We start from the raw sequence: 56,044 nt of genomic DNA on the forward strand, positions 1-56,044 counted from the left end.
TGCTGGTTTGGCCTTGACTCCCGTCGGCGGTGCCCGGCGGCCGCCGGCCGGCCCGCATCGACATTACTTGCTGACATCTTGGCGTCCTAAGCGAGAACTTAAATCAACAGTATTTTGAAGTATTTGATCGTTAAGGAAGCGTTAAAGCAGCGGATTACGGAATTTTCCGTGATGAGTAGACCGCGATGCAAGATGTTTCGATCAGAGCGAAACAATTTCTACTGCCCCATTCACGCCTCATTGCCCCACCAAACGGCGCCCGCCTCAACACCTGACGGGGGTTCACTGGCCGCAGAACGCGGCAATACTGTTCGAGGGACATAGATGCTGAAACTGAAGAACATCTCGGCTGGCAAGATCGCCGGCTCGCGCACCGCGCTCGCTGTTGCCGTGACGCTGATCGTCGGCGGCAGCGCCACCGAAGCCTCGGCCCGGTCCAGGCACCACCAGCACCACGCTCGCCACCACCATCACCACATGTCGCGCCATGCTGCTCAGCCCGCGGCCGACTCGTTCTCGAACGGATGGTCGTCCAACGGCTCCTCGTGGATGAACTCCAACGCAGCGGTCACGCCGTCGTCCGGCACCGGCCGCAGCTTTTCCGGCATGGCGTCGTACTACGGCAACGAGTCCGGCAGCCGCACTGCCTCCGGCCAACGCATGAACGCCAACGCCATGACCTGCGCGCACCGCTCGCTGCCGTTCGGCACCAAGCTGCGCGTGACCCATGGCGGCAACAGCGTCATCGTCACCGTCAACGACCGTGGCCCGTTCATCCGCGGCCGGGTGCTCGACCTCTCGACCGGCGCCGCCCGCGCCATCGGCCTGACCCGCGCCGGCGTCGGCCGCGTCACCGCTGAGGTCGTGTCGTAAGGCACCAGAGTCTATTTACGCGTCATTGCGAGCGCAGCGGCGCAGCGAAGCAATCCAGGGCCGGGTCTGGACTCTGGATTGCTTCGTCGCGTCGCTCCTCGCGATGACGGTGGAGAGCGCGCCGAGCGCTACAAGAAGCTCTGCGGGTCGACGTCGACCTCGAGCTTGAGATTGCCCTTGGGCTTCTCGGCATGCGCCAGCCAGTGGCGCAGATAATCCGACAGGTCGAAATTGCGTGCCGACTTGAGCAGCAGCCGAAAGCGGTAGCGGCCCTTGATCACCGCGAGCGGCGCCTCGGCCGGGCCGAGCAGCAGCACGCCCTCCTCGCGCGGCGCCGACGCGACCAGCCGGCGGGCGAAGCCCTCTGCGGTGGGCCGGTCTCCGGCCGAGATGATCAGGCTCGCGAGCCGCCCGAACGGCGGATAGCCGGTGCGCTCGCGGACGTCGATCTCGCTGGTGTAGAAGGCCTCGCGGTCGCAGGCGACCAGCGCCTTCATGACGGGATGCTCGGGCTGGTGGGTCTGCAGGTAGCCGCGGCCTCGCCCCTGCTCACGGCCGGCGCGGCCGATCACCTGGTTCAGGAGCTGCCAAGTGCGCTCGGCGGCGCGCGGATCGCCATTGCCGAGGCCGAGATCGGCATCGACCACACCGACGAGATTGAGCCGCGGAAAGTTATGCCCCTTGGCGACGAGCTGGGTGCCGATGATGAGATCGACGCGGCCTTCCGCGATCTCCGTCAGCTCGGCGCGCATGCTCTCGATCGAGGTGATCAGATCACTCGACAGCACCATGCTGCGCGCCTCCGGAAACAGCGCCGCCGCCTCCTCCTGCAACCGCTCCACGCCGGGTCCCACCGCGACCAGCGATTCCTCGGCCGCGCAGTGCGGGCAGGTCGGCGGACGCGGCATCGAGAAGCCGCAATGGTGGCAGACCAGCCGCTGGCGAAAGCGGTGATCGACCAGCCAGGCGTCGCAGATGGTGCAGGCGAAGCGGTGGCCGCAGGCGCGGCACAGGGTGAGCGGCGCATAGCCGCGGCGGTTCAGGAACAGCAGCGCCTGCTCGCCGCGCTCGATCGCGGTGCGGATCTCGCCGGCCAGCCGCGGCGAGATGTAGCGGCCGCGGGGCGGCGGCTCGCGCCGGAGATCGATGGCCTCGATATGCGGCATGTGCTGGCCGCCGAAGCGCGACGGCAGCGCCACGCGCTGGTAGCGGCCCTTGCGGGCATTGACCTCGGTCTCCACCGAGGGCGTCGCTGACGCCAGCACCACCGGGATCTTGGCGATGTGGCCGCGCACCACGGCCATGTCGCGGGCGTGGTAATGGGCGCCCTCGTCCTGCTTGTAGGCCTGGTCGTGCTCCTCGTCGACGATGATCAGGCCGAGATCGGCATAGGGCAGGAACAGCGCCGAGCGGGCGCCGACGACCACCGGCGCCTCGCCGGCGGCGATCGAAGCCCAGTTGCGCTGACGGTTGCGCGGGGTCAGCTCGGAATGCCATTCCAGCGGGCGGACGCCGAAGCGGCGCGAGAAGCGCTCCAGGAATTGGCCGGTCAGCGCGATCTCCGGCATCAGGATCAGCGACTGCCGGCCGCGGCGGACCGTTTCGGCCACCGCCTCGAAATAGACTTCCGTCTTGCCTGACCCTGTGACGCCGTCGAGCAGCGCCACCTGGAACGTGCCGCTCGCGGCCAGCGCCCGCATCGCCTCGACGCCGGCCTGCTGCGCGTCGAAGAACTCCGGCCGGGCGAAGTCGGGATCGGGCGCCGGCGGCGCCAGCGTCCGCGGCATCGCCTCCACCGTCAAGGTGCCCTCGTCGACCAGGCCGTCGATCACGCCCCCGGACACGCCGACCTCGCGCGCCAGATCCGACTTGCCGTGCAGCAGGCCGTCGGAAACGGCGTCGATGACGCGGCGGCGTGACGGCGTCAGCCTCTTCGGCGGCTCGCCGACCAGCCGGACGCCGAGCCGGACGCGCTCGGGGCCGAGATGCTCGCCCATCCGCAAGGACATCCGCAGCACCATGCCGCGCGGCGACAGCGTGTAATTGGCGACCCAGTCGACCAGCGATCGCAGCTCGGGCTTGAGCGGCGGCACGTCGAGCTTCTCGCTGACATCCTTGAGCCGGTTGTGCAGGCGCGGATCGGGATTGGCATTCTCGGCCCACACCACCGCCAGCACCTCGCGCGGTCCCAGCGGCACGCCGACGACATCGCCAGGCTTCAGATCCATGCCGCGCGGCACACGGTAGGAATAGGTGTGGTCCAGCGCGACCGGAACCAGCACGTCGACCACGCCGGTCGATGCGGTGCCTGAAGGGGAGGTGGTGGCGCGGTCCATGGGGGCGGAGATAACCTTGCTCTGGCTGAAGCGAAAGCCGCCCGGCAAAGTTAGCGAACGGTAAACGATGACAGTGCGATATACATGACATGACGCGATGAGATCGAGCTGTTCGCGATGACTGCGACCACGACATCAGCGGCGGAGACGCCCGACATCACCGGTCTCCTCGGGGCCGACGAAGGCGTCGTGCGTGCGATGATGCAGTGGCTGGCGCATCTGCGCAGCGAGCGCCGGCTGTCGCCGAAGACGGTCGAGGCCTATGCCCGCGACCTGCGGCAGTGCCTGCAATTCCTTTGCACCCATTGGGGCGAGCCGGTGACGCTGGCGCGCTTCGCCGCGCTGGAGGCGGCCGATATCCGCGCCTTCATGGCGATGCGACGCGCAGACGACATCGCGGGTCGGTCCTTGATGCGGACCTTGGCGGGCCTGCGCTCGTTCGGCCGTTTCCTGGAGCGCGAGGGCAAGGGCAAGGTCGGCGCACTCTCCGGCATCCGCGCGCCAAAGATCGCCAAGAGCCTGCCGAAGCCGCTGCCGATGGACGCCGCCAAGCGCCTCGCCGATGCCGACGAGCGCGCCGGCGAGACCCGGGAGACCTGGGTGCTGGCGCGCGACGCCGCTGTGATGGCCCTGCTCTACGGCTCCGGCCTGCGCATTTCGGAAGCGCTCGGCCTCAAGCGCCGCGAGGTGCCACGGCCGGGCGAAGGCGACGTGCTGGTCGTGACCGGCAAGGGCAACAAGACCCGCATGGTGCCGGTGCTGCAGAATGTGCTGCAGCTGATCGACGAGTACGCCAAGCTTTGTCCTTATCCGCTGCCTGCGGACGGGCCGATGTTCCTCGGCGCCAAGGGCGGCCCGTTGAGCCCGCGCATCATCCAGCTGACGATGGAGCGGCTGCGCGGCGCGCTCGGCCTGCCCGACAGCGCCACGCCGCACGCGCTGCGCCATTCCTTCGCGACGCATCTGCTGTCGCGCGGCGGCGATCTGCGCGCCATCCAGGAGCTGCTCGGCCACGCCTCGCTGTCGACCACCCAGATCTATACCGGCATCGATTCGGAGCGGCTGCTCCAGGTCTACGCGTCGGCGCATCCGCGGCGGTGACACCGTTCCGTCACATCGTTTCCCTTGCGCGACCACCGAGCTTCCGGCAATCGTTCTCGCGCTTGATCCGGAGGGGAACAGATGAGCGCACATGAGAGCATGGAGCATGCGGAGCATGCCGAGCACGCGTCGGGCGAAAACAAGAAGATCGCGCTGCTGATCGCCGTCATCGCCCTGTTCCTGGCGCTGTCGGAAACGCTCGGCAAGGGCGCGCAGACCGAATCGATCAGCAAGAACGTCGAGGCCTCCAACCTCTGGGCCTTCTTCCAGGCCAAGACCGTTCGCCGCACGGTGGTGCAGACCGCCGCCGAGCAGGGCAAGCTGAGCTTGCCGGCGCTGCCTGACGAGGCGGCCAAGGCGGCGTTGCAGAAGCAGATCGACGATTGGCAGAAGAATGCCGCGCGCTATCGCTCGGAGCCGGAGACCGGCGAAGGCAGCGAGCAGCTGGCCGAACGCGCCAAGCATGCCGAGCACGAGCGCGACCTCGCCACCGCAAAGTACCACCACTATGAGCTCGCGTCGGCCGCCTTCCAGATCGGCATCGTGCTGGCGTCAGCGACGATCATCACGGGCATGCTCGTGCTGGCCTGGGCGTCCGGAGGGCTCGCGCTGATCGGTATTGCCATGACGTTGCTCGGCCTGTTCCAGCCGCATCTGCTGCATCTGCATTGAGGTCAGCGACGGCAACTGGCTTTGCGACGTGGCGACCACCACTACCGCGCCTGCTGCACGCTCCTGCGGAAGCGCATGATCACGCGCAGCACGCGCGATGACCAGCCATCGGCATTGCGGCGGATGATCTCGCGGATGCGCTGCTTGATCGGATCGACCAGCGCCGCGGCTTTCCTGCGCAGCGCGAGCACGGCCTCGTAGAGCCATGCGAACCAGGACATCTGCAGCAGCTTGCTGCGCGTCACATCGAAGATGAAGGCGGTGACGCCGACACCGACGATCTTGCCGAACACGATCGTGGCCAGCGCAAACTTCCACTGCTGGTGCATCAGCAGCCACATGCCGATCAGCTTGAGCGGAAACAGCAGAACGACCGGCACGACGAAGACGATCAGGGTCAGCGCCGGCGACAGCGTCTCAATGCGCCCGGCCAGCCAGTGCTTGAAGCTACGCAGCGGTATCGCGGCGACAATGCGCGCCACGATCGGCTCGAGATGGTCCCACAGCCAAGCCTCGATCAGGAAGATGATCGCAAGCAGAACCCAGAACGGCTGAAGCAGGCGGCGCAGCATCGGACTCCATCTCCGCCAGGCCCCGCGGGTTGAGGCCGCTATGACGATACGACCTCGCGCCATGCCGTTCGGTTCAGCGTCACCAGCGGGCGTTTTGTCGCACCCACCGAAGGCGTCTCCGGGCGTCCATCACATATGGATGGCCCGCTTGCCCACCGCAAGCGCGGCTTCCTTGACGGCCTCCGACCGCGTCGGATGCGCGTGGCAGGTGCGCGCGAGATCCTCGGCAGAGCCACCGAACTCCATCAATACGGCGGCCTCGTGAATGATTTCCCCGGCCTCGCGGCCGATGATATGGGCGCCAAGCACGCGATCCGTCTTCGCATCCGCAAGGATCTTCACGAAGCCGTCAGTGGTCTGATTGACCTTGGAGCGACCGTTCGCGGTAAACGGAAACTTGCCGACGGTATAGGCGACGCCCGCCTGCTTCAGCTCGTCCTCGGTCTTGCCGACGGACGCGACTTCCGGCGTCGTGTAAACGACGCCGGGAATGACGTCGTAGTTCACATGGCCGGCCTGTCCGGCGATGATCTCGGCGACCGCAACACCCTCGTCCTCGGCCTTGTGCGCGAGCATGGGCCCGGCGACGACATCGCCGATGGCATAAACGCCCGGCACGCTGGTCGCGAAATGGTGATCGATCTGGACGCGGCCGCGATTGTCGAGCACCACGCCGGCCTCCTGCAGGCCAAGACCGTCGGTGTAGGGCACGCGGCCGATCGCAACCAGCACGACATCGGCTTCGATCTTTTCAGCCGCTCCGCCCGCGGCGGGCTCGATGGTCGCCGAGAGCGTAGCCCCGGACGTATCGACGCCGGTCACCTTGGCGCCGAGCTTGAACGCAAAGCCCTGCTTCTCGAGGATGCGCTGAAACTGTTTTGCGATCTCGCCATCCATGCCGGGTAGGATGCGGTCGAGGAATTCGACCACGGTGACCTTGGCGCCGAGGCGGCGCCACACCGAGCCGAGCTCGAGCCCGATCACGCCGGCGCCGACCACCAGCAGCCTCGAAGGCACTTTCTCCAGCGACAGCGCGCCGGTCGACGAGACGATGCGCTTTTCGTCGATCTCGATGCCCTTCAGGCGCGCAATGTCCGAGCCGGTCGCGATCACGATGTTCTTGGTCTCGACGGTCTGCACCGCGCCGTCATTGCCGGTCACCTGCAGCTTGCCGGTGCCGAGGATCTTGCCCTTGCCCACGAGCACGTCGATCTTGTTCTTCTTCATCAGGAACTCGACGCCCTTGACGTTGCCGTCGATGCCCTGCTGCTTGAAGTTCATCATCGCCGGCAGATCGAGCTCGGGCTGCGACACCTTGACGCCCATCTTGGCGAAGGAGTGCCCGGCCTCCTCGAACAGCTCGGAGGCATGCAGCAGCGCCTTCGAGGGCATGCAGCCGACGTTGAGGCAGGTGCCGCCGAGGGTCGCGTTCTTCTCGACCACGGCCACCTTCATGCCGAGCTGCGCCGCGCGGATGGCGCAGACATACCCACCGGGTCCGGTGCCGATGACGACGAGATCGTAAGATGCCATGATCGAATGTTCCGTAAGCTTGCAGTCAAAGATGACGACGGTCGTCAGCGTCCGCCCGACACGTCGAGAATGGCCGAAGTGACATAGGAGGCCTCGTCCGACAGCAGCCAGACGATGGCATTGGCGATTTCCTCCGCGGTGCCGACGCGCTTCATCGGCACCATGGGGGCAAGGCGGTGGGCGCGATCGGGCTCGCCGCCGGAGGCATGGATCTCGGTGTCGATCAGGCCCGGGCGGATCGCCGCGACGCGGATGCCTTCGTTCGCGACCTCGTGACCGAGGCCGACGGTGAAGGAATCGATCGCGCCTTTCGAGGCGGCGTAGTCGACATAGGTGTTGGGCGAGCCGAGCCTGGCCGCGACCGACGACAAATTGATGATGACGCCGCCCTGACCACCATGCCGCGTCGACATCCGCTTCACGGCCTCACGTGCGCACAGGATGCTGCCGGTGACGTTGACCGCCATCAACCGCTCGATGCGCTCCGCGCTCATCTCGTCGACGCGCGTGGTGGGGCCGACGATGCCGGCGTTGTTGATGAGAGCGCCGAGGGTCCCGAACTTGTCGGCCGCCTTGAACAGAGCGAGGATGTCGTGCTCGCGGCCGACGTCGCATTTGACCGCGATGGCCTTGCCGTTCTTGGCCTCGATCGCGGCCACCGTGCTCTGCGCCGCCGCCTCGTTGGAGGCGTAGCCGACCACGATCTTGAAGCCGCGCGATGCGGCCGCAATGGCGGTCGCGCGGCCGATGCCGCGGCTACCGCCGGTGATTACTGCAACCCTGTCGGTCATGAGGAGCCCCGCTGAGTGCGCCAAGTGGACTGCTTGCGCGGGCCACTTGGCCGATTCCTACTGTGACTTGGCTTCAAGTTCTGCAAGGCGATCGAGAACAGCCTTGTCGGTCAGACTCACTAGATAAAGCAGGATGAAGGGCGTCACGAAGGGTATGAGGCTCAAAGCGGCTAAGCCGAGACCCCTGCCCTTTCTCCGAGCGATCGGAATGGTGAAAACAAAGAAGATCACCGTCGTAAGGAGAAACGGCATCAACGACAGCACCAGTGACGGCTCCTCCATCGTCGCCTCCGCTCAGAGATCCAGCACGAGCCGCGCCGGATCTTCCAGGCTCTCCTTGACGCGCACCAGGAAGGTCACCGCCTCCTTGCCGTCGATGACGCGGTGATCGTAGGACAGCGCGAGATACATCATCGGGCGGACCTCGATCTTGCCGGCAACCACGACGGGGCGCTCCTGGATCTTGTGCATGCCGAGGATGCCGGACTGCGGCGCGTTCAGGATCGGGGTCGACATCAGCGAGCCGTAGATGCCGCCATTGGTGATCGTGAAGGTGCCGCCCTGCATCTCGTCGATCTTGAGCTGGCCGTCACGGGCGCGGCGGCCGAAATCGGCGATGCCCTTCTCGATGTCGGCGATCGACTTGTGGTCACAGTCGCGCACGACCGGCACGACCAGGCCCTTGTCGGTGCCGACGGCGACGCCGATGTGATAGTAGTTCTTGTAGATCAGGTCCGAGCCGTCGATCTCGGCGTTGACCGCCGGAATGTCCTTCAGCGCCTGCACCACCGCCTTGGTGAAGAAGCCCATGAAGCCGAGCTTCGAGCCGTGCTTCTTCTCGAACACGTCCTTGTACTGGCTGCGAAGCGCCATCACGTTGGTCATGTCGACCTCGTTGAAGGTCGTGAGCATGGCCGCGGTGTTCTGGACGTCCTTGAGGCGGCGCGCGATGGTCTGGCGCAGCCGGGTCATCTTCACGCGCTCCTCGCGCGCCGCATCGTCAGCGGGCGACGGCGCACGCACCTGCACGGCGGCGGCCGGCTGATTGACCGGGGTCGGCGCCGAGGCGGCGCGCTCGATCGCGGCCAGCATGTCGCCCTTGGTGACGCGGCCGTCCTTGCCCGAGCCGGGCACGGTGGTGGCATCGACGCCGCTCTCGGCCGAGAGCTTGCGCACCGACGGGGCTTGCGGCGTATCGGCGGGCAGCGCCTTGGCCGGCGCAGGTGCCGCAGCCGGCGGCGCGGAGGCAGCGGGCTTTGCCGGAGCCGGAGCAGCAGCGGCCGGCTTGGCAGCCGCGGCGCCATCGGTGATCTGGCCGAGCAGCGCGCCGACGGCGACCGTCTCACCATCCTTGGCGATGATCTCGCCCAAGGTGCCGGCCGACGGCGCGGGCACCTCGATCGTGACCTTGTCGGTCTCGAGCTCGACGAGGGGCTCGTCGACGGCAACCGCGTCGCCAGCCTTCTTGAACCAGCGGCCGATGGTGGCTTCGGTGACGGATTCACCCAGCGTCGGAACGCGAATTTCAGTCATGGTCTTTTATCCTCAATAACCCGTGCGGCCATAAAGTCCGTCCGCCATCGCCTTGCGGCGAGCAAGCGATGCGGGACGGACGATCAACGCGATGTACTTGCGCCCCGCATGGCTTGCGGGGCGCCTCTATAGGCAGGTTCAGTTCAGGGCTTCGTCGAGCAGCGCCTTCAGTTGCGCAAGATGCTTCGACATCAGGCCCGTGGCGGTGGCCGCCGACGCGGCGCGGCCGGCATAGCGCGGACGCTTGCTCTTGCCGCCGGTCTGGTTCAGCACCCATTCGATGTAGGGCTCGATGAAGTGCCAGGCGCCCATGTTGCGGGGCTCTTCCTGACACCACACCACTTCGGCGTTCTTGAAGCGGCTGAGCTCGGCGACCAGCGCCTTGAGCGGTACCGGGTAAAGCTGCTCGACGCGCATCAGATAGACGTCGTTGAGCCCGCGCTTCTCGCGCTCGTCATACAGGTCGTAATAGACCTTGCCCGAGCACAGCACGATGCGGCGGATCTGATCGTCCGGCACCAGCTTGGTCTTGTCGTCCGCCTGCATCTGGGCGTCATCGTACAGGATGCGGTGGAAGGTCGTTCCCTTGGCCAGCTCCTCGAGCCGCGACACCGCGCGCTTGTGGCGCAGCAGCGACTTCGGCGTCATCACGATCAGCGGCTTGCGGATCTCGCGATGCAGCTGGCGACGCATCACATGGAAGTAGTTCGCCGGCGTGGTCGGATAGACCACCTGCATGTTGTCCTCGGCGCACATCTGCAGATAGCGCTCAAGGCGGGCCGACGAATGCTCGGGGCCCTGGCCCTCATAGCCATGCGGCAGCAGGCAGACGAGGCCGGACATGCGCAGCCATTTGCGCTCACCCGACGAGATGAACTGGTCGAACAGCACCTGGGCGCCGTTGGCGAAATCGCCGAACTGCGCCTCCCACAGCGTCAGCGCAGTGGGCTCGGCAAGCGAGTAGCCATATTCGAAGCCGAGCACGGCTTCTTCCGAGAGCAGCGAGTTGATGACCTCGAAATGGCCCTGCTCCGGCGCCAGATGGTTGAACGGCGTGTAGCGGCTCTCGTCCTCCTGGTCGATCAGGACCGAGTGACGCTGCGAGAAGGTGCCGCGTTCGCTGTCCTGGCCGGACAGACGAACCTTGTGGCCTTCCAGGAGCAGCGAGCAGAACGCCAGCGCCTCGCCGGTCGCCCAGTCGATCCCGATGCCGCTGTCGATCGCCTTGGCGCGGTTCTCGAGGAAGCGCTGGATCGTGCGGTGCAGGCGGAAGCCGTCCGGCACCTTGGTGATCTTGCGGCCGATCTCCTTGAGACGGTCGAGCTCGACGCCGGTCACGCCGCGGCGCGCTTCTTCTTCCTGGTCGGCAGACTTGAACCCTGCCCACTTGCCGTCGAGCCAGTCGGCCTTGTTGGGACGATAGGAGGTGCCGGCCTCGAACTCGGCGTCGAGACGGGCGCGCCAGTCGGCCTTGGCCTTGTCGACCTCGCCCTCGGTCATGACGCCTTCGGCGACCAGGCGCTTGGAGTAGATCTCCAGGGTCGACGGATGACCGGCGATCTTCTTGTACATCACCGGCTGGGTGAAAGCCGGCTCGTCACCTTCGTTGTGGCCATGCCTGCGGTAGCAGAACATGTCGATGACGACCGGCTTGTGGAACTTCTGCCGGAACTCGGTCGCGACCTTGGCCGCGAACACCACCGCCTCCGGATCGTCGCCGTTCACATGGAAGATCGGCGCGTCGATCATCTTGGCGACGTCGGACGGATAGGGCGACGAGCGCGAATAGCGCGGATAGGTCGTGAAGCCGATCTGGTTGTTGACGATGAAATGAATCGAGCCACCGGTCCGGTAGCCCTTCAGGTCGGAGAGCGCGAAGCATTCCGCAACGACGCCCTGGCCGGCGAACGCCGCGTCGCCATGCATCAGCAGCGGCAGCACCGAGATGCGCATGTCCGGCGGATCGCCATGCTGGTCCTGCTTGGCGCGGACCTTGCCGAGCACCACGGGGTCGACGATCTCGAGATGCGACGGGTTGGCAGTCAGCGACAGATGGATCCGGTTGCCATCGAACTCGCGGTCCGAGGAGGCGCCGAGGTGGTACTTGACGTCGCCCGAGCCTTCGACCGCGTCGGGATTGGCCGAGCCGCCCTTGAACTCGTGGAACAGCGCCCGGTGCGCCTTACCCATGACCTGGGTCAGCACGTTCAGGCGGCCGCGATGCGGCATGCCGAGCACGATCTCCTTCACGCCGAGATTGCCGCCGCGCTTGATGATCTGCTCCAGCGCCGGGATCAGCGACTCGCCGCCGTCGAGACCGAAGCGCTTGGTGCCGGTGAACTTGACGTCGCAGAACTTCTCGAAGCCTTCGGATTCGATCAGCTTCTGCAGGATGGCGCGGCGTCCCTCGCGGGTGAACGAGATCTCCTTGTCCGGCCCCTCGATGCGCTCCTGGATCCAGGCCTTCTGCGCCGCATTCGTGATGTGCATGAACTCGACGCCGAGCGTCTGGCAATAGGTGCGCTCGCAGATCGCGACGATCTCGCGCAGGGAGCCGTATTCGAGGCCCAGCACGTGATCGAGGAAGATCTTGCGGTCGAAATCGGCCTCGGTGAAGCCGTAGGAGCGCGGGTCGAGCTCTTCGCGGTTGCGCGGCGCCTCGATGCCGAGCGGATCGAGCTTGGCGTGGAAGTGGCCGCGCATGCGGTAGGCGCGGATCAGCATCAACGCGCGGACGGAGTCGCGGGTGGCCTGGTTGACGTCGGCCAGCGACAGTTCGACGCCCTTGGTCTGCGCCTTCTGCGCAATCTTCTCGCCGACCTTCTTCTCGACCACGGCCCAGTTTCCGTCGAGCGCCGAGGTCAGTTCGTCGCGCGGCGAGACCGGCCAGTTGCTGCGCGCCCAGGAGGGGCCCGACGCATTCTTTTGCACGTCGGCCGGCGCATCCTTCAGGCTTTTAAAGAACTCCTGCCACTCCGGATCGACCGAGGCGGGATCCTTCTCGTAGCGGGCGTAGATCTCATCGATGTAGGTGGCATTGGTGCCCTGCAGAAAAGACGACAGGGCGAAGGCGGCGTTCGCGTCTTGGCGAGACATGGTGGCGTCCTGGTAATTTCGATGCGCCCAATCAAAACGGCGCAATGCCTGACCCGCTGACAAAGCGGATCAGGCTCCGGTTAGGACCGTCTACCTTATTTATTGTAAATATTCGCGCCGAAAAGCACTAAGTCCTGAATCAGGATTTCAACTTTTCGACAAGCGTCTTGCCGAGCCGTGCGGGCGACGGAGACACTGTAATACCAGCAGCTTCCATCGCGGCCGTCTTCGAGCCGGCATCGCCCTTGCCGCCCGAGATGATCGCGCCGGCATGACCCATGCGACGGCCGGGAGGGGCGGTGACACCGGCAATGAATCCCACCATCGGTTTCTTGCGGCCGCGCTTGGCTTCGTCCTTGATGAACTGCGCCGCGTCCTCCTCGGCCGAGCCGCCGATCTCACCGATCATGATGATCGAGGTCGTCTTCGGGTCAGCCAGGAACATCTCTAGCATGTCGATGAACTCGGTGCCCTTGACCGGGTCGCCGCCGATGCCGACCGCGGTGGTCTGGCCGAGACCTTCCGACGTGGTCTGGAACACCGCCTCGTAGGTCAGCGTGCCCGAACGCGACACGATGCCGACCGAACCCGGCTTGAAGATGTTGGCCGGCATGATGCCGATCTTGCACTCGCCGGCGGTCATGACACCCGGGCAGTTCGGCCCGATCAGGCGCGACTTGGAACCCTGCAGCGAGCGCTTCACCCGGACCATGTCGAGCACCGGGATGCCTTCGGTGATGCAGACGATCAGCGGGACCTCGGCGTCGATGGCTTCGCAGATCGCGTCGGCGGCGCCCGGCGGCGGCACGTAGATCACCGAGGCGTCGGCGCCGGTGGCCTCGCGGGCCTCCTTGACGGTGTCGAACACCGGCAGGCCGAGATGGGTCGAGCCGCCTTTGCCCGGCGAGGTACCGCCGACCATCTTGGTGCCATAGGCGATCGCCGCCTCGGAGTGGAAGGTGCCGTTCTTGCCAGTGAAGCCCTGGCAGATGACCTTGGTGTTCTTGTCGATGAGGATGGACATCGTGCTTTCTCTAAAAGCGTTGCGGTGAGGAATGAGCGAGCGCCTGGACCGGCGCTCAGCCTCCCTTGACGGCCTTGACGATCTTCTGCGCGGCGTCGTCGAGATTGTCGGCGGGCAGCACGTTCAGACCGGACTCGCTGATGATCTTCTTGCCGAGATCGACATTGGTGCCTTCGAGGCGCACCACCAGCGGCACCTTCAGACCCACTTCCTTGACCGCGGCCACGACGCCCTCGGCGATGACATCGCACTTCATGATGCCGCCGAAGATGTTGACCAGGATGCCCTTCACGTTCGGGTCGGCGGTGATGATCTTGAACGCCGCCGCGACCTTCTCCTTGCTGGCGCCGCCGCCGACGTCGAGGAAGTTGGCGGGCTCCATGCCGTAGAGCTTGATGATGTCCATCGTCGCCATGGCGAGGCCGGCGCCGTTGACCATGCAGCCGATGGTGCCGTCGAGCGCGACGTAGTTGAGGTCGTACTTCGAGGCCTCGATCTCCTTGGCGTCCTCCTCGGTCTCGTCGCGCAGCGCGACGACCTCGGGATGCTTGAACAGCGCGTTGGAGTCGAACGACACCTTGGCGTCGAGCACGCGGAGCTGGCCCTGCTTGGTGACGACCAGCGGGTTGATCTCGAGCATCGCCATGTCCTTGGCGACGAACGCATTGTAGAGCTGGGTGGTGAGCTTCTCGGCCTGCTTGGCGAGATCGCCCGTCAGCTTCAGCGCCTTGGCGACAGCGCGGCCATGATGGCCCATGACGCCGGTGGCCGGGTCGACCGAGAAGGTGATGATCTTCTCAGGCGTGCTGTGCGCCACGTCCTCGATGTTCACGCCGCCTTCGGTCGACACGACGAAGGCGACCTTCGAGGTCTCGCGGTCGACCAGCAGCGACAGATAGAACTCCTTGTCGATATCCGAGCCGTCCTCGATGTAGAGGCGATTGACCTGCTTGCCGTCGGGGCCGGTCTGCACCGTCACCAGCGTCGCGCCCAGCATCTGCTTGGCGAAAGTGTTGACCTCGTCGATCGACTTGGCGAGGCGGACGCCGCCCTTGTCGCCGGCCGAGGCCTCCTTGAACTTGCCCTTGCCACGGCCACCGGCGTGGATCTGGCTCTTCACGACCCAGACCGGGCCGCCGAGCGTCTTCGCCGCCGCATCCGCGTCCTCCGGACGGAGAACTGGCACGCCCTTGGAAATCGGCACGCCGAACTCGTGCAGCAGTGCCTTGGCCTGATATTCGTGAATGTTCATAAGCGCTTGCTCCCCGAACCCGCGATGGGGTGACGACCAGAATTGTTGTTAGGATGTCTGGTATACCATATACCAAACATCCTGCAACTCGATGTGGGCGAGATTACGCCCCGTGAATGACCCCTGATCAGCGGCCGAGCAGGTCGGGCGCGATCTTCTTGCAGGCGTCGACGAGGCCCTGCACGGCGGCGACCGACTTGTCGAACGCCTCGCGGTCCTTGCCCGCGAGCTCGATCTCGACGATGCGCTCGACACCCTTGGAGCCGATCACGACGGGCACGCCGACATACATGTCCTTGACGCCGAACTCGCCGTTGAGATGCGCCGCGCAGGGCAGCACGCGCTTCTTGTCGCGCAGATAGCTCTCGGCCATCGCGATCGCCGACGCCGCCGGCGCGTAATAGGCCGAGCCGGTCTTCAGCAGATTGACGATCTCGGCGCCGCCGTTGCGGGTGCGATCGACGATCTCGTCGATGCGGGCCTGCGACGTCCAGCCCATCTTGACCAGGTCGGGCAGCGGAATGCCGGCAACGGTCGAGTACTTGGTCAGCGGCACCATGGTGTCGCCATGACCGCCGAGCACGAAGGCGGTGACGTCCTCGACCGAGACGTTGAACTCATCGGCCAGGAAGTAGCGGAAACGCGCCGAGTCGAGCACGCCGGCCATGCCAACGACCTTCTTGGCCGGGAGACCGGAGGCCTTCTGCAGCGCCCAGACCATCGCGTCGAGCGGGTTGGTGATGCAGATGACGAAGGCGTCCGGCGCGTACTTCTTGATGCCGGCGCCGACCTGCTCCATCACCTTGAGGTTGATCGACAGCAGATCGTCGCGGCTCATACCGGGCTTGCGCGGCACGCCGGCGGTAACGATGCACACCTTGGCGTTGTCGAGCGCCTCATAGGAGTTGGCGCCGGTGTAGTGCGCGTCGAAGCCGTCGACCGGCGACGACTGGGCGATGTCGAGCGCCTTGCCCTGCGGAACGCCTTCGGCAATGTCGAACATCACGACGTCGCCGAGCTCCTTGAGGCCAACGAGGTGAGCCAGCGTTCCGCCGATCTGACCGGAGCCAATCAAAGCAATCTTGTCGCGCGCCATGGCAAATTTTCCTTTGAACCCGAAGGAGTGAGGGAGGTTGAAAAGTCGAGTGGTGGTTATCCCTTTCGCCCGGGCCGTTCAAGTCACGCTATGGCCAATTGGCGGGCGTGCCTTGATTTCGATCAGGACCGGGCGACGGGCGCTGATGATCCTTTCAGCATGATTGACGTGGCCTTTTCGCGGCTGTGTGCCCGGCGGCAGGCGCTCGCCAAAGCTCCGGTGGTTGTCAGGTTTCGACCAACCCCGTGGAAGTCCCAGATGCCGCCGAGTCCTTCCGCCCGTGCGGCAGGGCCAGATAGGAGTCCGAGCCCATCTCGATCAGGCGCGAGGTGGTCCGCTTGAACTCCATGGCCTCCACGCCCTCGGTCGCGATGTAGAGCGAAACCGGGTCAGCCTCGGCGGAGGCGATCAGCTTCACGGCGTTGTCGTAGAGCGTATCGATCAGGGTGATGAAGCGCTTGGCGGCATTGCGCTCGGCCAGATCCATGACCGGAACATGATCGATCAGGATCGTATGATAGTCGTGCGCGAGCCGCAGATAGTCCGAGGCTGCCAGCGGCTTTCCGCACAGATCGGCAAAGCCGAAGCGGGCGACGCCGTTGGCGGAGCACGGGACATGCAGGATGCGCCCCTTGATCGTCATGTCGCGCGGCTTGCACTTGGCATGACCCGTGAGCCGCGCCCAGGCCTTGTCGAGCGCCGCCCGCGCGTCGACATCGGCCGGCACCAGCCACATCTTCACGCCGGCCAGCTTCTCCAGCCGGAAATCGGTGCGCGCGTCCAGCCGCATCACGTCCATGTGGTCGGCGATCTGCTTGATGAAGGGCAGGAACAGCGCGCGGTTGAGGCCGCCTTTGTAGAGGTCTTCAGGCGCGACGTTGGAGGTCGCCACCACCACCGTGCCGAGCTCGAACAGCCTGGCGAACAGACGGCCCAGGATCATCGCGTCGGCGATGTCGGTGACATGGAATTCGTCGAAACAGAGCAGCCAGGCCTGGTCGAAGATCGCCTGCGCCGTGAGCCCGATCACATCGGCATCGGCGAGCTCGCCGCGCGCGATGTTCTGGCGGTAGCCGTAGATGCGCTCATGCACCTCGGCCATGAATTCGTGGAAATGCGCGCGGCGCTTGAGCTCAACCGGACAGTTCTGGAAGAACAGGTCCATCAGCATGGTCTTGCCGCGGCCGACCTCGCCATGGACATAGAGCCCATTCGGCGGCTCGCTCTTGTCGGCAAAAAGGCGACCGAACAAGCCTTGCTTGCGCGAGGGCTTGTAGGTGGAGAGCCGGCGCTCCAGCGCCGCCAGCGCGTCGGCGACCTCGGCCTGGGCGGGGTCGGGCTCGATCGCACCAGTATCGACCAAAGACTGATATTGCGCGCGGAACGCGTCTGAGGGAGTGGACAGCATGAGTCCACTCTAGGTCACGAGACTTACGTAAAATGCAATCCGCAAATGGTGGAAGCCGCCATGCGTCGGAGCCGTGATGTCTTGGTATATGGCACGCAAACGCCGCCGTGATCGTTAGCCCGGGGCTAACGACGCTCGTCTTCGCTCTTGGCCTCTGCGAACGGCTGGCTTGAACGACCGCGCTGCAGACCTCATCCCGGGGAGAGATCGTAGGCGTCCTCGACCACATAGGGCCCGCCGCCGGTCGAGGCACGCGACGAAAACAGCACGAAGCGCTCGGCCATGAACACGCGGCTCGGGAAATAGCCGCGGACGGAGAGATAGTCGGCGACGTCCTGGCTCGACGCATCGTGCAGTCGCGCCAGCGTGACGTGCGGCACGAATTTGCGTCCCTCGGGATCGAGCCCGATCCGCTGCATGAGCCGCTCCAGCTCGGCCTGCAGCTCGATCAGCGGCCGGCTCGGCGCGATGTTGGCAACGACGGCGCGCGGCTTGCGGCCGCCGAAGCTGGAGAGACCTTGCACCGTCACTTCGAACGGCTTGCGGTTCACCCGCCAGAGCATCGAGGCGATCTCGTTGGCGGAGGCGCCGTCGATGTCACCGATGAAACGCAACGTCACATGGTAATTTTCGGGATCGATCCAGCGGGCGCCGGGGAGGCCACCCCGCAAACCGGAAAGCGTGTGGCCAACCTCGGCCGGGATTTCCAGTCCAGTAAACAGACGCGGCATCGTTTCAGGACTCCCGATGCTGGAGGCTGATCTCGAAAATTGACGAGATCATGCCTTCGAGAAATGATCGACGACGAATCGCCAATGCATAATTCCTACCGAACTTATATGACTCCGCGACGGAAGGTGGGTTAACGCCGGTAAAAGCTGCGGAAAACCCGGCCCTTAAGGCTATCGCAAATTGTCGGCGCAGGGCTTCGTTCCGTCATTGCCCACGAAGCGGACGCAGGAATGCTTCCGCCGTAGGCAACAGCCTGGACACGATGATGTCGACGCCCGCTGCGGTGGGGTGAATGCCGTCCGCCTGGTTCAGCTTGGGGTCGGCGGCGACACCGTCGAGCAAGAACGGATACAGCGGCACGCCGAATTCCTTGGCGAGCTCGGGATAGATCGCGTTGAATTTCGCGGCATAGTCGCTGCCGTAGTTCGGCGGCGCCAGCATGCCGCAGAGCATGACGGCGATGCCCCTGGCTTTCAGCCGGGTCACGATCTCGCTCAAAGCCTTGCGCGTCACGGCGGGATCGATGCCGCGCAGCGCGTCATTGGCGCCGAGTTCGACGACGACCGCTTCGGTCCCCTCCGGCACCGACCAGTCGAGCCGGTCGCGGCCGCCGGACGAGGTGTCCCCGGATACGCCGGCATTGGTGAGGTCGATCGGCAGCCCCTGGGCCTGCAAGGCCTTCTGCAGCTTGGCTGGAAACGCATCTGAAGCGGACAGGCCGAGTCCCGCGCTCAAGGAATCGCCGAGAACGACCAGCTTGATCGGCTTGACGGCCTCGGCAGCGGCGAACGCGGACCCGACTGTCATCAAGGCGAGCATCAACACGAGTATGTGCACGAAGATGTGTCCGCGCCTCTCGACCCGGCTTGCGGAGTTGCCATATGACCGAGCCATGGACAGTCTCATCGAAACCTCGCGTTTGGCCGGCCTCGCGCCGGACACCATTACCATCTCGAACGTCAACCTCTCGCTCGGCACCGGCGCGGCGCGGGTCCATATCCTCAAGGACGTCAGCCTGCGGGTCGGACAGGGCGAGACGATCGGTCTGATCGGACCGTCGGGCTCTGGCAAGTCCACATTGCTGATGGTGATGGCGGGGTTGGAACGTCCTGACAGCGGTGAGGTGGTGGTCAACGGGACCGCTTTCAATGTCTTGGACGAGGACGCCCTGGCCCGGTTCCGCGGCCGCCAGGTCGGCATTGTCTTCCAGTCCTTTCATTTGATCCCGACCATGACGGCGCTGGAGAACGTCGCGGTGCCGCTTGAGCTGGCCGGCCACGCCGGCGCCGCCGAGCGCGCGGCCCGCGAGCTCGACTCGGTCGGGCTGGGCCACAGGCTGCATCACTATCCGACCCAGCTGTCGGGTGGCGAGCAGCAGCGCGTGGCGCTGGCCCGCGCCCTCGCTCCCGATCCTGCAATTCTCGTGGCCGACGAGCCGACCGGCAATCTCGACGAGACCACCGGACGGCAGATCGTCGATCTGTTGTTCACCAAGCACGCCGAGCGCGGCATGACCTTGGTGCTGGTGACCCACGACAGCAGCCTCGCGCACCGGTGCGACCGCGTCGTGCGGCTGCGCTCGGGGCGGATCGAAAGCGAGAGCGACGCCCGCGAGCCGGCTGACGCATGAGCGCCATGTCAGAACCGGTCGCGAGCGGCCGGATCGCCCTCCTGCCCGTTCGTTACGCGTTGCGCGAGCTGCGCGGCGGCTTGCGCGGCTTCTATGTCTTCATCGCCTGCATCGCGCTCGGCGTCCTCGCCATCGCTGGCGTCGGCTCGGTGGCGGCGAGCCTCAATGACGGCCTAGTTCGCGAAGGACGCACGCTGCTCGGCGGCGACGTTGCCTTTTCGCTGTTTCAGCGCGAGGCCAAGCCGGAGGAGATCGACTTCCTGCGCTCGCGTGGACAGCTGTCGCTGGCGGCAACCCTGCGCGCGATGGTGCGCTCCAGCGACGCCAAGCTGGCCCTGGTCGAGCTGAAGGCCGTCGACAACGCCTATCCGCTGCTCGGCAAGGCCGAGCTCCAGCCCGATCTGCCGATGGCCGACATCCTGGCCGAGCGCGACGGCGTCTACGGAGCTGCAGCCGATCCGGCGCTGCTGGCCCGGCTCGACCTGAAGGTCGGCGACATCGTCACGATCGACACGGTCCGCTTCCAGATTCGCAGCGCGCTGCAGGCCGAGCCCGACAAATTGTCCGGCGGCATCGGCCTCGGGCCGCGCTTTCTGGTCAGCGAGGCGGGTCTGCGGGCGACGCCGCTGCTGCAGCCGGGCAGTCTCGTGCGCTGGACCTACCGGGTCCGGCTGCCCGACAATGCCAAGGACGATCACGCCGCGGCGTCCTTCATCGCCGATACCCGCCTGACACTGCCGTCGGCCGGATGGGAGATCCGCAGCCGCAGCAACGCCTCGCCGCAACTCGAGCGGACCATCGGCCGCTTCACCCAGTTCCTGACCCTGGTCGGTCTCGCCGCCCTGCTGGTCGGCGGCGTCGGCGTCGCCAATGCGGTCAAGAGCCATGTCGACCGCCGCACCGAGGTGATCGCGGCGTTCAAGGCGCTCGGCGCCACCAGCCGCGACGTGTTCGGCATCTACCTCGTGCAGGTGATGGTGCTCGCCACGATTGGTTCGATCATCGGACTCTGCACCGGCGCGGCCCTGCCGTTTGCCATCGTCGGACTGTTCGGCAACATCCTGCCGCTGCCCGTGATCCCGGCTATTCATCCGGACGAGCTGGCGCTGTCCTTCGTCTATGGCCTGCTCACCGCGCTCGCGTTCGGTCTGTGGCCGCTCGGGCGCGTGCGTGACGTGCCGGTGGCGGCGTTGTTCCGCGAGGCGGTCATCGCCGAATGGCACCGGCCGCGCTGGAGCTATCTGGTGCTGATCGCGGGCACGGTCGCGCTGCTGATCGCGGTGGTGATCGGCCTGTCCTACGACAAGCGCATCGCCGCGGTGTTCGTCGTCGCCGCCGCGCTGGTGTTCGTGCTGTTGCGCGGCATTGCCGCCGCGGTGATGGCGATTGCGCGCGCCCTGCCGCGCAGCCGCTTCCCGATGCTGCGGCTGGCGGTCAGCAATATCTATCGCCCAGGCGCGCTGACACCGTCCGTGGTGCTGTCGCTCGGGCTGGGGCTCGCCGTGCTGGTCACCATCACCCAGATCGACGGCAATCTGCGACGCCAGTTCCTGGCACAGCTGCCGGAGCAGGCGCCGTCGTTTTTCTTCATCGACGTCCCCTCGGGCGAGGCCGACCGCTTCCGCGGCTTCCTCAAGGACCTCGCCCCTCAATCGGCAGTCGAAGACGTGCCGATGCTGCGCGGGCGCATCGTCGCCGCCCGCGGCGTGCGCGCCGAGGACCTCAAGGCGACGACGGACACCGAATGGGTGCTGCAGAGCGACCGCGGCCTGACCTATACCGCCGAGATTCCCAAGGGATCCAAGGTCGTCGAGGGCGCGTGGTGGGGCGAGAACTACAGCGGCCCGCCGCTGGTTTCGATCGAGAAGCGGATCGCCGACGGTCTCGGCCTCAAGCTCGGCGACGACATCGTGGTCAACGTGCTCGGACGCGACATCACGGCGCGGATCGGCAACATGCGCACCATCGACTGGCAGGGGCTCGGCATCAATTTCGTGCTGGTGTTCTCCCCGAATGCCTTCAAGGGCGCGCCCCACACCCATGTCGCCACCCTGACCGAGGCGCGCTCCGATGCCGTCGAGGATGCGCGCGTCATCCGCAAGGTGGCCGACGCCTTCCCGATGGTGACCAGCGTGCGGGTCCGCGAGGTGATGGAGACGGTCGGCTCGGTCGTCTCCAACCTTGCGCTCGCCATCCGCGGCGCCAGCGCGGTGACGCTGATCTCGGCCATCCTGGTGCTGGGCGGCGCGCTGGCCGCCGGCCACCGCCACCGGGTCTACGATGCCGTGATCCTGAAGACGCTGGGCGCCACCAGGCTACGGCTGCTCGGCGCCTACGCGCTCGAATATCTGATGATCGGCTTCGCCACCGCCGCCTTCGGCGTCGTCGCGGGGTCGGTCGCCGCGTGGCTGATCGTGACCCGGCTGATGACCTTGAGCTTCGCCTGGCAGGCGGGCAGCGCCGCGCTGGTCGTCCTGACCGCGCTGATCGTGACGGTCGGCCTCGGTCTGGCCGGCACCCTCCTTGCGCTCAACCAGAAGCCGGCGACGGTCCTTCGGAATCTCTAGCGGCTTGCGCGCTCATGCCGCACGGTTAACGCGACTTATACGGCTGGGACGCGCGCGGAGCGACATTCAGCCGCGCGTGGACGCTTGCGGCGGATATGCTAGTTTCCCATCTAGGGAATGGGCTCAGAGACCTGCCAAAAGATGGCGATTTTGCCGATGACGCAAATTTAATATCTGTGGCAGTGGGTATGAGATAGGGTTTTTCGAGAACCGGCTAAAGGTCCTGCCAGGACCGGACTGCCGGGCAACCAACGGGAATCGACCATGTCGGACCTAGACCGCAATTATGCTTCACCCTTTGGCCGGGTGGCCGGGCGCGCCGATGCCGCGACCGTCGACGCCGGTCTGCGCGCCTACATGCTGCGCATCTACAATTACATGAGCATCGGCCTGGCCATCACCGGCCTCGCGGCGCTGGGCGTCTACATGGCGTCGGTGACCGGCGATCCGGCTGCCGGCGTATTCAAGTTCGGCAACGCGTACCTGACGCAGTTCGGCTACGCGATGTTCGTGAGCCCGCTGAAGTGGCTGTTCATCCTGGCCCCACTGGTCATGGTGTTCGCGATCTCGGCCGGCATCAACCGCCTGGCGCCGTCGACCGCGCAGATCCTGTTCTGGGTGTTCTCGGCCTTGATGGGCATCTCGCTGTCGTCGATCTTCCTGGTGTACACCCACACCTCGATCGTGCGGGTGTTCTTCATCACCGCGGCGACGTTCGGCGCGCTCAGCCTGTACGGCTACACGACCAAGCGTGACATGACGGGCATGGGCTCGTTCCTGTTCATGGGCCTGGTCGGCATCGTGCTGGCGAGCCTCGTGAACCTGTTCCTGGCGAGCTCGATGCTGCAGTTCATCGTCTCGGTGATCGGCGTGTTCGTGTTCGCCGGCCTGACCGCCTGGGACACGCAGCGTCTGAAGAACGAGTACATCTACGGCTACGCTTCCGCGGGCGGCGACATTGCCGAGCGCGCAGCGATCACCGGCGCCCTGTCGCTGTACCTGAACTTCATCAACCTGTTCACGCTGCTGCTGCAGCTGCTCGGACAGCGCGACTGAGCCAGCGGCTCACACGAGCGACCTTCGAAGCCCCGGCCTCACCGCCGGGGCTTTTCGTTTGCGCAAGCCAATTGCGACCGCGGCGCGTGCGCGACGGCAGCCATGCCGCGAGGCCGGATTGATCGCCGCGTCCGCTTTGGTATGTTTCCACCATGTCCGACATTGAGATCCGGCCCACCCGGGAGGCCGACCTTCCCACCATCACCGCCATCTACGGCCAGGCCGTCCGCGAGGGCACGGCCACCTTCGAGCTCGACCCTCCGGATCTGACGGAAATGACGCGCCGCTTCCGGGCGCTCACCGACGACGGCTTTCCCTATTTCGCCGCCCTGCTGGACGGAGAGGTGGTTGGCTATGCCTATGCGGGGCCTTACCGGCCTCGCCCGGCCTATCGCTTCACGGTGGAGAACTCGATCTATCTCGCCCCCGCCAGCCAGCGTCGTGGCATCGGAATGCGACTGATGCGGCGGCTGATCGACGCCTGTGAGGAGGGAGGCTTTCGCCAGATGATCGCCGTCATCGGCGACTCCGCCAATGCCGGCTCGGTCCGGCTGCATACCGCCTGCGGCTTCCAGATGATCGGCACCCACCCGAGCGTCGGCCTGAAATTCGGCCGCTGGCTCGATACTGTGATGATGCAGCGCCCGCTCGGGGCCGGGAGCAGCGACGTCCCGGCGTAAGCAACGCCAGTCGGAATGTCAGGATCAGCCGGAGCGCGTGGGATCAGACCAGCGCCGGCTTCGGCGCGATCACCAGCAGCACGCGCTCGAGCTCATGACCGCGGCGCAGGATCAGGCCGGTGGCCGAGACCACGCTGTACATGCCCTGCTTACGCGCCAGCCGCGGGTCCTTCTCGATGCGGTAGATCGGCACCTCGGACGCCCGGCGAAACACGGAGAAAACGGCCCGGTCACGCAGGAAGTCGATCGAATAGTCGCGCCACTCACCGTCGGCGACCATGCGGCCGTAGAGGTTGAGGATACGATTCAGCTCGAGGCGATCGAACGTCACCCGGTTGGGCGCTGCGGCCGCGTTGCGCGCCGCCGCGCGGTTCTCGCTGGGGTCGGCATCCTCCGGAGTGAGGTTCATGAGCGTCCTCCTGTCATCTGTGTGACATGATCGCGCCATCCGCCGGAAGCCGCAAGGGGCCGTTTTCATTGTTGAAGTTCGGCCGCGCATGCCAACCGCGCGAACTCCGCGAACACGCAAGCGTCACGGGATCGTTAGCAGAATCATAATCGCGCCGTCTTTCCGCCCACCGACCGCCCCCGACCTTAGGCATAAGATTCGTGTGCGTTGGCCCGGTCCTTTCGGTTCCGGATTCCTCAGCCCCCAGCCCCCCGGGGTCGTCAGGATCGGGTCCATTCACAAGTAAGGCAAAGGGCCAACGCAAGTTGGTCCTTTTGCTTTTTTGGCGTGAGCTGCACGGAACATGTTATGGCGCGCCTCCGTCCTATGGACGTGACGCGCCTTACCGCAGGTCAACGGAAACGAAGATCAGGACGATGGAAGATCAGCGCTCGGGAGCACGCGCCGTTGCTGAAGCCCGTCCGACCAATGGCAACTCGGAAAAGGCGGCCCCGAGCATCGCACCGGGGCGGTCGCGACTGCCGTCCTGCACATAGACGACGGTGCCATCGACGCCCTCGCGGGCGATCTTCTCCAGCGGCACGCTCCATCTGACCGGCGACCCATTCCAGTCACCCAGTTTCTGAAGACCGCGAACGACGTTGTAATAGGTCAGATCACGGCCGCTGTTCTCGCCGCGGCCGACCGAGATCGGGACCACCCGCGAGATCGAGCAGACCCAGACCTCGCCGTGCTTGCGCGGCATCTGGTCGTTGGCCGCGGCCACGGAGACAGTGAGGTCCTGGCCGTCGACCGACAGCCTCACCGGCACCGACATCACGCTGCCACCCTGGACGGTCTCCTCGATGGCGCCTTCGATCGCCTCGCGGTCGCTGCCGATCACATGCACGGAGCCGTTGACCACCGCCTGCGGCGTATAGACTTCGCGATCGCCACGCGCCCTGGAATAGGCCCGCTGCCGGGCCGTGAAGCGGGAGTCGGCCAGCGTGTCCTTCCAGCCCAGGTAGTCCCAGTAGTCGATCGGCAGGGACAGCGCGATGACCGAGGGATCTCTGGCGAGCTCGCCGAGGATCTTGTCGGCCGGCGGGCAGGATGAACAGCCCTGGGACGTGAAGAGTTCGATCACCGCACGCGGATCGGACGCAGCCGGCCGGACGAAAGCGATGACCGCACAGACACTCAGCGCCGCGCGCGACCACCACGACATCTGTCCACTCATCGTCACTGTCCTGTCTGGAACATGGTCCGCTGCGCCCTGCCGCGTCAATGATCTGCGAAGCCGCCCTCGTAGTTAATAGATTGCAAACGAAAAGGAGGCAGCCTTTGTCATAGGCCGCCTCCTTCATCACCTGCTACTCACTTCAGAGTGAGCCAAACTGTCGCGTCGCGCTTTGGTTAAGCAGCGAGCTTGCGCAGCACGTAGTGCAGGATGCCGCCGTTGCGATAGTAGTCCAGCTCGTCCAGCGTATCGATCCGGCAGAGCAGCGGCACCTGCTGCGCCGCCCCGTCGGCCGACACGATCTCGGCGGTCAGGGTTTGACGCGGCTTCAGGTCGCCCTGCAGGCCCTTGATGGTGACCTTCTCGTCGCCCTTCAGGCCGAGCGAGGACCAGGACGTGCCTTCCTGGAAGGTGAGCGGGAGCACACCCATGCCGACCAGGTTCGAACGATGGATGCGCTCGAAGCTCTGGCAGATCACGGCGCGGACGCCGAGCAGCCGGGTACCTTTCGCAGCCCAGTCGCGCGACGAGCCGTTGCCGTATTCGGCGCCGGCGAACACCACCAGCGGCACGCCCTCTTCCTGGTACTTCATCGCGGCGTCGTAGATCGACATCTGCTCGCCGTCGGGCCAGTGCTTGGTCAGGCCGCCTTCCGGAATGTTGCCGTCGGCACCTTTGAGCATGAAGTTCTTGATGCGGATGTTGGCGAAGGTGCCGCGCATCATGATCTCGTGGTTGCCGCGGCGCGTGCCGTACTGGTTGAAGTCGGCCGGGCGGACCTGGTGCTCGCTGAGGAATTTACCGGCGGGCGAGGTCAGCTTGATCGAACCGGCCGGCGAGATGTGGTCGGTCGTGATCTTGTCGCCGAACAGCGCCAGCACGCGGGCCTCGACGATGTCCTTGATCGGCTCGGGCTCCTTCTTCATGCCGTCGAAATACGGCGGGTTCTGCACGTAGGTCGACGACATGTTCCAGCGATAGGTCTCGCTCTCGACCGTCTTGATCTTGCGCCAGTTGGTGTCGCCCTTGAACACGTCGGCGTAGCGCTTCTTGAAGATCGACGCCTTGACGAATTTCTTGACGAAGTCGTTGACCTCCTTGGTCGTCGGCCAGATGTCTTTCAGGTAGACTGGCTTCTTGTCCTTGCCGATGCCGATCGGCTCGACCGAAAGATCCTTGGTCACGGTGCCGGCCAGCGCGTAGGCCACGACCAGCGGCGGCGAGGCCAGGTAGTTGGCCTGCACGTCCGGCGAGACGCGGCCTTCGAAGTTGCGGTTGCCCGACAGCACGGCCGCCGCGACGACGCCGTTGTCGTTGATCGACTTCGAGATCTCCTCCGGCAGCGGACCTGAATTGCCGATGCAGGTGGTGCAGCCGAAACCGACCAGGTTGAAGCCGACCTTGTCGAGGTCCTTCTGCAGGCCGGAGTTAGCCAGGTACTCGGCGACCACCTGGCTGCCCGGGGCGAGCGAGGTCTTCACCCACGGCTTGGCCTTGAGGCCCTTGGCGGCGGCGTTGCGGGCCAAGAGGCCGGCGCCGATCAGCACGCTCGGGTTCGAGGTGTTGGTGCAGGAGGTGATGGCGGCGATGACGACATCGCCATGGCCGATGTCGAAGTCCTTGCCCTCAACGGGGAAGCGCTGCGCGGCATCGCTCTTCTTGTACTCGCCGGCCAGCGCGGTGGCGAAGCCCTCGGCCACCGCCGGCAGGGCGATGCGGCCCTCGGGACGCTTCGGACCAGCCATCGACGGCACGACGTCGGCGAGATCGAGGGTCAGTGTCTGCGTGAACACCGGGTCCGCCGACTTGGCGGTGCGGAACAGGCCCTGCGCCTTGGCATAGGCCTCGACCAGCGCGACGCGCGGGCCCTTGCGGCCCGAGGTCTTGAGATAGTCGATGGTGGCGGCGTCAACCGGGAAGAAGCCGCAGGTCGCGCCATATTCGGGGGCCATGTTGGCGATGGTCGACTTGTCGGCGACCGAGAGATGGTCGAGGCCGGGGCCGAAGAACTCGACGAACTTGCCGACCACGCCGAGCTTGCGCAGCATCTGGGTGACGGTCAGCACCAGGTCGGTCGCGGTCACGCCTTCCTTCAACGCGCCGGTCAGCTTGAAGCCGACGACGTCGGGCAGCAGCATCGACAGCGGCTGGCCGAGCATGCAGGCCTCAGCCTCGATGCCGCCGACGCCCCAGCCGAGCACGGCCAGACCATTGACCATCGTGGTGTGCGAATCGGTGCCGACCAGCGAATCCGGATAGGCGACCTCGAAGGTGCCCTTGGTGCGGCCGACGGTCATCTTCTCCTTCTTGGTCCAGACGGTCTGCGCCAGGTATTCGAGATTGACCTGATGGCAGATGCCGGTGCCGGGCGGCACGACGGAGAAGTTCGAGAACGCCTTCTGGCCCCACTTCAGGAATTCGTAGCGCTCCTGGTTCTGCTTGTACTCCTCGGCGACGTTCTTGCCGAACGCCTTGTTGTCACCGAAGTAGTTCACGATCACCGAGTGGTCGATGACGAGATCGACCGGCACCAGTGGGTTGATCTTCTCGGCATCGCCGCCGAGCTTCTGCATCGCGTTGCGCATCGCTGCGAGATCGACCACCGCAGGCACGCCGGTGAAATCCTGCATCAGCACGCGCGCCGGACGGAAGGCGATCTCGTGCTCCAGCGACTTCTTGCGCAGCCATTTCGACACCGCGACAATGTCGTCCTTGGTGACGGTGCGGCCGTCCTCGTTGCGCAGCAGATTCTCGAGCAGCACCTTCATCGAATAGGGCAGCTTGGAGATGTCCTTGAGACCGTTCTTCTCGGCTGTGGGCAAGCTGTAGTAAATGTAGCTCTTCGTTCCGACCTTGAGGGTCTTGCGACACTTGAAGCTGTCGAGCGAGGTCATGCGTGGAAATCCCAATTGATCTGTATACCCGGAGGGGGTATTTAAGAACCGTCAGCGCGAGGCGCCGGATGGCTTGCAGCGGGCGATTGTGTGCTGCATCAAGGTCGGGCTTATAGAAGCTTTCTAACTGCGCCGCCACAGCCACAAGCAAGCCGCGACGTGGCATCACCCACAAATTCTCACGCGCTAGCCATCAATTTCGTAAGGGCTGTCACGACGGGCCATGCAGCTTTCTCCAACACTGTCTCCGAAACTGTTCGGCCGCGACGTCAGATGCGTGCGCGGCGGTCGCGAGGTATTCGCAAGCCTTGCGTTCGAAGCGGTCGCGGGCGAGGCGCTGGCGGTGACCGGACACAATGGTGCGGGCAAGACATCACTGCTGCGGCTGATCGCCGGCCTACTGCTGCCGGCGGGCGGCTCCATCGCCATCGAGGGCGGCGAAGGCGAGTTGACGGTGCCCGAGCAGGCGCACTATCTCGGCCACCGCGACGCGCTGAAGCCGGCGCTCAGCGTGCGCGAAAACCTGACCTTCTGGGCCGAATTCCTCGGCGGCGGCGTCACGCGACCGATCCCCGACTGCCTCGCTGCCGTCGGCATCGCCCACGCCATCGACCTGCCCGCTGCCTATCTGTCCGCCGGCCAGCGCCGCCGCCTGTCGCTGGCCCGCCTGCTGGCGGTGCCGCGCCTGCTGTGGCTGCTGGACGAGCCGACCGCCGCGCTCGACGTCGCCGGACAGACGATGTTCGCCGGCCTGATGCGCGAGCATCTCGCTGGCGGCGGGCTGATCGTGGCCGCGACACATGGACCGCTCGGCATCGCCGCGCGTGAGCTGCGGATCGGGGAGGCTCGATGATTCCCTCTCGCCTCTTCGCAGTCCCACCCACCGCTCTCTCCGTTCCCTCCCCCCTTGTGGGGGAGGGTCAGGGAGGGGGGGGCCCCACGACGCGCTCTAACTTGTTTGACGAGATTCGGTCGCACCAACCAACGTCCCATCGGCGCGCCGACCCCTCCCCCTTGCGGGGAGGGGTCGGGGGTGGGGGTCCACAACGGCAGCATCACCCGGAGCCACCCCCCTCCCCAGCCCTCCTCCACAAGGGGGGAGGGAACGCAGTTTGCGGGTGGAGCGAACGCGGCTCACCATCTGCCATCAAGCAATCAGCCAAGGCCCTCCCCGCATGACCGCGCTCGGTGCCCTCATCCGCCGCGACATCCGGATCGCGCTGCGCATCGGCGGCGGTGCGTTGATCGGCGTGCTGTTCTTCCTCACCGTCGTGGTGCTGATGCCATTCGCGGTCGGGCCGGATCTGGCGCTCCTGACCCGGCTCGGCCCCGCCATCCTCTGGCTCGGTGCCCTGCTCTCCAGCCTGCTCACCCTGGACCGGCTGTTCACCGCCGACCACGAGGACGGCTCGCTCGACCTGGTCGTGATGAGCCGGACGCCGCTGGAGCTGGCCTGCGCCGCCAAGGCGCTGGCGCACTGGCTCGCCGCCGGCCTGCCGCTGGTGATCGCGACGCCCGTGCTCGGACTGCTTCTCAATCTCGACGCCACCGCCACCGGCGCCGTCGCGCTGACGCTATTGGCGGGCACGCCTGCCCTGACCTTCATCGGCATGATCGGCGCGGCGCTGGCGGTGACCATGCACCGCGGCGGGCTGCTGCTGGCGGTCTTGGTGCTGCCACTATCGATCCCGGTGCTGATCTTCGGCGTCGCGGCGTCGCAGGCGGCCATCGTCGGTCCGCTGCCGTTCGGGGCGCCATTCTCGATCCTGTGCGCATTGTCGCTGGTGAGTTTCGTGATCGGCCCGTTCGCCGCTGCGACAAGCTTGCGGAACGGGCTGGATTGACCCACCGCCCGCCGAGGTTTGACCATGATCAACTCTTACCTGGTGGCGCCATGCTGATTGCCTGCAACCGCTTCCGCCTTTAACAAGGGTCTCATGTCGCTGATCGACCTTGCCAATCCCACCCGGTTCCTCGGCCTCGCCGCACGGTTGCTGCCGTGGCTGGCGCTGGTCACGACCGCGCTGCTGGCTGCCGGCCTGTACCTCTCGGCGCTGGCGCCCGACGACTATCAGCAGGGCGCGACCGTCAAGATCATGTTCATCCACGTGCCCAATGCGTGGCTGTCGATGTTCGTCTGGGGCGTCATGAGCATCGCCTCGCTCGGCACCCTGGTATGGCGGCATCCGCTCGCCGACGTCGCCGCCAAGGCCGCCGCCCCGATCGGCGCCAGCTTCACGTTCCTCGCGCTGCTCACCGGCTCGCTGTGGGGCCGGCCGATGTGGGGCACCTATTGGGAGTGGGATGCCCGGCTGACCTCGGTGCTGATCCTGTTCCTGATGTATCTCGGCCTGATGGCGCTGTGGCGCGCGGTCGAGGATCCCACCCGCGCCGCCCGTGCTGCCGCCGTGCTGACGCTGGTTGGCGCCATCAACCTGCCGATCATCAAGTTCTCAGTCGACTGGTGGAACACGCTGCATCAACCCGCGTCGGTGATGCGGATGGGCGGTCCGGCGCTCGACAAATCATTCCTGATCCCGCTGCTGGTGATGGCAATCGGGTTCACGTTCCTGTTCGTGACGCTGCATGTCGCGGCGATGCGCAACGAGATCCTGCGTCGTCGTGTGCGCAGCCTGCAGATGATGCAGGCGCGCGCCTACACAACGACCGCACCAGCCGACGATCCGGCCGGCCAGATCGCGGGAGCGGCTTGATATGGACCTCGGCCCCTATACCCCCTTCATCGCCACCTCCTATCTTGCGGCGGCGCTGGTCGTGGTGGTGCTGATCGGCTGGATCGCCATCGACTACCGCACCCAGAAGGCGCGGCTGCGGGCGCTTGAAGACAGCGGCATCAGCCGGCGCTCCGGCCGTGCCGCGACGGACATCCAATGACCGAACCGACGGAGCCGGCGCCGCGGCGCCGCTCATTCCTCATGCTGCTGCCGCTCGTGGTGTTCCTCGGGCTGGCGGCGCTGTTCTGGTCGCGCCTCGGCAACGGCGATCCGTCAAGCATTCCGTCGGCGCTGATCGGCCGTCCAGCGCCGGCCACACTGCTGCCGCCGCTGCCGGAGCTGGCCAAAGACGGCACCCCAGTGCCCGGACTCGATCCGGCGGCGCTCAAGGGCAAGGTCAGCATCGTCAACGTCTGGGCATCGTGGTGCGTGCCCTGCCACGACGAGGCGCCGCTGCTGGTCGAGCTCGGCCGCGACAAGCGCTTTCAGATCATCGGCATCAATTACAAGGATGGCGCCGACAACGCCCGCCGCTTCCTCGGCCGGCACGGCAATCCCTATGACGTCGTCGGCGTCGACGGCAATGGCCGCGCCGGCATCGAATGGGGCGTCTACGGCGTGCCCGAGACCTTCGTGGTCGGACGCGAGGGCACCATCGTCTACAAGCTGGTCGGCCCGATCACGGCGCAGAACATCGATGCGGTGTTGAAGCCGGAGATCGAGAAGGCGTTGAAGGCGGGATCGTAGTTCAGGCGTCGTTGCTAGCCAACGGGTCGGGGAAGCAATCCAGAGTCCTCGCGCAGCCCTGGATTGCTTCGTCGCTACGCTCCTCGCAAAGAGGGCACGGCGGAGCTACCCCTTGCTCACATCCCCCTCGGCCGCATCGCTGGCTTCGAGCGACGCCGGGTCCTGGTGGTAGCGCTTGATCAGCGGCATCTGGGCGATGGCGAAGATCATGGTCAGCGGCACAACCCCGAAAGCCTTGAAGCCGACCCAGAAATCGGTGCTCTGCGTGCGCCAGATGATCTCGTTCAGCACCGCCATCGCCGCGAAGAACAGCGCCCAGCGGAAGGTGAGGATGCGCCAGCCCACAGCCGTCAGGTTGAACATCTGATCGAACATGATCGCGATGAAGGAGCGGTTGAACAGCAGACCGCCGCCGAGCACGGCCGCGAACAGGCAGTAGATGATGGTCGGCTTGACCTTGATGAAGGTCTCGTCGTGCAGCACCAGGGTCAGCGTGCCGAACACGATGACGACGACGGCGGTCACCAGCGCCATCAGCGGCACGTGCCGCGTCACCACATAGGACGCGATCAGCGCCGCGATGATCGCCACCATGAACGCGCCGGTCGCAGCGAACAGATTGAACTTGGCGTTGACCACGAAGAACACGATCAGCGGACCGAGTTCGGTGGCGAGCTTGAACAGCGGATGCGGCTGGGTCTTGTCCATTCCATGTCCCGTTGGCTGTCATCATCCGCGGCCGCGGATGATCCAGTAGCCTCTGATGTCTCGTGGCGGAGGAGGCGCGCAACGGGCGGAAAGGCTCGCAGGCGCGCCGCACCGTGACGTCAATCCTCGATTCCCGCAATCGCCCGCGCGAAATCCTTGGCGGCGAACGGGGAGAGATCGTCGACCCCCTCGCCGACGCCGATGAAGTGCACCGGCAGCTTGAACTTCTCCGACAGCGCCACCAGGATGCCGCCGCGCGCCGTGCCATCCAGCTTGGTCATCACGAGGCCGGTGACGCCTGCCGTACGATGAAACGCCTCGACCTGCGACAGCGCATTTTGTCCCACCGTCGCGTCGAGCACGAGCAGCACCGCATGCGGCGCCGACGCGTCGACCTTGCGAATGACACGCACCACCTTTTCGAGCTCGTTCATCAGCTCGGCCTTGTTCTGCAAACGACCGGCGGTGTCGATCAACAGAATGTCGCGGCCCTGCTCCTTGGCCGCGGTGATGGCGGTGAACGCAAGGCTGGCCGAGTCCGAGCCCTGCGCGCCGGCGATGACCGGCGCCTTGGTGCGCTCGCCCCAGACCTTGAGCTGCTCGATGGCGGCGGCGCGGAACGTGTCGCCCGCCGCCAGCATCACCTGCCTGCCCTCGGACGCAAATTTCGCGGCCAGCTTGCCGATGGTGGTCGTCTTGCCGGAGCCGTTGACGCCGACGACGAGAATGACGAACGGCTTGTGGCCCGGCGCGATCTCGAGCGGCTTCGCCACCGGCGACAGCACCTTCTCGACCTCGGTCGCGACCACCGCCTTCACCTCGTCGGCGCTGATCGCCTTGTCGTAGCGGCCGGTCCCGACGGCCTCCGCAATCCGCGCAGCGACCTGGGTACCGAGATCGGCGCGCAGCAGCACGTCCTCGATGTCGTCCAGCATCGCGCGGTCGAGCTTGCGCTTGGTGACGAGATCGGCCACGGCCGTGCCGAGCGCGCCGGAGGTGCGCTTCAGGCCCGCGGACAGCCGCCGCCACCACGACAGCTTGGGTGTTTCGGAGGTGGTATCGTTCATGGCGTGGTGTTAGCCCTTTCCATTCGCAAACGAAAGCTCACACCCGCGTTACGGTTTCCATGGACATTAACCAACCCAGCGACGAGGAGATGCTCGCCCGCGTGCTTCATCGCGACGGGCTGATGCTGGTGATCGACAAGCCGGCCGGCATTCCCGTGCACAAGGGACCAAAGGGCGGACCGAATCTCGAAGCCTCGTTCGACGCACTGCGCTTCGGCCTGCCGCGCCCGCCGGTGCTGGCGCATCGGCTCGACAAGGAAACCTCGGGCTGTCTGGTGCTCGGCCGTCATCGCAAGGCAACGGCCTCGCTCGGGCTTTTGTTCAAGCACGGCAAGATTTCGAAGACCTATTGGGCGGTGGTCGAGAGCGGGCCTGACGCTGACGAGGGCGTGATCGATCTGCCGCTCGGCAAGCTCAACGCCGAGCGCGGCTGGTGGCAGAAGCCGGATCCGCAAGGGCAGCCGGCGGTGACGAAATGGCGGGTGCTGGGGCGGTCGTATTCGCCTGCCAGGCAATCCCTGAACTCCCCTCCCACTCGTGGCAACGACCCGCCTCCGCCTGCCGGCGGGGAGGGGTCGGGGGTGGGGGTCCCCACGGGCAGTGTCGCTTGGAGCCACCCCCCTCCCCAGCCCTCCCCCACAAGGGGGGAGGGAGCGCAGCTGCCAGGTGTAGAGTCAGTGCACTCCACTCGCGGTCCGCGGCTCACCTGGCTCGCCATGGAACCAGTGACCGGCCGCACCCATCAATTGCGCGTGCATTCGGCTGCGTCGGGCTGGCCGATCGTCGGCGACAACATCTACGGCAACGGCCCGCGCTTCGGCGAGCCGCGGCTGCATCTGCACGCGCGCGAGATTTCGATCCCGCTGTCGAAAAACAAGCCGCCGGTACACGTGGTGGCGCCGGCGCCGGTGCACATGCATGAGCGACTCAGGATGTGCGGGTGGAACGGGGAGTGAGCCGCCGCATCAGGCGCAAGCGAGACCTGGGCTCGCACCACACCTACCGCCGTCATCGCCCGGTTCAACCCACGGCTGTCCGGTTTAGACTGAGTGGACAAGGCGCATGGCGTGGATTCTTCTACGGTCTTGAGCATCGCCAAATATTCGAGACACGCCAGGAAGATCACGCCATGCACCACCACAATACTGTATTTCACGCGCTTCAGAAGCACGTTCCTTGGAGAGTGTTCGACCGCCTTGTGGAAACGCATAAGGCAGACAGGCGCGTACGCCGGCTCAGTACCCGGAACCAGTTTATTGCTCTGCTCTATGCGCAGTTGGCTCGAGCAGAGAGCCTGCGTGCCATTGAAGCGTCTTTCGAGAGCCATGCTGCGCGGCTCTATCACGTCGGTGCAAAGGAGGTTTCGCGTTCGACTTTGGCCGATGCCAATGCAAAGCGGCCCCATGAAGTCTTCACGGCGCTCCTGGTCGAGATGATGAAGCGCTGTGAACGGAAGCTGGCAGGCGAGGTCGCGGATGCTGTCTATCTGATCGATTCGACCAGGTTTCCCCTAACGTCGTTCAGCGGCGACTGGGCCAAGTTCAGCAGCGGCATCAACAGCTTCAAGCTGCACGTCGTCTATAATCCTGACACCGAAAATCCGACGTCGGCTGAGGTGACTGCAGGAAATGTCAACGACATCACGATGGCGAAGTCGCTTCCGATCCGCCCGGGCGCCACTTACGTCTTCGACCTTGGTTACTATGATTACGGCTGGTGGGCCGAACTCAACAAGGAAGGGTGCCGTCTCGTCACCCGTCTCAAAGCCAATACCAAGCTTAGGGATGTGACTGAGAACGAGGTCCCCAAGGGCTCTTCGGTCATGTCCGACCGTGTCGGTCTCTTGCCCGCAAGGCTCGCAGCGTCCCGCCAAAACCCGTTCCAGGACCCTATCAGAGAGATCAGGGTCTCTACGGAAACCGGCAAAATCCTACGCATCATCACCAACGATCTCGATGCATCGGCTGAAGAAATCGCCAACCTCTACAAGCGCCGCTGGCAGATCGAACTGTTCTTTCGCTGGGTTAAACACACACTGAAAATCCGTCACTTTCTCGGAACCTCCGAGAACGCCATCCGGATCCAGATCGCCGTGGCGCTGATTGCTCATCTCCTGCTACGCGCAGCCCACAAGCTGCAAAGCAGTGTCACGAGCTTGCAGGCGTTCACAGGTCTGATCACTCAAAACCTCATGCACCGCAGGAGGATCGATGGACTACTCGATCCTCCACCACCGACCATTCGAGATGATCGCCAGTTGAGCCTTAGTATATGCTAGAAACCTCAACCGGACAGCCGTGGGTTCAACCGGGCGATGACGGCGGGGGCGGGACTAACAGCCTGCCCCCATCATGACCTGACATCGTGAGGCGCTGCACGGTGCCCATCGTGTGACCCGCTACGGCCACCGGCAGATAATGCTCCGTCCGGCCCTGCGTCTCGCTCTCGATCAGCACCTCGCGCAGGCAGCCGATCTCCTGCTCCAACCGCCGCCGCAGCGCCGCTTCTCCCGCAGTCCGCAGCCGCCGCGCCCGCTCGCGGATGACGGTGCCGTCCACCTGCGGCATGCGCGCGGCCGGCGTGCCCGGCCGCGGCGAATAGGGAAAGACGTGCAGGAAGGTCAGCCCGCATTCCTCGACGAGATCGAGCGAGCGCGTAAAACTCTCCTCGGTCTCGGTCGGGAAGCCCGCGATCAGATCGGCGCCAAGCGCGATGTCCGGCCGCAGCCGGCGCACCTGAGCACAGAATGCGATGGCATCGGCGCGCGCATGCCGCCGCTTCATGCGCTTCAGGATCAGATCGTCACCCGCCTGCAGCGACAGATGCAGATGCGGCATCAGCCTCGCATCATCAGCGAGGGCATCGAGCAGGTCGGCATCCGCCTCGATCGAATCGATCGAGGAGATGCGCAGGCGCTTCAGCTCGGGCACGTGGCGCAGGATCTGCTTCACCAGCCGGCCGAGCTTGGGTGCGCCCGGCAGATCCGCGCCATAGCTCGTGAGGTCGATTCCGGTCAGCACGATCTCGGCATGGCCGCCCTCGCTCAGCGCACGCACCTGATCGACCACGGCGCCCATCGGCACCGAACGCGAATTGCCGCGGCCGAACGGGATGATGCAGAACGTGCAGCGATGGTCGCAGCCGTTCTGCACCTGGACGAAGACACGCGGCAGGCCCCGCTGGAAGCCATCGACCAGATGCGGCGCCATCTCCGTCACCGCCATGATGTCGGAGACGGCGACCTTCTCGGATGCATCGATGCCGAAGCGTGGCACGGCCAGCGCCTGTGTCGTCGCACGCCACGCGTCGGGCTGCAGCTTGTCGTCATTCCCGATGACGCGGTCGACCTCGGGCATGGAAGCGAACATGGTGGCCTGCGTCTGCGCGGCGCAGCCGGTCACGACGATGCGCGCCGCGGGGCGCTCGCGCTTCAGCTTGCGGATGGATTGGCGCGCCTGCGCCACGGCCTCGTTGGTGACGGCGCAGCTATTGATGACGACGGTGTCATCGGCGCCGGCCGCCTCGGCATGTTTCGCGATCAGCTCGGATTCGAACGCGTTCAGGCGGCAGCCGAAGGTGACGACGTCGACGCTCATGCGACGCTGGCGAACATCGACGGCTCGAACCGCCCCTCGAACTCGAACGCGGCGGTGCCCGTCATCAGCACGTGATCGTCGCGCTCGCGCCACTCGATCGTGAGGTCGCCGCCGGGCAGCGTCATCTGCACGATCCGGTTGGCGCGCTTCAGCCTGGCAGCCGCGACCGCGGTCGCGCAGGCCGCCGAGCCGCAGGCCTTGGTCAGCCCCGCGCCGCGCTCCCAGGTGCGCATCGTGATGTGGTCGCGATCGACGATGTGGGCGAGCGTGATGTTCGCACGCTCCGGGAAAATCGGATGGTTCTCCAGCAGCGGCCCGAAGCGCTCCAGATCATAGGCATTGACGTCGTCGACCCAGAACACCGCGTGCGGGTTGCCCATGTTGACGACCGAGGGCGAATGCAGGATCGGGGCATTGATCGGCCCGATCTGCAGCTCGATGTAGCGGGTGTCGCGGAACTCCTCGGCGAGCGGAATCTCCTGCCAGCCGAACTTCGGCACGCCCATGTCGACGGTGTAGAGGTCGGGCGCCGGCCCCTGCCAGCAGTTCAACAATCCGGCGCGGGTCTCGAACGTCGCGCTGGTCTGGCCGGTCTTGCCGAACACCTGGCGCACCACGCAGCGCATGCCGTTGCCGCAGGCGCCGGACTCCGATCCATCGTTGTTGTAGATGCGGATGAACGCTTCGGTGCCGTCGAGCCGCGGCGGCTGCAGCACCATCAGCTGGTCGTAAGGCACCCGGGATGCCACCGCCCGCGCCTCGTCCGGCGTGACGACATGCTTCACGTCGCGCAGATCGACCACGACGATCTCGTTGCCGATCCCGTTCATCTTGACGAAGCTGTGGTTGGCCAGCGCGCTCATGAAAATATCCAAATTGTGTCCGCCTTATATGGCGAATGGCGCGGCATTGACCAGCCTGCAGAGCGACATGACGCATCTGTCATGGGACGCCGCGCCGCCGAGCATGTTAGGACCGGTTCATTCGCCGGCACGAACCGGGCAAAGCAGCACGGCCACTGGAGAATAGTCGAATGAATCTCAGCACTTTCCGCCTCGTTCTGGCCGTGAGCTCGGTCGCGCTTCTGCTCGGCGGCACGCTCGCCCGGGCCCAGGCGCCGTCGGCCTCGCCGGCTCCGGCGGCCTCAGCCACGCCCGCACCGGCCCCGAGCGCGCTACCGGCCCCGGCGGTGCCGGCCTCTCCTGCGCCTGCCGCGTCGGCCAGTCCGGCGCCCGCGACCAGCCCGACGCCGGCCGCCAGCGCAAGCCCCTCGCCGTCGTCATCTCCGACCGCAGCCCAGTCCCCGGCCACGTCGCCGCCGGCCGCGGCGCCAGCCCAGGCGGCCGACGCCTTCGGCGACGAGATCAAGCTCGAGGCGAAGAAGGTTGTCCTCGTCAAGGGCACCGCCAATTGGGACAATGCGTTCGAAACGCTGATCGACTCCTTCAAAACGCTGTCGGCCACGCTGGACAAGCAGGGCATCAAGCCCGCCGGCAACGGCATGATCGTCTACACCTCGACCGACGACACCGGCTTTACCTTCCTGGCCGAGATGCCGATCGAGCAGGAGCCGAAGACGCTCGGCAAGGGGATGAGCATCGGCCAGTCGCCCGAGGGCAAGGCGCTGAAGTTCGTCCATCGCGGCTCCTACGATAACATGGACAACACCTACGAGGCGATCACCAACCACCTCGACGAGCGTCGGCTGGAGGCCAAGGACACCTTCATCGAGGAGTACCTGACCGACCCCTTGAAGACGGCCGAAGACAAGCTCGTCATCAACGTCTACGTGCCGCTGAAGTGAGCACCATGATCATCAGATCGATGTTTGTAGCCGCACTTGCGGCGAGTACGGCACTGCCGGCGCTGGCGGATGACATCGCCCGTCAGGACACACCGGCGATCACCGTCAGCGGCGAGGCCAGCGTGTCGGCGCCGCCGGATCTGGCGCAGATCGACGCCGGCGTGGCGTCCGACGCCAAGACCGCGCGCGAGGCGGCCGAGGCCAATAACGCCGCTATGGCCAAGGTGCTGCAGGCGCTCAAGCAGGCGGGGATCGCCGACAAGGACTATCAGACCTCGCGGCTGTCGCTGCAGCCGCAATATGCGCAGAACCGGCCGGCCCAGCCGGCCGTGACCGGCTATCGCGCCAGCAATCGCGTCACCATCAAGGTGCGCGACGTCGCCAAGGTCGCCAGCGTGATCGACACGCTGGTCGCGGCCGGCGCCAACGATGTCGGCAACATCTATTTCAGCGTCGCCGAGCCGTCCAAGCTGCTCGACCAGGCACGCGAGAAGGCCGTCGCAGACGCCCGCCGCAAGGCCGAGATCTACGCCAAGGCCGCCGGCGTGACGCTGGGCCAGCCGCTCAGCATCTCCGAGGACGGCGCTCCGGCGCCGGTGTTCCGCGCCAAGACCTTCGCCGCACCGATGGCCGCGACGCCGACGCCGGTGGCACAGGGCGAGGAGACGCTGGCGATCACGGTTAACGTGACCTGGGCGATCAAGCCGGGGCAGTAAGGCGCACTCCCTTCGGCGCGGCCCATTCACGCGCGGTCGTGAACCCACAGCGCGACGACAAACTCGGTGTCGTCCCGGCCAACGCGCCGGGACCCATAATCCGCGGCGGATGTTGTCGTGCAAGATGGAGCTGCTGATCTTCGCAAAACTTGATCCGGTGGTGATGGGTCCCGGCGTTCGCCGGGACGACACCTTTTGTGGTTGCGACAGCGAGTCAGATCTCCACCACCTGCCCCGGCTTCAGCACGCCGAACCGCTCGCGTGGAATGCCGGCGGAATCGAGCGCAGCGTGCAGGGCGTGGACCGGCGCGTCGATCGCCTCGTCCGTCAGTTGGAACGTGCCGTGGTGATGCGCCAGCGCGGCCTCCGCGCCGCAATCCTGCAGCGCCTGCACGGCGTCCTCTGGGTTCATGTGCTGGTCGCGCATGAACCAGCGCGGCTCGTAGGCGCCGATCGGCAGGATGGCGAGCCTGATCGGCGCGTGCTGCTCCGCGACGCGGCGAAAATGCTTGCCCGTGCCGTAACCGGAATCGCAGACGATGTAGACCCTGCCGCGCGGCGTCTCCAGCACGAAACTCGCCCACAGCGCCTTGTTGCGGTCGAAGAGCCCGCGCGCCGTCCAGTGCCGCGTCGGCACCAGGGTCACGGCGACCTCCTCGTTCAGCGTCACGCGATCGTGCCAGTCATAGGCCTCGGCGCGGATCTTGGAGTCAGCGTCGATCATCGTAAGGTCGTTGCCGAGCGGCGTGACGACCCGCGGCGAAAAGCGCGCGGTCAGCTTCGACAAGGTCCGGAGGTCGAGATGATCGTAGTGCCCGTGCGACACCAGCACGACGTCGATATGCGGCAGCCCCTCAAAGGCGATGCCGGGATCATTGTGCCGCCGGGGACCGGCGAACGCGAATGGCGACACCCGCTCCGACCAAACAGGATCGATCAGGATGTTGAGCCCGCCGGTCTGGACCAGCCAGCTGGCGTGGCCGATGAAGGACAGCCGCACTGTCTCGCCGTCGATCCGGTGCGGCGGCGTGTCGGCGTGCGGGCTCGCCGCCCAGGACGGCCAGCGGGAACGCTTGCGGTTGCGGTCGAACTGCCAGCGCAGCACCTGGGCGAGGGATTTGGGCGGAACGCCGTCGGGATCGTAGAAGCGCTTGCCGTCGAAATGGTCGGTGACGGGGCCGGAATAGGTCCTGGAACGGCGCAGCAAGGTCGTCCTCGCAAGGGAAAGCTGAACTGGCGCAAGAGGTAAGCGCCCCCACAGGGTCCGGCAACGGGACGGCGAGAAGCAAGTTTCCTTGACTTTTGCGGCTACTGAAGGTTTAACCCGGCCGAATTTCGGAAAGTTTCGTCTTTTCGAGCCACCGCCCGGCCCTGGAGGCCGGAGGTCACCGCCCGACAGCGCTGTGCGCCCTCGGGCGCAAACGTGTTTGGAACTTCCGTTTCGGCGAGCCTTGCCGAAACATACGTGGTGGTCATCACCCGCGAAAGCGGGTGATCCAGTACTCCGAGACGGTGCGGCTCGATCCGAGACGCCGCGGCGTACTGGATGCCCCGTTTGCGCGGGGCATGACGACCGAGCAATTCAAGCGCCTGCGTTCCGCAGGACAAAGGACGAAGCAAGTGTTCGACAATCTGTCGGAAAGGCTTGGCGGCATTCTCGATCGGCTGACGGGGCGTGGCTCCCTGTCGGAGGCCGATGTCGACGCCGCGATGCGCGAGGTTCGCCGGGCGCTGCTCGAGGCCGACGTCGCGCTGGAGGTTGTCCGCAGCTTCACCGAGCGCGTGCGCGAGCAGGCGATCGGCGCCACCGTCGTCAAGTCCGTCACCCCCGGCCAGATGGTCGTGAAGATCGTCCATGACGAGCTGGTCAAGACGCTCGGCGACGACGGCCAGACCATCGACCTCAACGCCGTGCCGCCGGTGCCGATCATGATGGTCGGCCTGCAGGGCTCGGGCAAGACCACCACCACCGCCAAGCTCGCGCGCCGCATGGTCCAGCGCGACAAGCGCAAGGTGCTGATGGCCTCGCTCGACGTCTACCGTCCGGCCGCCATGGAGCAGCTCGCGGTGCTCGGCCGCGACTTGGACATCCCGACCCTGCCGATCGTCGCCGGCCAGATGCCGCCGCAGATCGCGCGCCGCGCCATCGAGGCCGCCAAGCTCGGCGGCTACGACGTGGTGCTGCTCGACACCGCCGGCCGCACCACGCTAGACGAGGACATGATGAAGGAGGCCGCCGAGATCAAGGCGGTCGCCAACCCGCACGAGGTGCTGCTGGTCGCGGATTCGCTGACCGGCCAGGACGCCGTCAATCTCGCCCGCGCCTTCGACCAGCGCGTCGGCCTCACCGGCATCGCGCTGACCCGTATCGACGGCGACGGCCGCGGCGGCGCGGCGCTGTCGATGCGCGCGGTCACCGGCAAGCCGATCAAGCTACTCGGCACCGGCGAAAAGACCGACGCGCTCGAGGACTTCTATCCCTCGCGCATCGCCGGCCGCATCCTCGGCATGGGTGACATCGTCTCGCTGGTCGAGAAGGCCGCGGCGAACATCGACGCCGAGAAGGCCGCGCGCGCCGCCGAGCGGATGCGCAAGGGCCAGTTCGACCTCAACGACATGCGCGAGCAGCTGCAGCAGATGGCGCAGATGGGCGGCATCGGCGGGCTGATGGGCATGATGCCCGGCATCTCGAAGATGAAGAACCAGATCGCCGCCGCAGGGATCGACGACAAGATCCTCAAGCGCCAGGTCGCGATCATCGATTCGATGACGCGCGAGGAGCGCAAGCATCCCGACCTGCTCAAGGCGAGCCGCAAGAAGCGCATCGCGGCCGGCTCCGGCCAGAGCGTCGAGCACGTCAACAAGCTGCTCAAGATGCACCGGAACATGGCCGACGTGATGAAGGCCATGGGCTCCGGCAAGCGCGGCCCGCTCGCCGGCATCGCCCAGGCGATGGGTTTTGGCGGCGGTGGCGGCATGCCGTCACCGGATCAGCTCAAGGCGCTCGCCGAGAAGATGCCGGGCGGCCTGCCCGGCGGCGGGCTGCCGAACCTGCCGAAGGATCTGCCCGCCGGCCTTCGCGGCGGACTGCCGAATCTCCCCGGCCTCACCGGTCTCAGCGGCAAGCCGACGCTTCCTGGTCTTGGCCTCCCTCCGGGAAAGAAGAAATGATCTCACTCCCGTCATTGCGAGGCGCGAAGCGGCGAAGCAATCCAGAGTCGCACACGCCGCCCTGGATTGCTTCGCTTCGCTCGCAATGACGATCACATCCACCGTTCACATCAATACATCGACCTCAAAGGAGAACTTTCATGTCCGTCGTCATCCGTCTCGCCCGCGCCGGCACCAAGAAGCGCCCGGTCTATCACGTCGTCGTCGCCGACTCGCGCTTCCCGCGTGACGGCCGCTTCATCGAGCGTCTCGGCTACTTCAATCCGCTGATGCCGAAGGACAACGAGGCACGCCTCAAGCTGGACATGGAGAAGGTGAAGGGCTGGCTCGCCAAGGGCGCGCAGCCGTCCGACCGCGTCGCCCGCTTCCTCGACGCCGCCGGCGTCAAGAAGCGCGAAGCCCGCCAGAACCCGATCAAGGCCGTGCCGCGCAAGGAGCGCAAGGCGCAGGCTGAAGCCGCCGCCAAGGGCTAAGGTCGTTGACGAGCGCGGCCTCATGCTTCGAGACGCGCGGCTTGCGCCGTGCTCCCTTGCATGAGGAACTGGCTCCTCCTCCTGAGGAGCGCGCGTTTGAGCGCGTCTCGAAGGACGAGGCACGCTGATGTCCAAGCTCATCTGTGTCGCCAGAATCGGCGCCGCGCACGGCGTGCGCGGCGAGGTTCGCTTATGGGCTTTCACCGAGGATCCGCTGGCCGTGCTGCATTACGGCCCGCTCACGACCAAGGACGGCAGCCGTTCGTTCGAGGTCGCGAAAGCGCGCGAGGCCAAGGACCATCTGGTCGCAACCATCAAGGGCGTCACCGACCGCAATGCGGCCGAACGCCTCAACGGGCTCGAGCTCTACGTGCCCAGAGACCGCCTGCCCGAGACGGCTGACGACGAATACTACCACGCCGACCTGATCGGCCTCGCCGCGGAGACCGCTGACGGCGCGCAGCTCGGCCGCGTGCTCGCCATCCATAATTTCGGCGCCGGCGACATCATCGAGATCGCCCCGCCCTCGGGCAGCACATTGATGCTGCCGTTCACCAATGCGGTGGTGCCGACGGTCGATCTTGCCGGCGGCCGCGTGATCATCGAGCTGCCAGCGGAGATCGAGGGCGATGATGAATCGGCCTCGGATGAGTTGGCCTCGGATCAAGACGACGCCGCCTCAAACTCCGCTCGTCGTCCCCGCGAAAGCGGGGACCCATAACCACCGCAGCTGATTGGCTTGCGCGGGACTGGCCGCGTGCCGCGTTTCGACATCACGCGGTATGGGTCCCGGATCGGCGCCGCGACGCGCGGGTACGCGTCACGGCTTGTCCGGGACGACACCGGTAATGGAGAGTTGCATCAGTTGGCCAGCGCCGCTGCGGGGGCTCGATCTCACCGCGCCGGTGCCGTAACAGAGCATCATGACCGCTTCGCCTTCCGCCCCTCCCGCGCCCTGGCACGCCACCGTGCTCACCCTGTTCCCCGAGATGTTCCCAGGGCCGCTTGGCGTCAGCCTGGCCGGCCGGGCGCTGGCGTCCGGCATCTGGGCGCTGGAGGCGCGCGACATCCGGGCGTCGGCCACCGACAAACACCGCAGCGTCGATGACACCCCCGCCGGCGGCGGGCCCGGCATGGTGCTGCGCGCCGACGTGCTGGCCGCCGCGATCGACGCCGCTACCATCGCGCCTGAGCGGCCGCGGCTGCTGATGAGTCCGCGCGGTCGGCCCCTGACACAGGCCTTCGTCCGCGACCTCGCCGCTGGCCCAGGTCCGCTGATCGTCTGCGGTCGCTTCGAAGGCATCGACCAGCGCGTCATCGATGCCCGCGCGCTGACCGAGGTCTCGATCGGCGACTACGTGCTGTCGGGCGGCGAGATCGCCGCCCTGGTGCTGATCGACGCCTGCGTCCGGCTGCTCCCAGGCGTGATGGGCAAGCTCGAATCGGGCACCGACGAGAGTTTTTCCGATGGCCTACTTGAATACCCGCAATACACCCGGCCCCAACTATTCGAAGGCCGGACCATTCCGGATGTGCTCACCTCGGGTGACCACGCCAAGGTCGCCGCTTGGCGCCGCGCCCAGGCCGAGACGCTGACTGAAGCGCGAAGGCCGGATTTGTGGGCCGAATGGCAGGCGCGCGACGACCGAGAACAAAGAGAGACCGGCCAAAAAGAGCCAAAAAGCACGACAGACGGGTGACAAGCCTCGCGCTTTGGCTTATAGGAGCGCCCAATTCCGCAAGTGACGGCAGGAACAAGCGCAGCCCCCGCGTGACCCGGCTGGGCGCGCCGCCGATGGAGATTTACCCGTGAACCTGATTCAGCAGCTCGAAAAAGAGCAGTTCGACAAGCTGTCCGCCAACAAGACCATTCCGGAGTTCGGCCCAGGCGACACCGTGATCGTCAACGTGAAGGTGGTCGAAGGCGAGCGCACGCGCGTGCAGGCCTATGAGGGCGTCTGCATCGGCCGGTCCGGCGGCGGCATCAACGAGAGCTTCACCGTGCGCAAGATCTCCTATGGCGAGGGCGTGGAGCGCGTGTTCCCGATCCTCTCCCCGATGATCGATTCGATCAAGGTCGTGCGCCGCGGCAAGGTGCGTCGCGCCAAGCTGTATTACCTGCGTCAGCTGCGCGGCAAGTCGGCCCGCATCGTCGAGAAGCAGGACCGGCAGCAGACCGCCGTCAACGAGTAATCGTTGCGTCCATTGGATTGACCGAAAGCGCGGGCTGGTCCCGCGCTTTTTTGTTTTTCTCCGTCATTGCGAGCGGAGCGAAGCAATCCAGAGCCGAGCAAGGACTCTGGATTGCTTCGTCGCTCCGCTCCTCGCAATGACGGCGGGCACAAACGCATCTCGCACTTCGGCGGCTGCGTGCTATATAACGCTCTCGAATGGTTCTAGATCGCACCAGCATGGCCTGTCGCCGCGTCGTCATCGACGATCGCCGCCGGCTGCCCGGGCGGTTCTTCGGACGCTTCGCCACCTCGGCGACATCAGAGCTTAGGCGCGCGCTGTAAGCCGCAGCGCCATTCCTGATTGTTCACGCGTGCCCCTCACGCGTCCTGTTTCAAACCTTAAATTCCCGGGAGCATTCGCTCATGTCGAAACCGACCACGCTGTACGACAAGATCTGGAACGACCATCTGGTGCACGAAGCCGAGGACGGCACCTGCCTGCTCTACATCGACCGTCACCTGGTGCACGAGGTCACCTCGCCGCAAGCGTTCGAAGGCCTACGCGCCACCGGCCGCAAGGTGCATGCACCGGAGAAGACGCTCGCCGTCGTCGACCACAACGTGCCGACCACCGACCGCACCAAGCCGAACCCTGATCCGGAGAGCATCGAGCAGATCAAGGCGCTCGCCGAGAACGCCAAGGAATTCGGCATCGAATATTACAACGAGTTCGACCGCCGCCAGGGCATCGTCCACGTCATCGGCCCCGAGCAGGGTTTCACGCTGCCCGGCACCACGATCGTCTGCGGGGATAGCCACACCTCGACGCATGGCGCGTTCGGCGCGCTGGCGCACGGCATCGGCACCTCCGAGGTCGAGCATGTGCTGGCGACGCAGACCCTGATCCAGAAGAAGGCCAAGAACATGCGCGTCACGGTTGACGGCGTGCTGCCGGACGGCGTGACGGGCAAGGACATCATCCTCGCCATCATCGGCGAGATCGGCACCGCGGGTGGTACCGGCTACGTGCTGGAATATGCCGGCGAGGCGATCCGCGCGCTGTCGATGGAAGGCCGCATGACCGTCTGCAACATGTCGATCGAGGGCGGCGCACGAGCCGGGTTGGTCGCGCCCGACCAGAAGGCGTTCGACTTCCTGCGCGGCCGTCCCAAGGCGCCGAAGGGCGCGGCCTGGGATGCGGCGATGCGCTACTGGGAGACGCTGCGCTCCGACGACGGCGCGCATTTCGACCATGAGCTCCGGCTCGACGCCGCCAAGCTGCCGCCGATCGTGACCTGGGGCACCTCGCCCGAGGACGTGATCTCGGTAACCGGCGTTGTGCCCGATCCGGACAAGATCGCCGACGAGGCCAAGCGCATCTCCAAGCATCGCGCGCTGAAGTACATGGGCCTGACCGCGGGCACGAAGATCACCGACATCAAGCTCGACCGCGTCTTCATCGGCTCGTGCACCAACGGTCGCATCGAGGATCTGCGCGCCGCAGCCAAGATCGCCGAAGGCAAGACCGTCAGCGGCCACGTCAATGCGATGGTCGTGCCGGGCTCGGGCATCGTCAAGGAGCAGGCGGAAGCCGAGGGCCTCGACAAGATCTTCGTCAAGGCCGGCTTCGAATGGCGCGAGCCAGGCTGCTCGATGTGCCTCGCCATGAACCCGGACAAGCTGGCGCCCGAAGAGCGCTGCGCCTCGACCTCGAACCGAAATTTCGAGGGACGCCAGGGTTTCAAGGGCCGCACCCACCTGGTGTCGCCGGCGATGGCTGCGGCGGCCGCGATCGCAGGACACTTCGTCGACGTGCGCGACTGGCGCTGACGTCATCTCGCTGCTTCACATCCGGCACGGCGGCCGGTCTACAAACGAGCGCGATGGCTTCACCCAGCCGTCGCGTTTTTCATTTCACCTCAACATCGACACAGTTCGGCAATGGCTTCTTAAGTCTCAGCGCGCACAATCCTACCGCCGGACGCGCTGCGTCTGCAGAGGAACGTGCCGAGGAGCCTGACATGGCCGACAAGCCGGAATACGTCGACCTCATCCGTGATGCGACGCGCCAGCGCCGGAAGACGCCGCCCGCCAAGATCATTGCCCAGCCCGAGGCTCCGAAGGAGGAGCGGCGGCTGTCGAACTGGCCGCCCGGCCGCTTTGCCAAATGGCGCCTGGAAACGCTGGTGCCTTGGAAGCTGAGCGTGAGGAACTGGCAGTTCAAGGACTGGCTCTGACCGCCGCGCCCCACTCATCCCCTTGAAATGAGAGAAGGACGCCGTTGAGCGTCCTTCCCTGTCTCGTTCGAACTTCAGACAGCGTCAGTAGTAGCGCCAATGGTGCCGGTGGTGGCGATGATGCCACCGGTGATGAGGACGCCAGTGATGACCTCGCCAATGCCGATAGTGGCAGATGCGGCGCGGCCCGTAATAGGTCCAGACGACGCGACAACGGCGATAAGGATAGTAGTAGCCCGACGTATAGACCGGCGTGTAGTAGCTGCGATAGCCGTAGAAGTGCCGACGGTGGTGATGGAAGTACGGCCGGTAGGCATAGTGCGGACGATAATGATAGCCGCCGCCATGGAACACCGGCCGCGGGCCGAATCCGCCGTGAAAGGCCGGGCCGCCGCCGTGGAAGACGGGACGCGGACCACCGCCTCCGAAGGCGTGGCCGCCGCCATGGAACGCCGGGCCACCGCCGCCGCCGTGGAAGGCCGGTCCGCCGTGAAATCCACCACCGCCGGGATGTCCGCCGCCGCCACCCCCGCCATGGCCGCCGGGTCCTCGGACCTGAACGGCCAACACGTCGGAGGGCGCCTGCGTCGCAGGCCCGGCGCCGGGACTCACCGGCGACATCGCAAGCGCCGGCCGGCCGGACGCGCCGGCCAAGAGAAACAATGTCGCCGCCGCAAGACTGAGGCGACGAGCCAGACCAGCGCGCTGGTCCTTCATCCTCATCATGGTCCCTTCTCCCTGAATGCCGTGCAACGATGGACCCATGCAGCGCCGATGCTGGTCGTCCGATCGGTGGATTGGCGCGCCCCAACATGAACGTAGAGATAGCGACGTGAATGCGGCATGAATGATGCTCGTCAGTGATGCACGGTGTACGCGCATCTGCGGCGTGGCGTCGCGGCGGAGGAGATGCACGTGAGCCTCTACGTCGTTGTGCAACTCAGGATCACGGATGCCGACGCAAGGGCTGACGCGCTGCTCGTGCGGGGACTTCGCAACTAACCACGCGCAGGCATTTGCTCCGCGAACGCGACGCGCTGACATGGCCTCAATCGTAGAACGGCGTGAATAGAACCAAGGGGCCCGGCGGATAGGCCGGCGCGTAGTCCGTGGGACGGTCAAGATAGTGGGGCACCTCCGCCGTCGACACCACGGGCTTCACTCTGCGACCCTCCCGGCGCGGGCCAGGATCCGTTGCGGTCTGACGCGCCTGCGTGACGGCGGGGCCTGCGGCGACAGGAGAGGTGGCAGCGGAACTCGCGAGCAGCATCGCCACCGTGACGATGCCGATCCCGAGCCAGGTTCTGTTGACTGATGGTTTCATGGCGAACCTCGTTACCAGCCCCCATCAACGTACAGGCCCGCAAAGCGGGCCTGTTTGATTTCGGTCATTGTCTCGATCGGCCGGAAAGCGCGGCTTACCAGCGGCCGTGATGGCGATATCCGTAGTGATGCGGCCGCCAGTGATGCCGCGGATGATAGTAATGCCGAGGATAGTAGTGGCGCCGGGGATGCCAATGGTGGCGGCCGTGCCAATGCGCCTGCGTGGTCTCCTGCGCCGTGCCCTGCTGCACCGCGGTCGCGGTGCCCGGATTGATCAGCGACAGCGCCTGCGCGCGTTCGGCGGGGGCAGCCATCGCGAGAACGGCGCCAACCGCCGCGATGCCCAACAGCTTCATCACAGTCATGAACTTCTCCCTCGATCGCCTGACATCACGTCCGGCACCGTACATTCCGCCTTGTCAGTTGCCTGAAGGGCGGCCGCAGCAGCGCGACGCAGACCAGTCTCGAACGAGCGACGTGAATGGGACATGAAGACCTGCGCAGGAGCAGAATGCCGATATGTCGCACATGGTTCCACCGCAGTGCGCGACATATCGGCACTGTGTCCGGACGGTGACGTCGCCGCGCTCGATCCGCGCCTCGCCGCGCCGCCAAGCAGCGCAGTGCGCGGGACCAGCAGTCAGCCGCGTCGCCAGACGCAACTCATATGCGGGACGATCACGGTGCCGCTCGGCCGATGCTCTGGAACATAGGTGGCATCGCATACACGAACCGCGTTCGGACCCGGATTGAAGCGCGGCACCACATCGGGCTGCCAATGGCCCTCGTAGCGCGGATAGATCTGGATCCGTCGTTGCCGACGCTGCGCGGAGAGATCCGTGCTCATCTCGCTCTGGACGGCGCCGCGTACGCCCGCGGCCTGCTCCGCTTGCGCTCCCGCCGAGATCGAGATCACGACCGCCGCGGCCAGCGCCGTCCCGGCCAGCACCATCGACATCTGTCTCATCTGTCCCCAACCCCCAATTCGCGCGCCAAGACGGTCGCCGTTTTCATCCCCTGCGTCAACCGGCGCCGCCCCACATGTCATAGAACCAAGATGCAAGATGATCAAAGCCGGGCTAGAAGGCGGCAATGTGGACGGATCTGAAAGCCCCATCGCTCGCCGACATGGAAGTCATGGCGCACGAGATGTTCGAGCGTCTGCCCGAGCATTTTCGCAGGCTTTGCGAGGGCGTCATCATCCGGGTCGACGACTTTCCGACCGAGGAGGTGCTCGACGAGATGCAGGCCGAAAGCGAGTTCGACCTGCTCGGCCTGTTCCAGGGCACGGGACTGCCGTTTCGCAGCAATGACGACCTGCCCCGGCTGCCCAACATGATCTGGCTCTACCGCCGTCCGATCCTGGATTACTGGGCCGAGCACGACGAGAGTCTTGGGCACATCGTCCGCCACGTCCTGATCCACGAAATCGGCCACCATTTCGGAATGTCCGACGACGACATGGAGGCGATCGAGGCGTCCGTCGACTGACGACCCGGCCGATAGCACCGGGATTTTGACTTTATCCGCCCTGCCGTTCGGGCTAAACAGCGGCCTGCCCGTATTCTCGAAGGTGCCCCGATGGACAAGTTCACCACGCTGGAAGGCGTCGCCGCGCCGCTGAAGATCATCAATGTCGACACCGACATGATCATCCCCAAGCAGTACCTGAAGACCATCAAGCGCACCGGCCTCGGCAAGGGCCTGTTCTCGGAGCAGCGCTACAAGGACGACGGCAGCGAGAACCCGGATTTCGTGCTCAACCAGCCGGCCTATCGCAACGCCAAGATCCTCGTCGCCGGCGACAATTTCGGCTGCGGCTCGAGCCGTGAGCACGCGCCCTGGGCGCTGCTCGATTTCGGCATCCGCTGCGTGATCTCGACCTCGTTCGGCGACATCTTCTACAATAACTGCTTCAAGAACGGCATTCTGCCGATCCGCGTGTCGCAGGCCGATCTCGACAAGCTGTTCGACGACGCCGAGCGCGGTGCCAACGCGACCTTGACGGTTGATCTCGCCAACCAGGAGATCCGCGGCCCCGACGGCGGCACCGTCAAGTTCGACATCGACCCGTTCCGCAAGCACTGCCTCCTCAATGGGCTCGACGACATCGGGCTCACGCTGGAGAAGAAGGCCTCGATCGACAGCTACGAGGCCAAGCTGGCCGAGCGCGCCTGGGCCTGAGCCCCGCTTGAAGGCAGAGAGTTCGCGGGCCCCGGACCTCGTCCGGGGCCTTGTTTCGAGAGCAGCCCAGCAGGTCCGCCGTTGACGCGTGTATTGCCCGAGGTCGTCACCTTCTGGCGCGGGCCGCTCGACCGGCTGCGCCAGACCTGCCTGCGCTCGCAGCTCGCCGCCGGCCACAAGGTCACCGTCTACAGCTTCGATCCGCTGCCCGGCCTGCCCGACGGCGTCGGCAATGCCGAGGCCGAGGCGGTCCTTCCTTACGCATTCTCCGAACGTCTCAGGCCGCCGCAGCCCGACGGCAGCTGGCGCGATTGGACCACCTTGCAGTTCAGCGACTTCTTCCGGATGCGGCTGATGGCACAGCGCGCCGGCCTCTGGCTCGATGCCGACGTGCTGCTGCTCAGGCCGGTCGAGATCGATCCGGCTCTGCCCTACTTCGCCTGGGAGCGTCCGCGGCAGCTCGGCAACTCCGTGCTCTACCTGCCGCCGGACGATCCGATCGTCGCCGAGTTCGCTGCGCTGATGGCGCAGGACGAGCTGACGCCGAACTGGCTGTCGCTGCGTCATCGCCTCACCTTTGCGATGCGCCGCCTGCGCGGCGGCTCCGACCGCCTCTCGGACATCCGCGTCGCCATCTTCGGCCCTGCCGCGCTGACGGCGCTGGCCCGCCGCCACGGCTCGCTGCGCCACGCGCTGCCGAAGCGCAGCTTCTACGCTGTCCATGCCGAGCCGAAGGCGTTCTTCGATCCCTCTGACTTCTCCGGCCTGATCGGCGATCCCGCGATCATCGGCCTGCACATCTCGCCGAAGGGCCGCGGCGGCGAGGCGCCGATCCCTGGCAGCCTGTATGCGTGGGCGGCCGATCGATTTGCCCCGCGCTGACCTTCGCCGCGCAGCTTTGCGGCCTGCGCAGGACCGATTCGCTGCTTGATCTACCGCAACGTCCGCGCGTCCACCCGGTGATTGATTGCGAACAATCATCGGAGACGTGTCATGACCGTAGACGCCAAGCCCTATCCGCGGGTTCAGTTCCTGATCGATACGTTCGCGCAATGGCTCCGGCACCGGCGTGAGCTGAGCGAGATCCGGCAGCTGGACCGCGACGATTTCGAGCGCATCGCGATGGACCTGCAGGTCACACCGGCGGATCTCGACGAGCTGGTCCGTCACGGCGAGCACGCCGCCGACGAGCTGCCCCGGATGCTGAAGGCGCTCGGCATCGACGAAGCCTCGCTGGGGCGCGCCGAGCCGCTGGTGCTGCGCGACATGGAGCGCGTCTGCGCCATGTGCAAGGACAAGCCGCGCTGCCATCGCGATCTTGCCGCCGGCACGAGCGCCGAGCACTATGAGGAGTACTGCCTCAACGCCCCGACCATCGACCGCCTGGGCACCGCCGCGGTCAAGCACTGATCGCCGTCTCCCTCCCACTGAGCGAAGCAACGCGATGAGCCTGCCCAAACTGTACCGCAACACCTGGCTCCATGTCGGCGTCGCGATCCTGCTCGCGCTCGGCGCGATGCTGCTGATCCGGCTGCACAATGCCGGCGGCGTGACGCCCGCGGCCGACAGCGTGCAGGCCGGCCGCAAGCTGGCGGAGGCCTGGTGCAGCACCTGCCACGCCATCGACACGAGCGGCGCGCGAAGCCAGACCACGACCGCCCCCGACTTTGTGGCCGTCGCCAACATGCCCTCGACCACCGAGCTGTCGCTCAAGGTGTTCCTGCAAAGCAGCCACCCGACGATGCCCAACGTCATCCTGACCGCCGAGCAGCGCGGCGACTTGGTCAACTACATCCTCAGTCTCCGCCGCATCTGACGCCTCACTTCGCCACAGCCGCGATCGCATCGGCGATCGCGATCGTGCGCCGCGCCATCTCGGCATGCAGCCGCTCGACCATGCGGCCGTCGATCTGGATCGCGCCGCGCGAAGCATTCTCCGGCAGCTCGAACGCGGCAATGATCTTGCGTGCCGCGGCGACCTCGTCGGCCGGCGGCGTGAAGATCGCGTTGCAGGCATCGATCTGGCCGGGATGGATCAGCGTCTTGCCGTCGAAGCCGAGATCGCGGGCCTGGATGCATTCCTGCGCGAAGCCGTCGGTGTTGGCGAAGTCGCTGTAAGGCCCGTCCAGAATCTCGAGCCCATGAGCCCGCGTCGCCAGGATGCAGTGGCTGATCATCGGCAGCATCGTGGAGCGGCCCGGCAGCATGCGGATGCGGGTCTCGCGCGAGATGTCATTGGGCCCGAACACGAAGCCGGCGAGCCGCGAGCCCGGCTCGTGCACCGTGGCCGCGAGCAGATCGGCATCGAGCACGGCGCGCGCCGTCTCGATCATGGCCCAGACCTTCAGCGCCGGATCTGCCCCGACCTCGGCCAGACGATCCGTGACCAGACGAAGGTCCTCGACGGTCGACACCTTGGGAACGAGGATGCCGTCGGTCGCCGCTTGTCCCGCCATGGCGACGTCGTCGCTCCACCACGCCGTATCCAGGCTGTTGATACGGATCAGCAGTTCCCGCTTGCCGTAGCCATCGGCCGCCACCGCCTTGGCGATCTGGTCGCGGGCGGCGGCCTTGGCATCCGGCGCCACCGAATCCTCGAGATCGAGGATCAGCCCGTCGGCCGGCAGGTTCCGCCCCTTCTCCAGCGCACGCGCATTGGAGCCGGGCATGAACAGGAGACTGCGGCGCGGGCGGATCATTTCGGCGTTTCCCTTGGTTTATCGACGCGGCCCGCGATACCATTTCGGGAGCCAGGCCGAAAGGCTTGTTCCCGGAAGGCGCATGTGTTTAGGCAAGGTCCATGATCTCGTTTCCGCAACGCCTGCTCGAAGGCTATCGCGCCTTCGCCACCCAACGCCTGCCGACCGAACAGAGCCGTTACCTCGAGCTCTCGGAGCGCGGCCAGTCGCCCGAAGTCATGGTGATCGGCTGCTGCGACTCGCGCGTCTCGCCCGAGGTGATCTTCGACGTCGGCCCCGGCGAATTGTTCGTGCTGCGCAACATCGCCAATCTGGTGCCGATCTATCAGCCCGACGCCAACGCGCACGGCGTGTCGGCGGCGCTGGAATACGCCGTCACCGTGCTGAAGGTGAAGCACATCGTCATCCTGGGCCATGCCCAATGCGGCGGCATCCGCGCCTTCGTCGACAAGGCGGCGCCGTTGTCGCCCGGCGATTTCATCGGCCGCTGGATGTCGATGTTCATCAAGCCCGGCGAGATCGTCGAGCAGCGCACGCATGAGAGTTTCCAGGACTTCGTCACCCGGATCGAGAAGGCCGCGGTGTTCCGTAGCCTCGAGAACCTGATGACGTTCCCCTTCGTCCGCAGCCGGGTCGAGGCCGGCGACCTGCAGCTCCATGGGGCCTATTTCGGCGTCGCCGAGGGCTCGCTGTTCGTGCTCGACAAGGCGGCCAAGGAATTCAAGAGCGCGCGCGCTGGCGAATAGCGAATGGGAAGTAGCGAGGAGTTCATCGGCCCTATTCGCCATTCGCTCCTCGCTATTCGTCCCTGTTCAATGATCACCCGACCAGCGGTCCGACAGCGCGAGCATCACCGTCGACACCACGAAAGTCATGTGCACGCCGACCAGCCAGGCGAGCTTGGTCGAGTCGTAGCCGGCGTCGAGATTCATGAACGCCTTCAACAGCTGGATCGCCGAGATCGCGACGATCGAGGCGAGCAGCTTCTGCTTCAGCCCGGCGAAGTCGACCTTGGTCATCCATTCCGGCCAGTCCGGATGGCCGCCGGGATCGATGCGCGAGACGAAGTTCTCGTAGCCCGAGAACACCACGATCAGCACGAGATTGCCGGTCAGGCAGACGTCGATCAGGCTGAGCACGCCGAGGATGATGTCGCTTTCCTTGGCGGTGGGCAGATGAATGACGCTCTCCCACAGCAGCAACACGAACTTGAACAAGAGCACCGCGAGGCTGATGACGAGGCCGACATAGAACGGCGCCATCAGCCAGCGGCTCTTGAACAGGAAGCCTTCGAGGCCGCGCTCGACCGGACCCGGGACGTGCTTGGCGGCTTCCGGCGTGGTCTTCTCGCTCATCGTGTCCCGCGCCCCCGCCCCGAAGACGTTGCGTGTTGACCGAGTCCGTTACGCCGCCTTCTTCTTCGCGGTGATCAGCTTGCGGTTGATCAGCACCTCGGCGATCTGGATCGCGTTCAGCGCCGCGCCCTTGCGCAGGTTGTCGGACACGCACCAGAAGGCGAGACCGTTCTCGACCGTGCCGTCCTCGCGGATGCGGCTGATATAGGTCGCGTCCTCGCCGGCCGCCTCGTAGGGCGTCACGTAGCCGCCCGGCTCGTGCTTGTCGATGACGAGGCAGCCCGGCGCGTTGCGCAGGATGTTGCGGGCCTCATCCGCCGTGATCGGATTCTCGAACTCGACATTGACGGCTTCGGAGTGGCCGACGAACACCGGCACGCGCACGCAGGTCGCGGTCAGCTTGATCTTCGGATCCAAGATCTTCTTGGTCTCCATCATCATCTTCCACTCTTCCTTGGTGAAGCCGTCTTCCATGAAGACGTCGATCTGCGGAATGACGTTGAAGGCGATGCGCTTGGGGAACTTCTTATTGACCAGCTCGTCATTGGTGTAGACGGCCTTGGTCTGCGAGAACAATTCGT

57 protein-coding genes (1 of these 57 running past the window's edge) are annotated in these 56,044 nt (G+C 65.7%); 29 read left to right on the top strand and 28 right to left on the bottom strand.

The window, feature by feature from the left end; translation table 11 throughout:
• Positions 1-324: 324 nt before the first annotated feature.
• Complete coding sequence (locus tag QW868_RS04945; protein WP_315740717.1) at positions 325-873, top strand: septal ring lytic transglycosylase RlpA family protein; 549 nt, start codon at positions 325-327, stop codon at positions 871-873.
• Positions 874-1,001: 128 nt separating this feature from the next.
• Here the strand turns inward: QW868_RS04945 and QW868_RS04950 are convergent, their stop codons facing one another.
• Entirely contained in the window at positions 1,002-3,209 is a 2,208-nt protein-coding gene (locus QW868_RS04950) for a primosomal protein N' (RefSeq protein ID WP_316230052.1), read from the bottom strand.
• 117 nt (positions 3,210-3,326) lie between these two features.
• On the opposite strand from QW868_RS04950, the gene QW868_RS04955 reads away from it, so the two are divergent.
• Both QW868_RS04955 and QW868_RS04960 read left to right on the top strand, forming a co-directional pair.
• Entirely contained in the window at positions 3,327-4,310 is a 984-nt protein-coding gene (locus tag QW868_RS04955) for a tyrosine recombinase XerC (RefSeq protein WP_316230053.1), read from the top strand.
• 81 nt (positions 4,311-4,391) lie between these two features.
• On the top strand, positions 4,392-4,982 hold the full coding sequence (locus tag QW868_RS04960) for a DUF4337 domain-containing protein (protein ID WP_315740715.1): 591 nt from the start codon (positions 4,392-4,394) through the stop codon (positions 4,980-4,982).
• A 41-nt stretch (positions 4,983-5,023) separates the two neighbouring features.
• Here the strand turns inward: QW868_RS04960 and QW868_RS04965 are convergent, their stop codons facing one another.
• From QW868_RS04965 to QW868_RS05020, 12 genes are all read right to left on the bottom strand, one after another.
• Entirely contained in the window at positions 5,024-5,554 is a 531-nt protein-coding gene (locus QW868_RS04965; protein ID WP_316230054.1) for a hypothetical protein, read from the bottom strand.
• Between the two features lie 129 nt (positions 5,555-5,683).
• On the bottom strand, positions 5,684-7,087 hold the full coding sequence (lpdA, locus tag QW868_RS04970) for a dihydrolipoyl dehydrogenase (RefSeq protein WP_315757147.1): 1,404 nt from the start codon (positions 7,085-7,087) through the stop codon (positions 5,684-5,686).
• Positions 7,088-7,131: 44 nt separating this feature from the next.
• The gene (locus tag QW868_RS04975) at positions 7,132-7,878 is read right to left on the bottom strand and encodes an SDR family oxidoreductase (protein WP_315740712.1); all 747 of its coding nucleotides are present in this window, start codon (positions 7,876-7,878) and stop codon (positions 7,132-7,134) included.
• A 57-nt stretch (positions 7,879-7,935) separates the two neighbouring features.
• Entirely contained in the window at positions 7,936-8,160 is a 225-nt protein-coding gene (locus tag QW868_RS04980) for a hypothetical protein (protein WP_316230055.1), read from the bottom strand.
• A 12-nt stretch (positions 8,161-8,172) separates the two neighbouring features.
• A complete protein-coding gene (gene odhB, locus QW868_RS04985; protein ID WP_315740710.1) occupies positions 8,173-9,411 on the bottom strand; it encodes a 2-oxoglutarate dehydrogenase complex dihydrolipoyllysine-residue succinyltransferase in 1,239 nt (412 codons plus the stop codon).
• A gap of 138 nt (positions 9,412-9,549) precedes the next feature.
• Positions 9,550-12,507, bottom strand: a complete 2,958-nt coding sequence (locus QW868_RS04990) for a 2-oxoglutarate dehydrogenase E1 component (protein ID WP_316230056.1) — start codon at positions 12,505-12,507, stop codon at positions 9,550-9,552.
• A 139-nt stretch (positions 12,508-12,646) separates the two neighbouring features.
• Positions 12,647-13,531 (bottom strand): succinate--CoA ligase subunit alpha, encoded by an 885-nt coding sequence (gene sucD, locus QW868_RS04995; protein WP_172184319.1) that lies wholly within the window; start codon positions 13,529-13,531, stop codon positions 12,647-12,649.
• A 55-nt stretch (positions 13,532-13,586) separates the two neighbouring features.
• On the bottom strand, positions 13,587-14,783 hold the full coding sequence (gene sucC / locus QW868_RS05000) for an ADP-forming succinate--CoA ligase subunit beta (protein ID WP_315777283.1): 1,197 nt from the start codon (positions 14,781-14,783) through the stop codon (positions 13,587-13,589).
• 127 nt (positions 14,784-14,910) lie between these two features.
• Positions 14,911-15,879 carry a malate dehydrogenase gene (mdh, locus tag QW868_RS05005; protein ID WP_009031546.1) on the bottom strand — a complete coding sequence of 323 codons (969 nt, stop codon included), beginning with the start codon at positions 15,877-15,879 and terminating at the stop codon, positions 14,911-14,913.
• 226 nt (positions 15,880-16,105) lie between these two features.
• Complete coding sequence (zapE, locus tag QW868_RS05010) at positions 16,106-17,287, bottom strand: cell division protein ZapE (RefSeq protein ID WP_315740706.1); 1,182 nt, start codon at positions 17,285-17,287, stop codon at positions 16,106-16,108.
• Between the two features lie 191 nt (positions 17,288-17,478).
• Positions 17,479-18,018: an RNA 2',3'-cyclic phosphodiesterase gene (gene thpR / locus QW868_RS05015; RefSeq protein ID WP_315740705.1), complete on the bottom strand. Its 540-nt coding sequence runs from the start codon at positions 18,016-18,018 to the stop codon at positions 17,479-17,481.
• Between the two features lie 205 nt (positions 18,019-18,223).
• Positions 18,224-18,856, bottom strand: a complete 633-nt coding sequence (locus QW868_RS05020) for an arylesterase (RefSeq protein ID WP_315781752.1) — start codon at positions 18,854-18,856, stop codon at positions 18,224-18,226.
• Between the two features lie 55 nt (positions 18,857-18,911).
• On the opposite strand from QW868_RS05020, the gene QW868_RS05025 reads away from it, so the two are divergent.
• The 4 genes from QW868_RS05025 to QW868_RS05040 all read left to right on the top strand — a co-directional run bounded on the left by QW868_RS05025 (position 18,912) and on the right by QW868_RS05040 (position 23,952).
• Complete coding sequence (locus QW868_RS05025) at positions 18,912-19,649, top strand: ABC transporter ATP-binding protein (RefSeq protein ID WP_315757140.1); 738 nt, start codon at positions 18,912-18,914, stop codon at positions 19,647-19,649.
• On the top strand, positions 19,646-22,216 hold the full coding sequence (locus QW868_RS05030) for an ABC transporter permease (RefSeq protein WP_316230057.1): 2,571 nt from the start codon (positions 19,646-19,648) through the stop codon (positions 22,214-22,216). Before QW868_RS05025 ends, QW868_RS05030 begins: the two co-directional genes overlap by 4 nt.
• A 264-nt stretch (positions 22,217-22,480) precedes the next feature.
• Entirely contained in the window at positions 22,481-23,272 is a 792-nt protein-coding gene (locus QW868_RS05035) for a Bax inhibitor-1/YccA family protein (protein ID WP_315740702.1), read from the top strand.
• Positions 23,273-23,424: 152 nt separating this feature from the next.
• Positions 23,425-23,952, top strand: coding sequence for a GNAT family N-acetyltransferase (locus QW868_RS05040; RefSeq protein WP_315740701.1), 528 nt, complete (start codon positions 23,425-23,427; stop codon positions 23,950-23,952).
• Between the two features lie 43 nt (positions 23,953-23,995).
• Here QW868_RS05040 and QW868_RS05045 read toward each other — a convergent pair whose 3' ends face one another.
• From QW868_RS05045 to acnA, 3 genes are all read right to left on the bottom strand, one after another.
• On the bottom strand, positions 23,996-24,361 hold the full coding sequence (locus QW868_RS05045; RefSeq protein ID WP_315740700.1) for a DUF2794 domain-containing protein: 366 nt from the start codon (positions 24,359-24,361) through the stop codon (positions 23,996-23,998).
• A gap of 424 nt (positions 24,362-24,785) precedes the next feature.
• Entirely contained in the window at positions 24,786-25,568 is a 783-nt protein-coding gene (locus QW868_RS05050) for a DUF1223 domain-containing protein (protein WP_315777347.1), read from the bottom strand.
• Positions 25,569-25,756: 188 nt separating this feature from the next.
• A complete protein-coding gene (gene acnA, locus QW868_RS05055) occupies positions 25,757-28,474 on the bottom strand; it encodes an aconitate hydratase AcnA (protein WP_315740699.1) in 2,718 nt (905 codons plus the stop codon).
• A gap of 223 nt (positions 28,475-28,697) precedes the next feature.
• Here acnA and ccmA point away from each other — a divergent pair, with 223 nt between their 5' ends.
• From ccmA to QW868_RS05080, 5 genes are all read left to right on the top strand, one after another.
• Positions 28,698-29,327, top strand: a complete 630-nt coding sequence (ccmA, locus tag QW868_RS05060; RefSeq protein WP_316230058.1) for a heme ABC exporter ATP-binding protein CcmA — start codon at positions 28,698-28,700, stop codon at positions 29,325-29,327.
• Between the two features lie 322 nt (positions 29,328-29,649).
• Positions 29,650-30,318 (top strand): heme exporter protein CcmB, encoded by a 669-nt coding sequence (gene ccmB / locus QW868_RS05065; protein ID WP_315740697.1) that lies wholly within the window; start codon positions 29,650-29,652, stop codon positions 30,316-30,318.
• A gap of 93 nt (positions 30,319-30,411) precedes the next feature.
• The gene (locus QW868_RS05070; RefSeq protein WP_315740696.1) at positions 30,412-31,188 is read left to right on the top strand and encodes a heme ABC transporter permease; all 777 of its coding nucleotides are present in this window, start codon (positions 30,412-30,414) and stop codon (positions 31,186-31,188) included.
• Position 31,189: 1 nt separating this feature from the next.
• Positions 31,190-31,369, top strand: coding sequence for a heme exporter protein CcmD (gene ccmD / locus QW868_RS05075; RefSeq protein WP_316230059.1), 180 nt, complete (start codon positions 31,190-31,192; stop codon positions 31,367-31,369).
• The gene (locus QW868_RS05080) at positions 31,366-31,956 is read left to right on the top strand and encodes a DsbE family thiol:disulfide interchange protein (RefSeq protein ID WP_316230060.1); all 591 of its coding nucleotides are present in this window, start codon (positions 31,366-31,368) and stop codon (positions 31,954-31,956) included. Before ccmD ends, QW868_RS05080 begins: the two co-directional genes overlap by 4 nt.
• Before the next feature lie 105 nt (positions 31,957-32,061).
• Here the strand turns inward: QW868_RS05080 and QW868_RS05085 are convergent, their stop codons facing one another.
• Entirely contained in the window at positions 32,062-32,664 is a 603-nt protein-coding gene (locus QW868_RS05085) for a septation protein A (protein WP_315740693.1), read from the bottom strand.
• Between the two features lie 119 nt (positions 32,665-32,783).
• Positions 32,784-33,731: a signal recognition particle-docking protein FtsY gene (gene ftsY / locus QW868_RS05090; protein WP_315757133.1), complete on the bottom strand. Its 948-nt coding sequence runs from the start codon at positions 33,729-33,731 to the stop codon at positions 32,784-32,786.
• Positions 33,732-33,790: 59 nt separating this feature from the next.
• Here ftsY and QW868_RS05095 point away from each other — a divergent pair, with 59 nt between their 5' ends.
• Together QW868_RS05095 and QW868_RS05100 are read left to right on the top strand one after the other, a co-directional pair.
• Complete coding sequence (locus QW868_RS05095; RefSeq protein WP_316230061.1) at positions 33,791-34,687, top strand: RNA pseudouridine synthase; 897 nt, start codon at positions 33,791-33,793, stop codon at positions 34,685-34,687.
• Between the two features lie 173 nt (positions 34,688-34,860).
• Complete coding sequence (locus tag QW868_RS05100) at positions 34,861-36,009, top strand: IS4 family transposase (RefSeq protein ID WP_316230077.1); 1,149 nt, start codon at positions 34,861-34,863, stop codon at positions 36,007-36,009.
• 25 nt (positions 36,010-36,034) lie between these two features.
• On the opposite strand, the gene mtaB is transcribed toward QW868_RS05100, so the two are convergent.
• Entirely contained in the window at positions 36,035-37,327 is a 1,293-nt protein-coding gene (gene mtaB, locus QW868_RS05105; protein WP_316230062.1) for a tRNA (N(6)-L-threonylcarbamoyladenosine(37)-C(2))-methylthiotransferase MtaB, read from the bottom strand.
• On the bottom strand, positions 37,324-38,190 hold the full coding sequence (gene dapF / locus QW868_RS05110) for a diaminopimelate epimerase (protein WP_316230063.1): 867 nt from the start codon (positions 38,188-38,190) through the stop codon (positions 37,324-37,326). The genes mtaB and dapF overlap by 4 nt, the downstream gene beginning before the upstream one ends.
• A 170-nt stretch (positions 38,191-38,360) precedes the next feature.
• On the opposite strand from dapF, the gene QW868_RS05115 reads away from it, so the two are divergent.
• Positions 38,361-39,131 carry a GyrI-like domain-containing protein gene (locus QW868_RS05115; RefSeq protein ID WP_316230064.1) on the top strand — a complete coding sequence of 257 codons (771 nt, stop codon included), beginning with the start codon at positions 38,361-38,363 and terminating at the stop codon, positions 39,129-39,131.
• A 5-nt stretch (positions 39,132-39,136) separates the two neighbouring features.
• A complete protein-coding gene (locus QW868_RS05120) occupies positions 39,137-39,847 on the top strand; it encodes an SIMPL domain-containing protein (protein WP_316230065.1) in 711 nt (236 codons plus the stop codon).
• Between the two features lie 214 nt (positions 39,848-40,061).
• Here the strand turns inward: QW868_RS05120 and QW868_RS05125 are convergent, their stop codons facing one another.
• Positions 40,062-41,054: an MBL fold metallo-hydrolase gene (locus QW868_RS05125; RefSeq protein ID WP_316230066.1), complete on the bottom strand. Its 993-nt coding sequence runs from the start codon at positions 41,052-41,054 to the stop codon at positions 40,062-40,064.
• Between the two features lie 413 nt (positions 41,055-41,467).
• Here QW868_RS05125 and ffh point away from each other — a divergent pair, with 413 nt between their 5' ends.
• The 7 genes from ffh to QW868_RS05160 all read left to right on the top strand — a co-directional run bounded on the left by ffh (position 41,468) and on the right by QW868_RS05160 (position 47,902).
• The gene (gene ffh / locus QW868_RS05130; protein ID WP_316230067.1) at positions 41,468-43,018 is read left to right on the top strand and encodes a signal recognition particle protein; all 1,551 of its coding nucleotides are present in this window, start codon (positions 41,468-41,470) and stop codon (positions 43,016-43,018) included.
• Positions 43,019-43,158: 140 nt separating this feature from the next.
• Positions 43,159-43,491, top strand: a complete 333-nt coding sequence (rpsP, locus tag QW868_RS05135; protein WP_008964221.1) for a 30S ribosomal protein S16 — start codon at positions 43,159-43,161, stop codon at positions 43,489-43,491.
• A gap of 127 nt (positions 43,492-43,618) precedes the next feature.
• Entirely contained in the window at positions 43,619-44,212 is a 594-nt protein-coding gene (gene rimM, locus QW868_RS05140) for a ribosome maturation factor RimM (protein ID WP_315811912.1), read from the top strand.
• A gap of 202 nt (positions 44,213-44,414) precedes the next feature.
• Positions 44,415-45,191 carry a tRNA (guanosine(37)-N1)-methyltransferase TrmD gene (trmD, locus tag QW868_RS05145; RefSeq protein ID WP_316230068.1) on the top strand — a complete coding sequence of 259 codons (777 nt, stop codon included), beginning with the start codon at positions 44,415-44,417 and terminating at the stop codon, positions 45,189-45,191.
• A gap of 109 nt (positions 45,192-45,300) precedes the next feature.
• On the top strand, positions 45,301-45,684 hold the full coding sequence (gene rplS / locus QW868_RS05150) for a 50S ribosomal protein L19 (protein WP_015663536.1): 384 nt from the start codon (positions 45,301-45,303) through the stop codon (positions 45,682-45,684).
• Between the two features lie 404 nt (positions 45,685-46,088).
• Positions 46,089-47,495 carry a 3-isopropylmalate dehydratase large subunit gene (gene leuC, locus QW868_RS05155; protein ID WP_316230069.1) on the top strand — a complete coding sequence of 469 codons (1,407 nt, stop codon included), beginning with the start codon at positions 46,089-46,091 and terminating at the stop codon, positions 47,493-47,495.
• A gap of 191 nt (positions 47,496-47,686) precedes the next feature.
• Positions 47,687-47,902, top strand: coding sequence for a hypothetical protein (locus tag QW868_RS05160; RefSeq protein ID WP_315715897.1), 216 nt, complete (start codon positions 47,687-47,689; stop codon positions 47,900-47,902).
• Positions 47,903-47,986: 84 nt separating this feature from the next.
• Here QW868_RS05160 and QW868_RS05165 read toward each other — a convergent pair whose 3' ends face one another.
• The 4 genes from QW868_RS05165 to QW868_RS05180 all read right to left on the bottom strand — a co-directional run bounded on the left by QW868_RS05165 (position 47,987) and on the right by QW868_RS05180 (position 50,174).
• A complete protein-coding gene (locus tag QW868_RS05165; RefSeq protein ID WP_316230070.1) occupies positions 47,987-48,628 on the bottom strand; it encodes a hypothetical protein in 642 nt (213 codons plus the stop codon).
• Positions 48,629-48,950: 322 nt separating this feature from the next.
• Positions 48,951-49,226 (bottom strand): hypothetical protein, encoded by a 276-nt coding sequence (locus QW868_RS05170; protein ID WP_315740680.1) that lies wholly within the window; start codon positions 49,224-49,226, stop codon positions 48,951-48,953.
• Positions 49,227-49,320: 94 nt separating this feature from the next.
• On the bottom strand, positions 49,321-49,590 hold the full coding sequence (locus tag QW868_RS05175; protein WP_315770562.1) for a hypothetical protein: 270 nt from the start codon (positions 49,588-49,590) through the stop codon (positions 49,321-49,323).
• Between the two features lie 275 nt (positions 49,591-49,865).
• The gene (locus QW868_RS05180) at positions 49,866-50,174 is read right to left on the bottom strand and encodes a hypothetical protein (RefSeq protein WP_409997714.1); all 309 of its coding nucleotides are present in this window, start codon (positions 50,172-50,174) and stop codon (positions 49,866-49,868) included.
• Between the two features lie 143 nt (positions 50,175-50,317).
• On the opposite strand from QW868_RS05180, the gene QW868_RS05185 reads away from it, so the two are divergent.
• The 5 genes from QW868_RS05185 to QW868_RS05205 all read left to right on the top strand — a co-directional run bounded on the left by QW868_RS05185 (position 50,318) and on the right by QW868_RS05205 (position 53,225).
• Entirely contained in the window at positions 50,318-50,716 is a 399-nt protein-coding gene (locus QW868_RS05185; protein ID WP_315740677.1) for a metallopeptidase family protein, read from the top strand.
• A gap of 90 nt (positions 50,717-50,806) precedes the next feature.
• The gene (leuD, locus tag QW868_RS05190) at positions 50,807-51,409 is read left to right on the top strand and encodes a 3-isopropylmalate dehydratase small subunit (protein WP_315715892.1); all 603 of its coding nucleotides are present in this window, start codon (positions 50,807-50,809) and stop codon (positions 51,407-51,409) included.
• An 81-nt stretch (positions 51,410-51,490) separates the two neighbouring features.
• Positions 51,491-52,291: a hypothetical protein gene (locus QW868_RS05195; RefSeq protein ID WP_316230071.1), complete on the top strand. Its 801-nt coding sequence runs from the start codon at positions 51,491-51,493 to the stop codon at positions 52,289-52,291.
• Between the two features lie 111 nt (positions 52,292-52,402).
• Positions 52,403-52,819: a DUF6455 family protein gene (locus QW868_RS05200; RefSeq protein WP_315740675.1), complete on the top strand. Its 417-nt coding sequence runs from the start codon at positions 52,403-52,405 to the stop codon at positions 52,817-52,819.
• A gap of 34 nt (positions 52,820-52,853) precedes the next feature.
• Positions 52,854-53,225, top strand: coding sequence for a cytochrome c (locus QW868_RS05205; protein WP_315781693.1), 372 nt, complete (start codon positions 52,854-52,856; stop codon positions 53,223-53,225).
• 4 nt (positions 53,226-53,229) lie between these two features.
• Here the strand turns inward: QW868_RS05205 and QW868_RS05210 are convergent, their stop codons facing one another.
• Positions 53,230-54,108: a CoA ester lyase gene (locus QW868_RS05210; RefSeq protein ID WP_315740673.1), complete on the bottom strand. Its 879-nt coding sequence runs from the start codon at positions 54,106-54,108 to the stop codon at positions 53,230-53,232.
• A 101-nt stretch (positions 54,109-54,209) separates the two neighbouring features.
• On the opposite strand from QW868_RS05210, the gene QW868_RS05215 reads away from it, so the two are divergent.
• Complete coding sequence (locus QW868_RS05215; protein WP_315797896.1) at positions 54,210-54,854, top strand: carbonic anhydrase; 645 nt, start codon at positions 54,210-54,212, stop codon at positions 54,852-54,854.
• Between the two features lie 66 nt (positions 54,855-54,920).
• Here QW868_RS05215 and QW868_RS05220 read toward each other — a convergent pair whose 3' ends face one another.
• Both QW868_RS05220 and QW868_RS05225 read right to left on the bottom strand, forming a co-directional pair.
• Positions 54,921-55,463 (bottom strand): TIGR00645 family protein, encoded by a 543-nt coding sequence (locus tag QW868_RS05220; RefSeq protein ID WP_315740671.1) that lies wholly within the window; start codon positions 55,461-55,463, stop codon positions 54,921-54,923.
• Positions 55,464-55,511: 48 nt separating this feature from the next.
• On the bottom strand, positions 55,512-56,044 hold the 3' portion of the coding sequence (locus QW868_RS05225; protein WP_315740740.1) for an aspartate-semialdehyde dehydrogenase. It continues 502 nt past the right edge of the window; only the last 533 of its 1,035 coding nucleotides appear in the window; the start codon falls outside the window, past its right edge; it ends in the stop codon at positions 55,512-55,514.

The organism is Bradyrhizobium sp. SZCCHNR1051, from assembly GCF_032489615.1.
Lineage (GTDB): Bacteria > Pseudomonadota > Alphaproteobacteria > Rhizobiales > Xanthobacteraceae > Bradyrhizobium.

Coding starts and splice junctions, on each gene's coding strand:
- QW868_RS04945 (WP_315740717.1), top strand. CDS start 325: ATGCTGAAACTGAAGAACATCTCGGCTGGCAAGATCGCCGGCTCGCGC.
- QW868_RS04950 (WP_316230052.1), bottom strand. CDS start 3,209: ATGGACCGCGCCACCACCTCCCCTTCAGGCACCGCATCGACCGGCGTG.
- QW868_RS04955 (WP_316230053.1), top strand. CDS start 3,327: ATGACTGCGACCACGACATCAGCGGCGGAGACGCCCGACATCACCGGT.
- QW868_RS04960 (WP_315740715.1), top strand. CDS start 4,392: ATGAGCGCACATGAGAGCATGGAGCATGCGGAGCATGCCGAGCACGCG.
- QW868_RS04965 (WP_316230054.1), bottom strand. CDS start 5,554: ATGCTGCGCCGCCTGCTTCAGCCGTTCTGGGTTCTGCTTGCGATCATC.
- lpdA (WP_315757147.1), bottom strand. CDS start 7,087: ATGGCATCTTACGATCTCGTCGTCATCGGCACCGGACCCGGTGGGTAT.
- QW868_RS04975 (WP_315740712.1), bottom strand. CDS start 7,878: ATGACCGACAGGGTTGCAGTAATCACCGGCGGTAGCCGCGGCATCGGC.
- QW868_RS04980 (WP_316230055.1), bottom strand. CDS start 8,160: ATGGAGGAGCCGTCACTGGTGCTGTCGTTGATGCCGTTTCTCCTTACG.
- odhB (WP_315740710.1), bottom strand. CDS start 9,411: ATGACTGAAATTCGCGTTCCGACGCTGGGTGAATCCGTCACCGAAGCC.
- QW868_RS04990 (WP_316230056.1), bottom strand. CDS start 12,507: ATGTCTCGCCAAGACGCGAACGCCGCCTTCGCCCTGTCGTCTTTTCTG.
- sucD (WP_172184319.1), bottom strand. CDS start 13,531: ATGTCCATCCTCATCGACAAGAACACCAAGGTCATCTGCCAGGGCTTC.
- sucC (WP_315777283.1), bottom strand. CDS start 14,783: ATGAACATTCACGAATATCAGGCCAAGGCACTGCTGCACGAGTTCGGC.
- mdh (WP_009031546.1), bottom strand. CDS start 15,879: ATGGCGCGCGACAAGATTGCTTTGATTGGCTCCGGTCAGATCGGCGGA.
- zapE (WP_315740706.1), bottom strand. CDS start 17,287: ATGCTGTCCACTCCCTCAGACGCGTTCCGCGCGCAATATCAGTCTTTG.
- thpR (WP_315740705.1), bottom strand. CDS start 18,018: ATGCCGCGTCTGTTTACTGGACTGGAAATCCCGGCCGAGGTTGGCCAC.
- QW868_RS05025 (WP_315757140.1), top strand. CDS start 18,912: ATGGACAGTCTCATCGAAACCTCGCGTTTGGCCGGCCTCGCGCCGGAC.
- QW868_RS05030 (WP_316230057.1), top strand. CDS start 19,646: ATGAGCGCCATGTCAGAACCGGTCGCGAGCGGCCGGATCGCCCTCCTG.
- QW868_RS05035 (WP_315740702.1), top strand. CDS start 22,481: ATGTCGGACCTAGACCGCAATTATGCTTCACCCTTTGGCCGGGTGGCC.
- QW868_RS05040 (WP_315740701.1), top strand. CDS start 23,425: ATGTCCGACATTGAGATCCGGCCCACCCGGGAGGCCGACCTTCCCACC.
- QW868_RS05045 (WP_315740700.1), bottom strand. CDS start 24,361: ATGAACCTCACTCCGGAGGATGCCGACCCCAGCGAGAACCGCGCGGCG.
- QW868_RS05050 (WP_315777347.1), bottom strand. CDS start 25,568: ATGTCGTGGTGGTCGCGCGCGGCGCTGAGTGTCTGTGCGGTCATCGCT.
- acnA (WP_315740699.1), bottom strand. CDS start 28,474: ATGACCTCGCTCGACAGCTTCAAGTGTCGCAAGACCCTCAAGGTCGGA.
- ccmA (WP_316230058.1), top strand. CDS start 28,698: ATGCAGCTTTCTCCAACACTGTCTCCGAAACTGTTCGGCCGCGACGTC.
- ccmB (WP_315740697.1), top strand. CDS start 29,650: ATGACCGCGCTCGGTGCCCTCATCCGCCGCGACATCCGGATCGCGCTG.
- QW868_RS05070 (WP_315740696.1), top strand. CDS start 30,412: ATGTCGCTGATCGACCTTGCCAATCCCACCCGGTTCCTCGGCCTCGCC.
- ccmD (WP_316230059.1), top strand. CDS start 31,190: ATGGACCTCGGCCCCTATACCCCCTTCATCGCCACCTCCTATCTTGCG.
- QW868_RS05080 (WP_316230060.1), top strand. CDS start 31,366: ATGACCGAACCGACGGAGCCGGCGCCGCGGCGCCGCTCATTCCTCATG.
- QW868_RS05085 (WP_315740693.1), bottom strand. CDS start 32,664: ATGGACAAGACCCAGCCGCATCCGCTGTTCAAGCTCGCCACCGAACTC.
- ftsY (WP_315757133.1), bottom strand. CDS start 33,731: ATGAACGATACCACCTCCGAAACACCCAAGCTGTCGTGGTGGCGGCGG.
- QW868_RS05095 (WP_316230061.1), top strand. CDS start 33,791: ATGGACATTAACCAACCCAGCGACGAGGAGATGCTCGCCCGCGTGCTT.
- QW868_RS05100 (WP_316230077.1), top strand. CDS start 34,861: ATGCACCACCACAATACTGTATTTCACGCGCTTCAGAAGCACGTTCCT.
- mtaB (WP_316230062.1), bottom strand. CDS start 37,327: ATGAGCGTCGACGTCGTCACCTTCGGCTGCCGCCTGAACGCGTTCGAA.
- dapF (WP_316230063.1), bottom strand. CDS start 38,190: ATGAGCGCGCTGGCCAACCACAGCTTCGTCAAGATGAACGGGATCGGC.
- QW868_RS05115 (WP_316230064.1), top strand. CDS start 38,361: ATGAATCTCAGCACTTTCCGCCTCGTTCTGGCCGTGAGCTCGGTCGCG.
- QW868_RS05120 (WP_316230065.1), top strand. CDS start 39,137: ATGATCATCAGATCGATGTTTGTAGCCGCACTTGCGGCGAGTACGGCA.
- rpsP (WP_008964221.1), top strand. CDS start 43,159: ATGTCCGTCGTCATCCGTCTCGCCCGCGCCGGCACCAAGAAGCGCCCG.
- rimM (WP_315811912.1), top strand. CDS start 43,619: ATGTCCAAGCTCATCTGTGTCGCCAGAATCGGCGCCGCGCACGGCGTG.
- trmD (WP_316230068.1), top strand. CDS start 44,415: ATGACCGCTTCGCCTTCCGCCCCTCCCGCGCCCTGGCACGCCACCGTG.
- leuC (WP_316230069.1), top strand. CDS start 46,089: ATGTCGAAACCGACCACGCTGTACGACAAGATCTGGAACGACCATCTG.
- QW868_RS05160 (WP_315715897.1), top strand. CDS start 47,687: ATGGCCGACAAGCCGGAATACGTCGACCTCATCCGTGATGCGACGCGC.
- QW868_RS05165 (WP_316230070.1), bottom strand. CDS start 48,628: ATGATGAGGATGAAGGACCAGCGCGCTGGTCTGGCTCGTCGCCTCAGT.
- QW868_RS05170 (WP_315740680.1), bottom strand. CDS start 49,226: ATGAAACCATCAGTCAACAGAACCTGGCTCGGGATCGGCATCGTCACG.
- QW868_RS05175 (WP_315770562.1), bottom strand. CDS start 49,590: ATGACTGTGATGAAGCTGTTGGGCATCGCGGCGGTTGGCGCCGTTCTC.
- QW868_RS05185 (WP_315740677.1), top strand. CDS start 50,318: ATGTGGACGGATCTGAAAGCCCCATCGCTCGCCGACATGGAAGTCATG.
- leuD (WP_315715892.1), top strand. CDS start 50,807: ATGGACAAGTTCACCACGCTGGAAGGCGTCGCCGCGCCGCTGAAGATC.
- QW868_RS05200 (WP_315740675.1), top strand. CDS start 52,403: ATGACCGTAGACGCCAAGCCCTATCCGCGGGTTCAGTTCCTGATCGAT.
- QW868_RS05205 (WP_315781693.1), top strand. CDS start 52,854: ATGAGCCTGCCCAAACTGTACCGCAACACCTGGCTCCATGTCGGCGTC.
- QW868_RS05210 (WP_315740673.1), bottom strand. CDS start 54,108: ATGATCCGCCCGCGCCGCAGTCTCCTGTTCATGCCCGGCTCCAATGCG.
- QW868_RS05215 (WP_315797896.1), top strand. CDS start 54,210: ATGATCTCGTTTCCGCAACGCCTGCTCGAAGGCTATCGCGCCTTCGCC.
- QW868_RS05220 (WP_315740671.1), bottom strand. CDS start 55,463: ATGAGCGAGAAGACCACGCCGGAAGCCGCCAAGCACGTCCCGGGTCCG.